Consider the following 57671-nt stretch of genomic DNA (forward strand, 5'->3'; position numbering starts at 1 on the left):
ACACATGAAGAATTTCGTAGTCAAGACGATCGCCAACGCCGCGGCCCTGGCCGTCGCTGTATGGGTGCTCGACAAGATCACGCTGACCGGCGACAGCACGGGCAAGAAGGTGGGCACGCTCATCGTCGTCGCCCTGCTCTTCGGGCTGGTGAACTTCCTGGTCAAGCCGGTGGTGAAGGTCCTCACCTTCCCGCTGTTCATCCTGACCCTCGGCCTGATCACCCTCGTAGTCAACGCCCTGATGCTGCTGCTCACCTCGTGGCTGGCCGACAAGCTCGACGTCAGCTTCCACGTCGACGGCTTCTGGACCGCCGTCCTGGGCGGCCTGATCATCTCGATCGTGTCCTGGGCCTTGAACGTCGTGCTCCCCGACGACAACGACTGACCGGGGACTCCTACCGACGGTTTCCGGACGTGGCCGAGAATGGGGGAGGCGGCGAGCAAAGGCCTGCTCGGCGCCGTACGTGAGACAGCGCCCTACGTGAAACAGCGCTGTACGTGGAGCGGCGCTGTACGTGAAGCGGTGGAAAGGCGGGCGGCATGACGGAATCAGGACCCATAGGCGACGGCTCGGAGGGCGCCCGCAGGGGCGCGGCGGGCCTCGGTGACGGTACGCGCGCGGTCCGGGTCGGGCTTCCCGAGCCGGTGAAGCACGAGCCGACGCTGCCCGGCCCGGTGTTCGCCGCGCACTTCCACCTCCCGGGCGACCCCACGGGCGGATACGCCTATGGCCGCGACGAGAACCCCACGTGGACCCATCTGGAGCGCGCCATCAGCGAGCTCGAGACGCCGGACTCCGAAGCGGACGGAGCGGACGGAGCGGACGATGCGGATGTCGAGACGCTGGTCTTCGCCTCCGGCATGGCCGCGATCTCGGCGGTGCTGTTCTCGCAGCTGCGCGCCGGTGACGTGGTGGCCCTGCCGGACGACGGCTACCAGGTGCTCCCCCTCGTCCGTGAGCAGCTCATGGCGTACGGCATCGAGGTCCGCACCGCTCCGACCGGCGGCGACGCCCAGCTCGACGTCCTGGACGGCGCCAAGCTGCTGTGGATCGAGACGCCGTCCAACCCCGGGCTCGACGTGTGCGACGTACGGCGGCTCGCCGACGCGGCCCACGCGCGTGGCGTGCTGGTGGCGGTCGACAACACCCTGGCGACACCTCTCGGCCAGCGCCCCCTCGAACTCGGCGCCGACTTCGCGGTGGCCAGCGGCACCAAGATGCTCACCGGCCACGGCGACATCCTCCTGGGGTACGTGGCGTGCCGCGACGCGGGGTTGACCGCTTCCGTACGACGCTGGCGCAAGATCGTCGGGGCTGTCCCGGGCCCGATGGAGGCCTGGCTCGCGCACCGCTCGCTCGCCACGTTGCAGCTGCGCGCCGACCGGCAGAACGCGAACGCCCTGGCCCTCGCCGAGGCTCTGCGCGCCCGCGGCGACGTCTCGGGCCTGCGCTATCCCGGTCTCGCCGACGACCCGTCGTACAAGATCGCCTCGCGGCAGATGCGGCGCTTCGGGTGCGTGGTCTCCTTCACGCTGCCCACGCGCGCGCGTGCCGAGCGTTTCCTCGAAGCGCTGCGGCTGGTCGACGACGCGACGAGCTTCGGCGGTGTGCGGTCCACGGCCGAGCGCCGCGGGCGGTGGGGCGGTGACGCCGTCCCGGAGGGCTTCATCCGCTTCTCCGCGGGCGCCGAGGACACCGACGACCTCGTCGCGGACGTGCTGCGCGCGCTGGACGAGTCGGCCGGTTCGGACGGGTCGGACGGTTCAACCGGTTCGGACGAGTCGGCCGGTTCGGCGGACTGACCGCCCGCACGGCCGTCTGTGCGGCAGGCCACGGCAGCACCGCCGCGTCCGCACGCCCGCGCCCGCGCCACCCCGGCTACGCACAACGAACGGTCCGAGCCTCCCCCCTCGTGGCTCGGACCGTTCCGGCTCCGCGCGCGTGGAACCGCGCGAACCAGGCTAGTTGACTCTGTGTCAGTGTCCAATCACAGTAGCGACAGGGTCCTATCGACATATTTATAGTTGGGCGCACCCTGGGAGTGCGAAGGGGGACATCGCCATGGATCTGGCCCTGCTGCGCACCTTCGTGACAGTGCACCGGGCCGGCTCCTTCACGCGTGCGGCAGCGCTGCTCGGGCTCTCCCAGCCCGCCGTCACGTCCCAGATCCGGACGCTGGAACGGCAGTTGGGCCGACCGCTCTTCCTGCGTCAGGCCCGCGGAGTGACGCCCACGACCATCGGCGACGAGCTCGCCCACAAGGCCGCGCCGCATCTGGACGCCCTCGTGGAAATCGCCGAGACGGGACTCGACGAGGGTTCGCCGGTACGGACCCTCCATCTCGCGGGGCCACCGGAGTTCACCGCGGAACGCGCGCTACCCGCGCTCACCTGCCTGACCGGGCATGACGGTCACCGTTGCGCCCTGCGCACCTCGTTCGGCAACGCCGAGGAGGTGCTGGAGGGGCTCGCCGCCGGGCACCACGACCTGGCCATCACGACGAACCGGCCCCGCGGCCCGCTGCTCACCGCGACACCGCTCTGCGACGAGGAGCACGTCCTGGTCGCGGGGGAGCGCTGGGCGGCCCGTCTGGGGCCCGGCCGGCTGCGCCGACGGCCGGCGCAGCCGCTCGAGAACCTTCCGGTGGTCGAGGTCCACGAGTCGCTGCCGTTCGTCTCCCGCTACTGGGCCGCCGTGTTCGACGCCCGTCCCGCCGCGTCGGGCGCCGTCATCGTGCCGGATCTGCGCGCCGTGCTGGCCTGTGTGGTCTCGGGCGCGGGCCTCGCCGTGCTGCCCCGCTATCTGTGCGACGCGGCCCTGGAACGCGGCGACGTCGTGGCCCTGCTCGACCCCGCTGTGCCCCCTTTGCGTACGTACTTTTTGGCGGTGCGCACCGGGACACTCGCCATGCCGCATATAGCGCGGGCGCACGAGTGGCTACTGCGCGCTGCCGTCGACTGGGCTTGATGGGGGGCGCGGCTGGTTCACGATGTTTCACGTGGAACAGTCCGGGCCACATTTCCCCCATGACCGTCCGACCCGTGGTCAAGCGCACCGCACGCGCCGTCCTGCTGGACGGAGACGACCTGATCCTGATCAAGCGCACCAAGCCCGGTGTCGATCCGTACTGGGTCACCCCGGGCGGCGGCGTGGAGGCGGAGGACGCCTCCGTCGTCGACGCGCTCCATCGTGAGGTCCACGAAGAGCTCGGCGCCAAGATCACCGATGTCGTGCCCTGCTTCGTCGACACCGTGGAGCACATCGCCGAGGACGGGGGTGCGGCAGGCGTGAAGGTGCAGCACTTCTTCGTCTGCCGTCTGGAGTTCATGGACACCGGTCTGCGACACGGCCCCGAGGTCGAGGAACCGTGCGGCGAGTACGAGATCGTGCATGTGCCCTTCACCCGCGTCGGCATCGCCTCGGTCCATCTCGTACCGCTGTCACTGCGGCACTACCTGGACGGCAACATCGAGGGCGTACGCGCGATGCACGCCCCCGATCTGGGCTAGCGCCTCCCTAGTCGGACGCCACCAGTTCCTCGACGGAGTCGTGCCGGATGCGGCCCTCCGGGATGCCGACGTCCCGCAGGGCGTCCACTCCGTTGCGGATCATGCCGGGCGGGCCCGAGAGGTACGCGTCGTACTCGTTCCACGGGCCGTACTCACGCACGGCGTCCGGCAGTTGGGCCCGCTGGTCGACGACCGGACGGACGGCCAGCCAGGGGTGGGACTGCTGAAGCCGCAGCATCGTGTCGATGTCGTACAGATCGTGATCGGTGCGCGCGCCGTAGAAGACCTCGACCGGGCGCCGTCTGCCGTGTTCGGCGACGTCCTCGACGAGCGCCTTGATGGGCGCGATGCCCGTGCCGCCGCCCAGGCAGAGCAGACCGCTGTCGGTGGTGTGGTCGACGGTCATCGATCCGGTGGGCGGGCCGAGCCGCAACACGTCACCGGGACGGGCGTGGTGCACCAGGGCGTTGGACACCCAGCCGGCCGGGACGGCCTTGACGTGGAAGGACAGCAGCCCGTCGGAGCGCGGGGCCGACGCGAAGGAGTAGTGCCGCCAGACCCGCGGCCACCAGGGGGTCTCCAGGCTGGTGTACTGCCCGGCGAGGAAGGGGTACGGCTGGTCGGGCCGGACGGTGACGACCGCTATGTCCGGGGTCCTGAGGTCGTGCGAGACGACCTCGGCGAACCACCAGGCGGGGGCGCGCAGTTCGTCCTCGGCGGCCGCGTCGATCATGACCTGGGAGATCGTCGTGTACGTCCGGACCCAGGCGGCCTCGGTCTCCTCGTCCCAGATCGCGCTCGCGTACCGGCTCAGCGAGCCGATCAGGCACTCGCCGACGGCTGGGTAGTGCTCGGGCCGAGTGCCGTACTTGCGGTGTCCGCGCCCGAGGTTCTTCAGGTACGCGACGAGGACGTCGGTATGGTCGATGTGCTCGGCCGCTGTCAGCAGTGCCTTGAGAATGCGGTCCCGCTGGGTGTCCATGGCCGCGGGGAACAGGGCACGGAGGTCAGGGTGCCGGGTGAAGAGCAGCGCGTAGAAGTACGAGGTGACCTTGTCGGAGACAGGGCCTATTTCGGCCATCGTGCGCTGCACCAGGACCGCGTCGGAGGACGCCTTCTGCGACGGCTTGGCTTTCGGGGCAGTGAGCAGGGGCGATGAGCCCTGGGCCTGAGGAGCGGAGGGTATTCGCTCGTCTGTCGGCTCCGTGGCGGGCGGCGCGGACACGGTGGGCGGCGCCGAGACGGTGGGCGGCTGACGGTCCTCGCCCTCCGGTTGCTTCGACGGCTTGCGCGGGATGAACCAGCCGCCCCCGTCGCCGGAAGTGCCGTCATCCGCCGACGCGGTGGTCGGAGCGTCCATGCTGTGCCTCGCCTCGAACATCTCTCGGTAGGTCTGCGCACTTCCTGCCGGAAGCTGCCTGCTTTCCCCGCTCTGCCTCGGTGGCCGATACGGCCACATTGAACCCCGGACCCCCGGACCCTACGGACAAGTAGGTCGAGAATGTGACATTGGCCGCAGTCGACTCACCGCAGCATCCCATTCCCCGTCGCCGTACCGTCCGCATAACTGGAAGTACGGGTTCTGGATCTCTTTACCCCGTTAGGCTTCATTGATCTGCGCGCGTACCCCCCTGAGTGCGAAGTGACGCACCCGGCACGAACCTTGATCGACCCTACCGGCACGGGCCGAACGCACAAGCCCCTCTCCCCTTCGCCCTGAATTCCACGGCCTCGCCTGCCCATTGCCCCAATTACCGGCCGTGCCGGACCAATTCGTACGCCTTACGCAGATCCCGCCCGACATAGGAGTGGGTGGCCAGGCTCATCAGCCGTTGATCCGCATTGACCGCCACAGAAACGGGCACCACGCCGAACAACTCCAGGTCGGAAAGCGAGTCGCCGTACGCGACGCAATCGCTCCTGCCCACCCCGAACTCTTCACAGAGACGGTCCGCGATCTTCACCTTGGCCGCCGCGTTGAGAATGCCCGTCGGATCGACGGGCCCGGTGAACGGCACAGCCGGGAAACGCGACCCGTGCGCCGCGTGCGCACCCCATCCGATGAGCCGCTCCACGAAGAACGACGGCGAGAGGGAGATCACCGCGCAGTAGTCACCGCCTTCCCGGATCTCCGTCCAGGTCTCCTGGATGCCGGAGAGCCAAGGCGCCCCGTCGAAGGCGGCCGACACCTGTGCTTCCGTGAGCTCCGCCCACAGGGCGTGCACCCGCACCGCGTACTCCGGCGAGCCGATGTGCCCCGCCACGAAGTCCTTTTCCAGCTCGGCTATTTCGGCGTCCAGGCCGAGCTGTCGCGATATCTCCACGGGGGCCGCCGTGCCGTGCAGCAGCGTCCCGTCCAGATCGAAGAGGTGTAGGCGTGCCATGGGCACCGAGGCTAGTGCCCGCGATCGCTCCCGTCCTCGGACACCCCCTGGCCGCTCCGACCCGACCGCTGTGACCGGCACCCGTGTTTCACGTGAAACCTCGCTGTCCGTCCGTCACCAGCCGCGGAGGTCCTCCCACCGCGACCGGACCCCAGGTGGCCAAAAGCAACGTGCTTCTGCCCACAAACGGCTGGACGCCGAGGATGTACGTCAGACAGCCTGACCCGCGTGTCGACACCTTCGCTCTCCGCACTGCCCATCCGCCGACTGACCCCCCGCGATCTGCGGGTCTGCGCCGATCTGTCCGAGAACCGGGGCTGGCCGCGTGAAGAACACAAGTGGGGTCTGCTGCTGTCGGCCGGAACGGGCTACGGCATCGACGACCCCGACGGCCACGGCCTCATCGGCGCCTACGTAGTGACCCAGTACGGCCCTCCGCAGCGCCCCGCCCTCGCGGCGATCGGCATGGTCCTCGTCGCCGAGCGGTACGCCCGCCAGGGCGTCGGGCGCCGACTGATGCAGTACGCCGTCGAGGAGGCGGCCACCACCCCACTGACTCTCCACGCGACACCGACCGGCCGCCTCCTTTACGAGCAGCTCGGCTTCAAGGTGATCGGCCGGGCCGAGATGGTCGCAGGGCGTTTCGCCGCCGTCGGACCGCTGCCCGATGTCGCCACCCGGCCGGCCACGGCGGAGGATCTCGGCGCCATCCTCCAGCTCGACATCGAGGTCTTCGGCCAGGACCGTATGCACGTGATCACCCGGCTCCCCGCCTTCACCGATCAGCTGCGGGTCGCGGAGGCCGACGGGGAGATCGTCGGCTACGCGGGCGCCTGGCCCAACATGGAGACGCATGTCGTGGGCCCGCTCGTCGCCCGGGACACCGAGACCGCGAAGGCTCTCATCGCCTCGCTCGGTGCCGGTACCGAACGTCCCCTGCGCACCGACATCGACGTACGGCACGAAGAGCTTCTGGCGTGGGTGAAGGAGAACGGCCTTGAGTCCGTCGCCTTCAACTCCGTGATGGCGTACGGGACCCCGGAGCTGCCCGGTGACTGGACCCGCCGCTTCGCACCTCTGACGGTCGCGGCCGGCTGACCCGGTCGTCAGTCACGACCTTCCACGCGCAAAAGGCCCGCCCCGGGTGCCCCGGGGCGGGCCTTCATGTTCTGTGCGCGCGTTACGCGAGGCCCTCCACGGCCGCCGTCGCGAAGCCGTGGTCCTGCTGCGGGGCGCCGCCGCCGACGCCGATGGCGCCGATCAGGCGGCCGTCACGGTGGACCGGTACTCCGCCCGCGATGAAGAGGAGCGGACGGTCGAGGGCGGTGGGCAGGGTGTGGAAGAGGCCGCCCGGCTGAACCGCGTCGACGAGGTCGGCGGTCGGGGCGTTCAGCTGCAGCGCGGTGTAGGCCTTGCGGGTGCTGGTCTCGCCGGAGATCAGCACGGCGCGGTCGTCGCGCCGGAAGGCGAGGAGGTGGCCACCCGCGTCGAGGACGGTGACGCTGACCGTGACACCGGCTTCCTCGGCCGCGCGGCGGGCCGTGGTGACGAGTGCCTCGGCGTCCTCGATGGTCAGCGGGGAGACAGCGGTGGCGGGGGTGGTGCTCATGAGGGGTTTCTCCTTGCGGGGTGGTGCCAGGTGTGTGCTGGGGGATCGGGGTGGGCCGAGGTCAGTGATGGACGGGCGTGCGCTGCTCGACAGGCGCCGCGCCTGCGACGACCAGGCCGGGTGCTCCGGAGCCACGCTCCAGGGCGGCCGAGACGAGAGCCAGGACGAGGGCGGAAGCGGCCAGCACCGCGCCGACCCAGTTCGGGGCGGTGTAGCCGAAGCCGGCGGAGATGACGAGTCCGCCCAGCCAGGCGGAGAGCGCGTTGCCCAGGTTGAAGGCGCCGATGTTGACCGCGGAGGCGAGCGTCGGGGCGCCCGACGCGTAGTCCAGGACGCGCTTCTGCAGGGGCGGCACGGTGGCGAAGCCCAACGCGCCGATCAGCAGGACGGTCACAGCGGCAGCGAACTTGTTGTGTGCGGTGACCGTGAACAGGGCGAGCACCAGGGCGAGGGAGCCCAGCGCCACGAACAGCATCGGCATCAGCGCCCGGTCCGCGAACCGTCCCCCGACGAGGTTGCCGCCGACCATGCCGAGCCCGAAGAGGACGAGCAGCCAGGTGACGGAGGAGTCCGCGTATCCGGCGACGTCCGTCATCATCGGCGTGATGTAGGTGATGGCCGCGAAGACGCCGCCGAAGCCGAGGACGGTCATCGCCATGGCGAGCAGTACCTGTACGTTGCGGAAGGCGCCGACCTCGTCGCGCAGCCGCACTCCTGCGGGCTTGGGCAGGTCCGGCACGAGCTTGGCGATGCCGAAGAGACCGAGGACGCCGAGGGCGGCGACGATCACGAAGGTGATGCGCCAGCCGATGGCCTGGCCGACGAGCGTGCCGAGCGGGACACCGATCACGTTGGCGACCGTGAGGCCCGAGAACATCATGGCGATCGCCCCTGCCTTCTTCTCGGGGGCGACCAGTTCGGCCGCGACGACCGAGCCGATGCCGAAGAAGGCACCGTGGGCGAGGGACGCGACGACGCGGCCTGCCAGCATCACGCCGAAGACCGGGGCGACGGCGGAGAGCAGATTGCCGACGACGAAGAGGCCCATCAGCAGCATCAGCATCCGCTTGCGCGGGATCCGAGTGCCGAGGGCGGTCATCAGGGGAGCGCCGAGCACGACGCCGAGGGCATAGCCGGTCACGAGGAAGCCGGCCGTGGGGATGGAGACGCCGAAGTCACCCGCGACCTCGGGAAGCAGTCCCATGATCACGAACTCGGTGGTTCCGATTCCGAAAGCCCCGATCGCGAGGGCCAGAAGCGCGAGAGGCATGGATCTACCTTCCAAACGATTGCAGGTGCGCTTAACGTGCGACCACAATAGTTGCACACGCGGGATACTTGCAACCGCTGGATATTGCATCGGTGGACTATCCTGGGTTCAGCCGCAGCCACAGCCGCTACGGCACTCCGGGACGGAGGAACGAGGAGCCATGACAGCGACAGACCCCGCACTCACCGCGCTCGCCCAGAGCTGGTGCGCCCTCTCTCTGCTCCACGGGAAGATCGAGGCCCACGTCGAGCGCGCCCTCCAGGCCAAGCACGGCCTGAGCGTGCGGGAGTACAGCCTGCTCGACGTCCTCAACCGCCAGCACGACGGCGAAGGCGGCCACCTGCAGATGAAGCAGGTCGCCGATGCCGTGGTGCTCAGCCAGAGCGCGACCACCCGCCTGGTGACCCGGCTCGAGGAGCGAGGCCTACTGGCCCGCTATCTGTGCCCCACCGACCGCCGCGGCATCTACACGGACGTCAGCGAGGCCGGCGCCACGCTGCTCGACGAGGCGCGCCCCACCAACGACGGCGCCCTGCGGGAGGCCCTCGACGAGGCCGCGCGGAACCCCGAGCTCGCCCCGCTGGTCAAGGCCGTCGAAACACTGCGCGTACCTGCGTAAGGCCTACGCCTCGGGCTACGCCTACGCATAGGCTGCGACCATGGGAGATCTTGAGATACGCCCTGCTGTCGCCACGGACCTGCCCGCCATCGTGGGCATGCTCGCCGACGACCCCCTGGGCGCCGCACGCGAATCGCCGGAGGACCTCACCCCGTACGTCACGGCGTTCGAGCGGCTGGTCGGCGACCCGAACCAGCATCTGGTCGTCGCCGAGCGCCAGGGGCGCGTCGTCGGCACGCTCCAGCTCACGATCGTTCCGGGGCTCTCCCGGAAGGGTTCCACCCGCTCGATCATCGAGGGAGTGCGCGTCCATGCAGACGAGCGCGGCAGTGGGCTCGGAACACGGTTCATCGAGTGGGCCGTCGAGGAATCGCAGCGCCAGGGCTGCCAGTTGGTCCAGCTGACCTCCGACGCCACCCGCACCGACGCCCACCGCTTCTACGAGCGGCTCGGCTTCTCGGCGTCGCATGTGGGCTTCAAGTTGCAGCTCTGAGGCCACTGTTCGGCCCCAATCGGAGGGCGGGACGGCCTGTTTCACGTGAAACAGATGCGGGTGTTCGCATGACGGGGGCTGTTTCACGGGGGCTGTTTCACGTGAAACAGCCCCCGTACCGTCAAGGCCAAGAGCCAGAGGCTAGAAGCCGCGCCAGCCCTGCGGATCGACCCCGCCCGGCACCGGCGCCCCCTCGTCGTACGGCTTGCGGGTGAGGACGAACGACCCGAGGTCGAGATGGCTCACCGAACCGTCCGGCCGCCGCACCGCCCGCAACAGCTCCCCGGCGTAGTACCCACTGAGCCCCGTCCACGTGCCGTCACCGTTGGCCCGGAACTGAGCCTGGCGTCCCCAGCCGGACAGCGGCCCCAGCTCCACCCCTCCGTCGGCCGTCAGCCGGAGCACGAGCACCTGCGTGCCCCAGTACCAGGGACCGGCCAACTCCAGTACTTTCCCGTCGACTTCGGGAAGAGGCCGCCACGGCTCCGGAATTCGCGGCTCGGCCTCGGACACGATCTTCACCAGGTCCACGGCCAGCGCGCCGACCGGCGGCCCCGACGTGCAGTTGGCGAGCGCGACCGCCGCCACACCGTCCGCCTCGCTCACCCACAAGGCGGCGAGGAAGCCCGGCAGCGAGCCCCCGTGCCCGGCCAGGCTGCCCCTCTCCCACCGGAGCACGTCCAGTCCCAGGCCGTACACCCTGTCCCATTCCCCCGCCGACAGCGGAGCCGACGGCGTCCGCATCTCCCGTACGGAATCCGCGCCGAGAACCCGGTCGTCGCCCTTCACCAGGAAGGATCCAAAGCGCACGAGGTCCGCCGTGGTGGACCACAGCTGGCCGGCCGGAGCCATCAACCCCAGGTCCTCGACGGGCTCCGGCATCATCACGTCCGCCCAGGGATGCACCGCCCAGCCGCCGGCGTGCGGTTCCTGCGGCTGGGCACTCGTGCGGCTCAGCCCCAGCGGCTCCAGCACCTCGCGGCGGAGCACTTCCTCCCACGGGGCACCCCGCAGCGCCTCCACCAGCGCACCGAGCAGTGTGTAGCCGGGGTTGGAGTAGTGGAAGCTCCGGCCGACGGGGTGCTTGAAGGGGGCCTCACCCAGAACGTCGGCGAGCTCCGGGCGCACCGTTCCGGGAGTGCGTTCCCACCACTCGCCCGGGGTCTCGGCCGCAAGCCCGCCGGTGTGCGCGAGGAGCTCGGCGATGGTGACCTCCCCCGCACCGGTCCCCGGAAGGTGCTTCTCCAGCGGGTCGCCGAGATCCAGCACGCCCTCGTCACGCAACCGCATGACCAGCACGGCGGTGAACGTCTTGGTGATCGAACCGATGCGGTACTGGACGTTCTCGTCCGGCTCGTGCCCGTCCACCATGCTGCGACCGCCGCTCCACACCAACTCTCCGTCCCTGGCCACAGCGGCGACCAGTGACGGGGAACGGCCCTCCGTCTGAGCGGTGGCGATGCGGTGCAGCAGAGCTCGACGGGTGGAGGGGAGCAGCTCTTCATGGGGTGTCGTCATGGGACCAGTTCACCTGGGAGAAGCCCGTGCGTCGAGCGAATTCGAAGCGCCTCGCCCTGCCGGTCCGGGCACCCCGCTCCGTCATGCCTCCCAGGGCTGCGATCCGGCCGCCCGCCGCGTGGTGACGTTGATTCGGTTGAGCATATTGGCCACCCCGATGGCGAGGACGAGCGCTGCCAGCTCCTGCTCGGTGAAGTACTTCGCGGCCTCGTCCCAGATCGCCGCCGGCACCGCGTCGGGCCGGTCCGCGACCCGGGTGACGGCCTCTGCGAGGGCGAGAGCGGAGCGTTCCTCCGCGGTGAAGCAGGACGTGCTCCGCCAGGCGGCCACGGCCGCGCACTGCTCGTCGGTGGCGCCCGCCGCGGTGGCACTGCGCGCGTTCCCGTCCACGCAGACGCTGCTTCCGTTGATCTGACTCACGCGCAGCTGCACCAGCTCGATCGTCGTCTGGGGCAGGCCCTGCTTCCTGGCGACCTTCGACAGGATCAGCACGGCCTTCATGGCCTCGGGGAAGATCACGGTGGGGTTCTGCATGCGAGCCTGCATGAGTTCTCTCCTCAAGCGTCTGCCCGGCGCCGCTGCCTGCCGCGGCGGCGTCGTCCTGGTCCGTCACTTCACCGACGAATCGCGACGCGGGAGTGTGAGCGGCGACGGTGACCAGAGTCCTGCGGCTGTCCCGTCGCGCAGGTGCTGCTCGTAGGTGACGACCTTGCCGTGGATGACTTCCAGGCAGGCGTCGAGGTCGTCGATCTTCGCGCGTACGTTGCGTTCGTGCTCCTGGAGCAGCGCGAGGCGGTCCGGCTCGTTGCCTGGTCCCGAACGCACGAGTGCGGCGAACTTCTTGATCGTGGCGATCGGCATGCCCGAGTCCCGCAGCCGCCCGCACAGCAGGAGCCAGTCCACGTCCGCCTGTTCATAGACCCGCCGGCCTCCGCCGGAACGCGGGATCTCGCGCAGGAAGAGCTTTTCCCGCTCGAAGAACCGCAGCGCGTGCACGCTCAGGCCGGTCGCCTCTGCGACCTTCCCTATGGACAGACCGCCCGCTTGCCCGCTCATCCCTCGCCCGGCCCCTTCGACTGTCTCTGCGCCAACGACCCTTGACCTAGCTCGCACTCTAGGTTCTAGCGTCGCCGACATGATCACCGCGCAGCAGAAGCAGCAGAAGCTGGGCTCCGGATTCGGCGCCCTCAGCACGGCCGACGACGTCCTCACGGGCACGGATCTGACAGGCACCACGGCTCTGGTGACCGGCGGGTACTCCGGCCTCGGCCTCGCGACCACCCGCGCGCTCGTCCGCGCGGGCGCGCACGTCGTCGTTCCCGCCCGCCGCCCCGAGACCGCCGAGAACGCCTTGCGCGACATCCCGCGGACAGAGGTGCACGCCCTCGACCTCGCGGATCCGGAGAGCATCCGCGTCTTCTCCGAGCGCTTTATCGAGACCGGCCGCTCCCTCGACCTCCTCATCAACGGGGCGGGCGTGATGGCCTGTCCGGAGACGCGTGTCGGTCCGGGCTGGGAAGCGCACTTCGCCGTCAACCACCTCGGGCACTTCGCACTGACCCACCGTCTTCGTCCGGCCTTCGCGCCCGTCGGCGCCCGCGTCGTAGCGGTCGCTTCCTCCGGACATTTCCTGTCCGACATCCGCTGGACGGACCCGCACTTCCGCACCGGCTACGACCGGTGGCTGGCCTACGCGCAGTCCAAGACCGCCAACGCCCTCTTCGCCCTGCACCTCGACCGCCTCGGCGCCGCCCAGGACCTGCACGCCTTCGCCGTGCACCCCGGCAGCATCCTCACCCCGTTGCAGCGCCACATCCCCCGCGAGGAGTGGCTCGCACAGGGTTGGGTGACCCCGGACGGCACACCGGCCGCCGGCTTCAAGACACCGGAGCAGGGCGCGGCGACAGCCGTGTGGGCGGCCACCTCGCCGCTGCCGGCCGAGCGTGGAGGGGCTTACTGCCAGGACTGCGACATCGCCGAACCGGCCACCACCGACGACATGCTGATCGGCGGCGTCAAGCCCTGGGCCCTCGACCCGGACGCGGCAGCCCGCCTCTGGGACCTCTCCTGCGAACTCACCGGGCTCAACGCGTTCTGAGCCTCCGTAGGGCCGGATTACGCCCCATCAGGGCCGGCATCTGAGTGCCGCGGGGCCGGCCCCATGCCGCAAGATGGCGACGTGCAGCTCCCCTACGTCTACCGCGTCACCAAATACGACCCTGCCGACCGCGACGAACACGGGCACTACACCGGTGCCGAGGACAGCGTCAGTGATCACGGCGTGCTGGAGAATGCCTACCTGCAAGCGGTCGAGGCGTTCGCTGCGGAAGCCGGAATCGACCGACTGTCCGTACGCGAGCCGCAGGTCCCCTCCCTCGCGCATTTCGGTACCGGCCGCCCCCAGGACGACTTCGGACTCGCCGCGCTTTTCCCGACCGGCCTCGCCGGTTTCCACGACGGAGCGGACGTTCCGCTCGCTGTCGGCCTGGAACTGACGCGGCTCATGCTCCGCGAGTCGGGTGCCTGGTGCCGCCTGGAGTGGGAGGACGCGTTCGCCGTGCATGTCGGATGGGACCAGTACCTCTACGTCGGCAGCAGGCGGCCCGGCGGGCGAGCACTGGCCCGCACCCGTGCGCTGGGACTCTTCCCGGAACGTCTGGACGCCTCCCCGTACGCCATGGAGACCAGCGACGAAGACATCGTCCGGCCGGGTGACGACGCATTCTGGGCCGGTGTGCACTGGGCGGTCGCCTCCGGTCGCGCCGGGGCCTTGGAGGAGACGTACCTCGAAGGCGCCACGCGATGGCACCGGCTCACCCGCGACACCGTCGACGCGGTGCGCTCCCGGATCGCTCCCCGCGCCCGCCTGGCCGTATGGCCGCACCTGTCGTCGGACACGGCCGCGGTCCTCGACGCGCTCCCCGCGGAGGGCCTCGTCGAAGGGGTGTGGGAAGACGAGAGCGGCCGTATCCGCAGCGCGATCGCCGACGAGACCGAGTTCCCCCAGCTGACCGCCCGAATATCAGGTGCCGTTGCGGCGATGCTTCTGTCCGGGTACGCCGACACCGATACGGCCACGGATACCGACGCCCACGCCCTCGCTTGCGTGCCCCTGTTCACCGCCGTCATGCCCGACAGCGACGGCGTGCTCCGCGCCCGCTGGCGGCCCGAGCCCACAGCGAGCGACCGGAACTGGGACTTCATCAGGACACTCCGCCGAGGCGACATCATCAGTGGCACGGTGATCCAAACCGCTGACTTCGGCGTCACGTTCGTGGACATCGGGGGCCCCGACGGGAGCGGTAGCGGCAAAAGCGGCGGCGGCTTCGCAGCGATCATCAACATCCCCGAGCTGTCGTGGCGCCCCCTCAGCCACCCCTCCGACGTCGTCTCCGTCGGTCAGGTGATCGACACCGAGATCCTCGACATCGACCTGGTACGCGAACGCGTGTCCTTGTCCCTCAAGGCCCTCCACGAAGACCCCCTGCCCTTGCTGGCCGAGCAGACAGGCCGAACGATCGTCGGCCAGGTCACCAAAGTCATCCCCTTCGGTGTGTTCGTACGCATCGAGGACAGGGACGACGGCCTAGAGGGCCTGGTGCACAACTCCGAACTCTCCGCCGCACGTCCGGACACCCCTCAGCCCGCCCTCCAGGTCGGCGACAGCCTCCTGGTCAAGATCCTCGACGTGGACCCGACCCGGCGCCGCATCACCCTCTCGCACCGCCAGGCCGTCGAGACGACGTGACTACGGCTCTGCGTAGCACGTGACCATCGCGGCGGCACGGTCACGTAGGGAGGCGCGCAACGACTGCGGGGCCAGGGCTTCCGCGTCCGCGCCGAGCTGCCACAGCGCCCACTCGGCGTGTCGTGAGTCCTGGAAGGTCACCTCCAGCCGCAGCCGGCCGTCACCGTCGGGCTCCTCCGCACGGACGGCCAGCGCGGTGTCCAGCAACTCCTCGCGCCGCGCCGGGTTCACCCTGACTCGTACGGTGATGTGGTCGCCGCCGGAGAGAAACTGCGCGGAGCGTTCCCGCCAGATCCGGTCCAGGTCGACCTGGACCGGTCGCTGCGCCGTTTCGGGAAGTTCCTCGGCGGCCAGCACCCGCGACAGCCGGTAGGTGCGGTCCGCGCCCGCTCTCGTGGCCAGCAAGTAGGCCCGGTCGCGCACGGTGACCAGGCCGATCGGGTCCACCGTGCGCCACTGCGGTGTCTGATCCGTGGCCTCGTAATGGATGCGCAGCCTGTGCCCGGCGAGCACCGCCCGCCGAACCTCGATCATCGTGGCGTCGGGTACCTCCTCGGCGACCAGCCGGCGTGAGAGCAGGTCGGTCTCCGGGTCGACGAGGAACCGCTGAACCGCGTCGCTCGCGGTGGCCCGATGGCTTTCGGGCAGTGCGTCGACCACCTTCCGCATGGCCGAGGCGAGCGCCGAGCCGAGGCCGAACACCTGCTCGCCGCGCCCGGACCCAGCCGTCAGCAGGGCAAGGGCCTCGTCGTGGTTCAGTCCGGTGAGCTCGGTCCGGAAACCGGGCGACAACGCGAAACCGCCGTGCCGACCACGTTCGGCGTAGACCGGGACGCCGGCCGCGGACAGCGCCTCGATGTCACGCAGCACGGTGCGCGTGGACACCTCCAGCTCCCGGGCGAGCGTGTCCGCTGTCAGCCGACCGCGCTGACGCAGGAGCAGGACCAGTGAGACCAACCGGTCGGCGCGCATGCGGGAACTTTATCGAAATACATGACCAAGGATGTCGTGATTCGCTGCGACGCTCGTCAACGCGACAACCGATATGGCACGAAGTCCGAATGAAGCGAATGGAGCTGACGTGGCGATGGAGCGAACGGCGGTCAACCCGGTGAAGTGGTCGGTGGAGATGGGGTTCAACCAGGGTGAGCTCGTGTCCGGCCACACCCGGACCCTGTACATCTCGGGGCAGACGGCGATGAGCGGCGACGGCGAGCCTCGGCACGACGGTGACATGGCAGCGCAGTTGGCGCTGAGCATCGACAACCTGGAGGCCGTGCTCGGCGAGGCCGACATGTCTCCCGAGAACCTCGTCCGGCTCAACGTCTACACGACCGACGTCGATCTGCTCCTCCAGCACTACGGCGTGCTGGCAGCCCGGCTGGGAGCTGCCGGGGTGGCGCCGACCACCACGATGCTCGGAGTGACGCGACTGGCCATCCCCGGCCAGCTGGTCGAGCTCGAGGGAACCGCCGTCGCGTGACGCGGGCCCCCGGGATCAGGTTTGCGCCATGTCCACGAAGCGCGAGTAATGGCCCTGGAAGGCGACCGTGATCGTTGCCGTGGGGCCGTTACGGTGCTTGCCCACGATGATGTCCGCCTCGCCCGCGCGAGGTGATTCCTTCTCGTACGCGTCTTCGCGGTGCAGCAGGATCACCATGTCCGCGTCCTGCTCGATCGAACCGGATTCACGCAGGTCGGAGACCATCGGCTTCTTGTCGGTGCGCTGCTCGGGACCACGGTTCAGCTGCGAGAGCGCGATCACCGGCAACTCCAGCTCCTTGGCCAGGAGCTTCAGGTTTCGCGACATGTCCGAGACTTCCTGCTGGCGGCTCTCGGACCGCTTGGAACCGCCCGACTGCATCAGCTGCAGATAGTCGATGACGACGAGCTTCAGGTCGTTCCGCTGCTTGAGGCGGCGGCACTTGGCGCGGATCTCCATCATCGACAGGTTCGGGGAGTCGTCGATGTAGAGCGGGGCGGCCGAGACGTCCGGCATGCGCCGGGCGAGGCGCGTCCAGTCCTCGTCGGTCATCGTGCCGGAGCGCATGTGGTGCAGGGCCACGCGCGCCTCGGCGGACAGCAGACGCATCGCGATCTCGTTGCGCCCCATTTCGAGCGAGAAGATCACGCTCGGCATGTTGTGCTTGATCGAGCAGGCGCGCGCGAAGTCGAGGGCGAGCGTCGACTTACCCATGGCGGGACGGGCGGCGATGATGATCATCTGGCCCGGGTGCAGGCCGTTGGTGAGCTGGTCGAGGTCGGTGAAGCCGGTCGGCACACCGGTCATCTCCCCCGAGCGCGAGCCGATCGCCTCGATCTCGTCGAGGGCACCCTCCATGATGTCGCCGAGCGGCAGGTAGTCCTCGGTGGTGCGCTGCTCGGTGACCGCGTAGATCTCGGCCTGGGCGCTGTTGACGATCTCGTCGACGTCGCCGTCGGCCGCGTATCCCATCTGGGTGATGCGCGTACCGGCCTCGACGAGGCGGCGCAGCACCGCACGCTCGTGGACGATCTCCGCGTAGTACTCGGCGTTCGCAGCGGTCGGAACCGTCTGGACCAGCGTGTGCAGATACGATGCGCCGCCGACCTTGGTGATCTCACCACGCTTGGTGAGCTCGGCCGCCACGGTGATCGGGTCGGCCGGCTCGCCCTTCGCGTACAGGTCGAGGATCGAGGCGTAGATCGTCTCGTGCGCCGGCCGGTAGAAGTCGTGGCCCTTGAGGACCTCGACGACATCGGCGATCGCGTCCTTGGAGAGCAGCATGCCGCCGAGCACCGACTGCTCCGCGTCGAGATCCTGCGGGGGAACGCGCTCGAACGACGAACCTCCGCCGTCCCAGCCGCCCTCACGGCCGCGGTCGTGCTGCTCGTCACGGCCCCGGCCTCCGTCGCGGCGCTGGCGGGAGACGGGCAGACGGTCACTGGGACCGCTGTCGGCCCAGGGGTCGTCCAAAGGCTCGGAGATACTCACCGGGCCACCTCCTCCCGTCCGCCGCGCGGACCTCGCCGTGCCCCTCTTTCGTACGGCACGACACTGACAAATACGGGGGCCCAACTCCGGTTCTGACGCGTCGGTTTTCCCGGGTTTCCGAGGCCGTACGACGAGGCGGGCGCCGGACCACGGTAGGCCCGCGGGCACCGTCAGCCAATCTGGTTATCCACAGGCGGTGTGGATGACGGGCCCGATGCTGTGGAGAACTCCGCGAAACCTGTGCACGGCCCGGTGGACAGCCCTGTGAACAAGCACTCAGCGAGTTCTTAAAATGCCGCTTGACCTGCACTTTTCCCATCCACCGGCTGTGCAGAAGAAAAACTTTCCCGGTCGGACCAAGATCGTTGCAAAACACGCCGGACGACGCGCCGAGAGCCAGGCGAAGTAAGGGTCTAAAGAACGTTGCATCTCTTACCTGTGGAAGATTAGATTGGTGCCCATGACACAGGCTCCCGCGGCGCCCAAGGCCGCTCGGCGACGGCACGACCGAGAGATCATCGCGCTCGCCGTCCCCGCGTTCGGCGCACTCGTCGCCGAGCCCCTCTTCGTGCTCGCCGACAGCGCCATCGTCGGGCACCTCGGCACCGCCCAGCTCGCCGGCCTCGGCGTCGCCTCGGCGCTCCTCACCACCGCGGTGAGCATCTTCGTCTTCCTCGCGTACGCCACCACGGGCGCCGTCGCCCGCAGGGTGGGCGCGGGAGATCTCCCGGCCGCCATCCGGCAGGGCATGGACGGCATCTGGCTCGCCCTGCTCCTCGGAGCCGTCGTCATCGCCGTCGTCCTGCCCACCGCACCGGCCCTCGTGGACCTCTTCGGCGCCTCGGACACCGCGGCCCCGTACGCCATCACATACCTGCGGATCTCCTCGCTCGGCATCCCCGCCATGCTCGTCGTGCTCGCCGCGACAGGCGTGCTCCGCGGCCTTCAGGACACCAAGACCCCGCTGTACGTCGCGATCGGCGGCTTCGTCGCCAACGCCGTCCTCAACGTCGCCCTGGTCTACGGCGCCGACCTCGGCATCGCCGGCTCCGCATGGGGAACCGTCATCGCCCAGTGCGGCATGGCCGCCGTGTACCTCTTCGTCGTCATCCGTGGCGCCAGGCAGCACGGCGCCTCGCTGCGCCCCGATGCCGCCGGAATCCGGGCCTGTGCACAAGCCGGCGCACCGCTCCTGGTCCGCACGCTCTCGCTGCGGGCCATCCTGATGATCGCGACCGCCGTGGCGGCCCGTCTCGGCGACTCCGACATCGCCGCCCACCAGATCGTTCTGTCCCTGTGGAGTTTGCTGGCTTTCGCGCTCGATGCCATCGCGATCGCCGGACAGGCGATCATCGGACGCTACCTGGGCGCCGACGATCCGGACGGCGCCCGTGCCGTCTGCCGACGGATGGTGCAGTGGGGCATCGCCTCGGGCGTCGTACTCGGTCTGCTGGTCGTCCTCGCACGGCCGCTGTTCATCCCGCTCTTCACCAGCGATGGCGCCGTCCATGACGCGGCGCTGCCCGCCCTCGCGGTAGTCGCTCTCGCTCAGCCGATCTGCGGCATCGTCTTCGTCCTCGACGGCGTCCTGATGGGCGCGGGCGACGGACCGTACCTCGCCAAGGCGATGATCGTCACGCTGGCGGTCTTCACCCCCGTCGCCCTGCTCGTACCGACTTTCGGCGGCGGTCTGACCGCGCTGTGGGGAGCGATGACGCTGATGATGGCGGTACGAATGGTGACTCTGTGGCTGCGTTCCCGCTCCGGCCACTGGATCGTCACGGGCGCCACGCGCTGAACGTTTCACGTGAAACAGCCCGAGCACTCTCTCGTGAAGCACGCTGGGCCGCACCCCGAGGGGTACGGCCCAACGATTGCTTCAGCTCTGCCAAGCGCAGTGCTTAGGCGGAGACGACCTCGACGTTGACCTTCGCGGCAACCTCGGGGTGCAGACGCACGGACGTCGCGTGGGCGCCCAGCGTCTTGATCGGCGAGCCCAGCTCGACGCGGCGCTTGTCGACCTTCGGACCACCGGCAGCCTCGATCGCCGAAGCGATGTCGGCCGGGGTGACGGAACCGAAGAGACGACCGGCGTCGCCGGAGCGGACGGCCAGGCGGACCTTGACGCCCTCGAGCTGGGCCTTGATCTCGTTGGCCTGCTCGATGGTCGCGATCTCGTGGATCTTGCGAGCACGACGGATCTGCGCGACGTCCTTCTCGCCACCCTTGGTCCAGCGGATCGCGAAGTTCCGCGGGATCAGGTAGTTGCGGGCGTAGCCGTCCTTGACGTCTACGACCTCGCCGGCGGCACCGAGGCCGGAGACCTCGTGGGTGAGGATGATCTTCATTAGTCGGTCACCCTTCCCTTATCGCGCGGTGGACGTGTAGGGCAGCAGCGCCATCTCACGGCTGTTCTTCACGGCCGTGGCGACGTCACGCTGGTGCTGCGTGCAGTTGCCGGTCACGCGGCGGGCACGGATCTTGCCGCGGTCGGAAATGAACTTCCGCAGCATGTTCGTGTCCTTGTAGTCCACGTACGTGACCTTGTCCTTGCAGAAAGCGCAGACCTTCTTCTTAGGCTTGCGCACAGGCGGCTTCGCCATGGTGTTTCTCCTGTGTGATCAAGAAGTGGGGTTACGGCCCACCCTCGGCCCGGAGGCCTGAAAGCCCTGAGGACCCAGGCCCTGAGGCTTAGAAGGGGGGCTCGTCCGAGTAGCCGCCACCGGAGCCGCCGGAGCTTCCGCCCCAGCCGCCACCGCCGCCGCCCTGCTGCTGGCCGCCGCCGGCCGGCGCACCGGTCGCCCAGGGGTCGTCGGCGGGAGCACCGCCGCCACCCTGCGGCTGACCGCCGCCGGAGCTTCCGCCCCAGCCGCCGCCACCCTGCTGGCCGCCGCCACCGCCGCCGCCGTAACCGCCCTGGCCGCCTCGACCGGTGGTCTTGGTGACCTTGGCCGTGGCGTTCTTCAGGCTGGCGCCGACTTCCTCGACGTCCAGCTCGTAGACCGTGCGCTTGATGCCCTCACGGTCCTCGTAGGACCGCTGCTTCAGCCGGCCCTGCACGATGACGCGCATGCCTCGCTGGAGCGACTCCGCGACGTTCTCCGCCGCCTGACGCCAGACCGAGCAGGTCAGGAACAGGCCTTCGCCGTCCTTCCACTCATTGGTCTGCTTGTCAAAGATGCGGGGGGTGGACGCGACACGGAACTTCGCGACCGCCGCACCGGAGGGGGTGAAGCGCAGCTCGGGGTCGTCGACAAGATTGCCGACGACCGTGATGACGGTCTCGCCTGCCATGGGGGAACCTCTCGGCGGGTTTGCTGCTGGCTGCTTGTTGCTGCTACTCGATTCCCGGGTGCTGCTGAGCTAGAGAGCTCAGTGCATCTCGGGACGGAGGACCTTGGTCCGGAGGACCGACTCGTTCAGGTTCATCTGTCGGTCGAGCTCCTTGACGACCGCAGGCTCGGCCTGCAGGTCGATGACCGAGTAGATGCCCTCGGGCTTCTTCTTGATCTCGTAGGACAGACGACGACGGCCCCAGGTGTCGACCTTCTCGACCTTTCCGTTGCCCTCACGGACGACGGAGAGGAAGTTCTCGATCAGCGGGGAGACAGCGCGCTCCTCGAGATCGGGGTCGAGGATGACCATCACTTCGTAGTGACGCATGTGGAACCCACCTCCTTTGGACTCAGCGGCCACGGTCGTTCCGTGGCAGGAGGGTCGTGATGCGTACGCAACGGTATCGGCCGCCACTGACAATCGGCTCCCGCGAGCGGGGGCTCATGCTGTGGCCAGGGCAGACACCGGTGCAGACGGTACAGAGTACCCGCACCGAGGCTTCCGGTTGAAATCCGGCGGGGGACGGGCAGAATCTGTACACATCGGGTGTGTATGGCGCTACGATGCGCCGCCTTCCGCAGGAGGTGCCTCACATGGCACAAGCAATGCGACCGAACACCGCCACGTCCCTCTTCGCCACGGACGGCAAGTCCCATCCGCTCCAGGACACGCTGGTCGGCGTGACCCTGGTGCTCGGGGTGATCGCCTTCGTGACGGCGATGTTCCACAACCTCCATCTGATCAGCTCGTGGACCGGCCTGGTCGGCATCGCCACCGGTGCGTACGGCCAGCTCATCTCGGCGACGACCAGGGAACGCTTCGGTCTGATCCTGGGCCTCGGCGCTTCGGCGATCGGGTTCTTCCTGGGCATGGCCCACGGCGGACTCTTCGGCGGAATCGTCGGCTGACGGCCTCGCGGCACCCCGGCCGCGCCGAGCGGCCGGGGCCCTAGTTCCGTACGCCCAGACGGGGCGCTCGCAGGGCGCAGTAGGCTTCGGCGCGAGAGCCGGAGCCCCTGTACCCATGGGGACACACCAGCCCGAGGAGCGCCCCGAATGAGTCTGACCCTGAGGACCATCAGTCGCGAGCAGCATCTGGCGTATATCCAGACACTGCCGTCGGCGAGTCATTGCCAGGTCCCGGCATGGGCTGACGTGAAGAGCGAATGGCGCTCGGAGAACCTGGGTTGGTTCGACGACAGGACCGGCCAGCTCGTCGGTGCCGGCCTGGTGCTCTACCGACAGCTGCCCAAGCTGAAGCGTTATCTCGCGTACCTGCCCGAGGGCCCGGTGATCAACTGGTACGCCCCGAACCTCGACGAGTGGCTGCAGCCGATGCTGGCGCATCTGAAGCAGCAGGGCGCCTTCTCCGTGAAGATGGGTCCGCCGGTCGTGATCCGTCGCTGGGACGCTCCGGCGATCAAGGCGGGCATCCAGAACCCGGACGTGAAGCGGCTGCGGGACGTCGAGGCCACGTACATCGAGCCGCGCGCCTTCGAGGTCTCCGACCGGCTGCGCCGGATGGGCTGGCAGCAGGGCGAGGACGGCGGCGCCGGCTTCGGCGACGTACAGCCCCGCTTCGTCTTCCAGGTGCCGCTGGCCAACCGCTCCCTGGACGAGGTCCAGAAGGGCTTCAACCAGCTCTGGCGGCGCAACATCAAGAAGGCCGAGAAAGCGGGCGTCGAGGTCGTCCAGGGCGGCTACCAGGACCTCGCCGAGTGGCAGCGCCTCTACGAGATCACGGCCATCCGCGACAAGTTCCGCCCGCGGCCGCTCGGCTACTTCCAGCAGATGTGGCAGGCCCTCAACTCCGAGGACCCCAACCGCATGCGGCTGTACTTCGCGCGGCACAACGGCGTGAACCTGTCGGCCGCGACGATGCTCGTCGTCGGCGGGCACGTCTGGTACTCCTACGGCGCCTCGGACAACATCGGGCGCGAGGTCAGGCCCTCGAACGCGATGCAGTGGCGGATGCTGCGCGACGCGTACGCCATGGGTGCCACCGTCTACGACCTGCGCGGCATCTCCGACTCGCTGGACGAGACCGACCACCTCTTCGGTCTGATCCAGTTCAAGGTCGGCACCGGCGGTGAGGCCGCCGAGTACATCGGCGAGTGGGACTTCCCGCTCAACAAGCTGCTGCACAAGGCGCTCGACATCTACATGTCGCGCCGCTGATCCCGCACAATTTCCTTCCATAACTCTGATACACCGCAGACACGAGAAAGGTGACGGGATCCAGCCATGGCGCTCACGCTCTATGTCGACACCGCGCGCTGGCGGGCACACCAGAAGCACCTGCTGGAGCAGTTCCCGGGCATCGTCCCGGTCTGCAAGGGCAACGGCTACGGCTTCGGTCATGAGCGCCTCGCCGAGGAGGCCACGCGTTTCGGCTCCGACATCCTGGCCGTGGGCACCACCTACGAAGCCGCCCGGATCAAGGACTGGTTCAGCGGCGACCTGCTGGTCCTGACCCCGTTCCGGCGGGGCGAGGAGCCCGTGCCGCTGCCCGACCGCGTCATCCGCTCCGTGTCGTCGCTCGACGGCGTACACGGCCTTGTGGGCGCCCGCGTCGTCATCGAGGTCATGTCCTCGATGAAGCGCCACGGCGTCACCGAGCAGGAGCTTCCGCAGCTGCACGCGGCCATCGAGGACGTACGTCTCGAAGGCTTCGCGATCCACCTGCCGCTGGACCGCACCGACGGCTCGGACGCCGTCGAGGAGGTCATCGGCTGGATGGACCGTCTGCGCGCCGCCCGCCTGCCGCTGCACACGATGTTCGTCAGCCATCTCAAGGCCGGTGAACTCGCCCGGCTGCAGCAGCAGTTCCCGCAGACCCGCTTCCGTGCCCGCATCGGCACGAAACTCTGGCTGGGCGACCACGAGGCCACCGAGTACCGCGGCGCCGTCCTGGACGTCACCGCCGTCGCGAAGGGCGACCGCTTCGGCTACCGCCAGCAGAAGGCCGCGTCGGACGGCTGGCTGGTCGTGGTCGCCGGTGGCACCTCGCACGGTGTCGGCCTGGAGGCCCCGAAGGCGCTGCACGGCATGATGCCGCGGGCCAAGGGCGTGGCCCGCGCGGGCCTCGCGACGGTCAACCGGAACCTGTCGCCGTTCGTCTGGGCGGGCAAGCAGCGCTGGTTCGCGGAGCCGCCGCACATGCAGGTCTCGATCCTCTTCGTCCCCTCCGACGCCCCGGAGCCGAAGGTCGGCGAGGAGCTGGTGGCCCATCTGCGGCACACCACCACGCAGTTCGACCGGATCATCGACCGCTGAGGCGGATCGATCCAGCAAGCGGAAGGGCCGGTACGACGACGAGTCGTACCGGCCCTTCCGCGTACTGATCCGACTCGTGTTCGCTCAGGGTGAAACCTTCCGGTTCCTCAGTGCGACAGATCGGTGGCCGAGCCCCACTTCACGGCGGGCGCCCCGGTGGAGTGCAGCACGGTCCGCGTCGAACGGCCCGCGGCCCCCAGGACGAACACGTCCCGCGCGCCGTCCAGGACGCCCCCTGACGGGTCGTCGTCCCCGGCCCGCCGCACGGTGTCCCGCTCCGGCATCAGGATGTCGCGCACGATGACGGCACACAGGTACAGGGTGCCCAACAGGTGCACGACGATCGCCAGCTGGTATCCCTCCGTGGGCAGCCCCTTGTGGGCGTCCCCGCTCGTCGTGTACGCCAGATACAGCCAGATCCCGAGGAAGTACGCGACCTCGCACGCCTGCCAGATCAGGAAGTCGCGCCAGCGCGGCCGGGCGAGAGCGGCGAGGGGAATCAGCCACAGGACGTACTGCGGCGAGTACACCTTGTTGGTCAGGACGAACGCGGCGACCACCAGGAAGGCGAGCTGCGCGAAGCGCGGCCGACGCGGTGCGGTGAGGCCGAGCGCTCCGATGCCCAGGCAGGCGACGAGCATCAGCACCGTCGCCAGGGCGTTGACCGTGTCGGTGGTCAGCGGGGAATCCATGCGCTGGGAGAGGATCAGCCAGAAGGACCCGAAGTCGACGCCGCGCTCCTGGCTGAACGTGTAGAACTTCGACCAGCCGTCGCTCGCGAGCAGCATCACCGGCAGATTGACGAGCAGCCAGGCGCCCGCCGTGCCGAGCAGCGCGGTCCCGAACTCCCGCCATCTGCCCGCGCGCCAGCACAGAATGAGCAGCGGCCCGAGGAGCAGCACGGGATAGAGCTTCGCGGCCGTCGCAAGGCCGAGGAGCACACCGAAAGCCAGTGCACGCGAGCGTGCCCACATCAGCATCGCGGCGGCTGTGAGGGCCACGGCGAGGAGGTCCCAGTTGATGGTGGCCGTCAGCGCGAACGCCGGCGCCAGGGCGACGAGCAGCGCGTCCCAGGGGCGGCGCCGATGGGTGCGCGCGACGCACACGGCGATGACCGCCGTGCAGGCCATCAGTATCCCGGCGTTGACCATCCAGTAGATCTTTTCCTGGTGCTGGATGGAGCCACTGCCGGGTGTGACCCAGGAGGCCACTTCCATGAACACTCCGGTGAGGACCGGGTACTCGAGGTACTCCATGTCGCCGGGCAGCTTGTCGAAGTACGGCACGAGGCCGTCGGCGAAGCCACGCCCCTGATAGAGGTGCGGGATGTCGGAGTAGCACGCGTGCGTGTACTGCGAGCTCGCCCCGAAGAACCACGCGCCGTTGTAGCACGGCATCTTCTGGATCATCCCGAGTGCGAACATCCCGAGTGCGACGAGCGCGATGACGCGCACGGGAGTCCACCACGTCGCCGCGAACAGCACTCTTCGGCCGATCGGGCCCCCGATCAGCTCGCTGCCGGCCCGAGCGACCTCGTCCTCCTTCGTGGGCCGTACCGGCTCCGGCTCCTGCGTGCTCGCAGGCTCGTACGTGCTCGTGTGCGGCGTCTCCGCGCTGGGGTCTGCACTGGGCATGCCCGCCATCCTGCCGTACGCGACTGAGAACACGGAGAGGGCCGCCGCACCCATCGGTGCGACGGCCCTCGTTTCACGTGAAACATCCGCGGGGGAGTCCCGGGCGTCCCGCCGAGTCACCCCGGCGGGTACGGCTCAGCCTCGCTGCCCGGCGATGAAGCCGCCCCCGCCTCCGTTGCCGTTGCCGTTGTTGTCCCCGCCACCGGCTGGGTCGTCCGACGGTGGCGGTGACTCCCCGCCCGGTCCGCCGTCGACGCCGCCGTCAGCGGCACCGCCGTTCTCCTGACCGCCGTCGTGGTTGCAGTCCCAGTCCAGCGGCTCACAGGACTCGCCGGGGTCGGGCGTCTCCGACGGGGGCTTCGAGGACTCGGACTCCGTGGGCGTCGGGGAGGTGCTCTCCTCCGGCTCCTTCTCGGTCTCCGTCGGGGACGGCGGCGGGGGCGGAGTCTCACCGACGATCCTGCCGATCGGACCCGGCACGGGGAAGTTCTCGACAGGCTTGCCCTTGAGCGCCTGCTCCATGTAGTCCTGCCAGATCTGCGCGGGGAACGAGGCGCCGTGGATCTTCTTCTCGCCACCCGTGCCGAACATCTCGAGGAACTTGCGCTTCTTGTTGGTCTCGTCGTCATCGAGCCGGTACATGCTCACCGCCGTCGACAGCTGCGGGGTGTAGCCGACGAACCAGGCCGACTTGTTGCCGTCGGTCGTACCGGTCTTGCCGGCGACCGGACGGCCGGAGAGCTGGGCGGAAGTACCCGTGCCCTTGTCCACGACGGTCCGCAGCACGTCGGTGACGTTGTCGGCGACCTCCGCGTCGAAGGCCTGCTTGGTCTGCTTCTCGTGCTGATAGACCGTGTCGCCCTCGTGCTCGACCTCGCTGACCGAGTACGGATCGTTCTGCTTGCCGCTCGCCGCGAAGGTGGAGTACGCCCCGGCCATCCGGATCGCGCTCGGCGACGAGGTGCCGAGTGAGAAGGACGGGTAGGTGGCACCGGCCATGGAGCTGTCATCCTTGAGGCCGGCGTCCATGGCGGCCTCCTTCACCTTCTCCAGGCCGACGTCCATGCCGAGCTGCACATAGGCCGAGTTGACCGACTCCCTCATCGCCTCGCGGAGGTCGATCTGGTAGGTGGGAGGGTTGTACGACTGGTTACCGTCGTTCTTCTGGTTCCACTGCTTGCCGTCGCGGTCCGTCCAGACCTGCCCGTTGTACTTCTGGATCTTCAACTCGTTCTTGCCGCTGTACAGGCTCTTCGGGTTGACGATGGTCCGCTCGGCCTCGGCCTGCTGTTCCGCGCCGTCCGGGTCGCGCACGCCGTACTTGAACGCCGCGGCCAGCACGAACGGCTTGTACGTCGAACCGACCTGGGCACCGGTCTGGTCGGCATTGTTGGTGAAGTGCTTGGTCGCGTCCTCGCCACCGTAGATGGCCCTGATCGCGCCGTCCTTCGGGTCCACCGAGGCGCCGCCGAACTGGACGTGCGTGTCCTTCTCCGGACGCAGCTTCGGCTTGATCCTCTCCTTACGGACCTTGTTCACCGCGTCCTCGAGCTCCTCGACCTTCTCCCTCTCGAAGGTCGTGTGGATCTCGTAACCGCCCTGCTGGAGCTGCTCCGCGGTGATGTTGGTGTTCCTGATGACATAGGCCTTGGCCAGGTCCACGAGGTAACCGGTCTGTCCGGCCAGGTCCATGTTCGACCGCGGGTTCTCCAGCTTCGGGAACTTCGTGTACTTGGCCCGCTGCTCGGCGGTCAGGCGGCCGTCCTTGACCTCCTCGTCGAGGATCCACTTCCAGCGCTTCTTGGCGCGGGCGGTGTTGTCGTCCTTGTTGGCAGCGGGGTCGATCTCGGGGTAGCCGGCCGGGTCGTAGTACGTGGCGCCCTTGAGCACCGTGGCGAGGAGAGCGCACTGGCTCGGGTCCAGCTCACTGGCTTCCTTGTCGAAGTACGCCCGCGCGGCCGCCTGGATGCCGTAGGCACCGCGTCCGTAGTAGGCGGTGTTGAGGTACCCCGCCATGATCTTTTCCTTGGAGACCTGCCGGCCGACCTTTATGGAGATGAAGAGCTCTTTGAACTTCCTGGTGAACGTCTGCGACTGATCACCGAGACGCGCGTTCTTCACGTACTGCTGGGTGATGGTCGAGCCACCCTGGGTCTGCCCGCCCTTGGCCATGTTGACCAGGGCACGCGTGATGCCCATCGGGTCGACGCCCTTGTCACTCTCGAACGTCTTGTTCTCCGCCGACATGACGGCGTAGCGCATCTCCGGGGGGATGTCGTCGTAATCGATGATCTGGCGGTTGCGCTCACCACCGGTCGCGACCATCTGCTTGCCGTCGGCCCAGTAGTAGACGTTGTTCTGGGCCTTGGCCGCCTTGTCGACCTCCGGGACCTCCACCAGGGCGTACGCGATGCCGGCGACGGCCATCAGGCTGCCGAGGAAGCCGATGAACATGCCCGTGACCAGACGCCACGACGGCACCCAGCGGCGCGCGCCGCTCATGCCCGCGCGCGGATAGTCGATGAACCGCTTCTTGCGGGGAGGCTCCGCGCCACGCCCCCTGCCGCGCCCCGGTCCGCCGGACCCGCCGGAGCCGCCACCGCCACGACGGCCGCCGCCGCCCGAGCGCCCACCCCCGTCGGGCGCCCTGCGGCGGCCGCCACCCGTGCCGACGGAACCGCTGCGCTGCGCGGCACGCCGCGCCTCGGCCCGGCCGCCGTAGGGCCGGTCCCCCTCGTCAGGGGCCCCGGACCCGGACGCCCCATGGGACGGGCCGGGCGCTCCATAAGAGGGCGATCCTGTGTCGCCGCGCGGTGCCGCGCGGCGGCCCGACGGCGCTGCTGGGGCGCCGCGCCTGGCCGCGGCGCGTCCGCCGCCCTGCGGCTGCGGCGGTTTGCGACGGTGCTCGCTCATCGAACGATTACTCCTCGGGCAGGCGCAGCTGTCCACGCCTGGAAACGGCGGCTGGTTTCCGGTCCCCCCGAAGTACGGATGCGCCCGTTCCGGAACTCACCCGCACTACACCGGGGACGATGACGCTCTCATACGTCACTTGGTTCCCGGCGGCATACATGGCGCACAGACTACGCACCGTCAAAACCCTCGTAGAGCCGAAGTTCACCCCAAATCAGGCAAGTTACTTCCTACGAATCGGTGATGTGACGCCGTTCACCGTGCCCCCTCTTGTATCAACCGGATCGCCGTTCTATCGTCTCGATGTATCGAGTCGATACATCAGCTCGGCATAAAGGCCGTGCTGAGGGACCGTGGCAGACGGGAGGCGAAGATGAGCAGGCGCTCCGGCATCCTGGAATTCGCTGTGCTCGGTCTGCTCCGTGAGTCCCCGATGCACGGCTATGAGCTGCGTAAACGGCTCAATACATCGCTGGGAGTGTTCCGTGCCTTCAGCTACGGGACGCTCTACCCCTGCCTCAAGACGCTGGTCGCCAACGGCTGGTTGATCGAGGAGTCGGGCGCCGGCTCCGAAGACGCCCTGGCGGCTCCGCTCGCGGGGCGTCGCGCCAAGATCGTCTATCGGTTGACGGCGGAAGGTAAGGAGCACTTCGAGGACCTGCTCTCGCAGACCGGCCCCGACGCCTACGAGGACGAGCACTTCGCCGCCCGCTTCGCCTTCTTCGGGCAGACCTCGCGGGACGTGCGGATGCGGGTGCTCGAGGGCCGCCGCAGCCGCCTCGAAGAGCGTCTGGAGAAGATGCGCGCCTCCCTGGCCCGTACCCGGGAGCGCCTGGACGACTACACGCTCGAACTTCAGCGGCACGGCATGGAGTCCGTGGAGCGCGAAGTGCGCTGGCTGAACGAGCTCATCGAGAGCGAGCGGGCGGGGCGGGACCAGCAACGGTCCGCCCCCGGAAGCTCCGCTCAGCAGAACAGCACATCTGGGGAGTCGGCGGGCCTGCCCCGGCGGCGGGAGACCAACCCGCCGCCGGATCCGTCCGATGACCCCAATAAGTGAGACCCAGCGTTCCGCGGGGTTTCATCCCGAATACCGAGATCACACAGGGAGCAACCGGAATGGGTTCGGTTCGCGTAGCCATCGTCGGCGTGGGCAACTGCGCCGCCTCGCTGGTCCAGGGCGTCGAGTACTACAAGGACGCCGACCCGGACACGAAGGTCCCGGGCCTGATGCACGTCCAGTTCGGCGAGTATCACGTCGGTGACGTCGAGTTCGTCGCCGCCTTCGACGTCGACGCGAAGAAGGTCGGCCTCGACCTCTCGGACGCCATCGGTGCCAGCGAGAACAACACCATCAAGATCTGCGACGTGCCGAGCAAGGGCGTCACGGTCCAGCGCGGCCACACCCTCGACGGTCTGGGCAAGTACTACCGCCAGACCATCGAGGAGTCCGCCGAGGCCCCGGTCGACGTCGTCCAGATCCTCAAGGACCGCAAGGTCGACGTCCTCGTCTGCTACCTGCCCGTCGGTTCCGAGGACGCCGCGAAGTTCTACGCGCAGTGCGCCATCGACGCCAAGGTCGCGTTCGTCAACGCCCTGCCGGTCTTCATCGCCGGCACCAAGGAGTGGGCGGACAAGTTCACCGAGGCCGGTGTCCCGATCGTCGGCGACGACATCAAGTCGCAGGTCGGCGCCACCATCACGCACCGTGTGATGGCGAAGCTGTTCGAGGACCGCGGTGTCCGTCTCGAGCGCACCATGCAGCTGAACGTCGGCGGCAACATGGACTTCAAGAACATGTTGGAGCGCGACCGCCTCGAGTCGAAGAAGATCTCGAAGACGCAGTCCGTCACCTCGCAGATCCGCGACCGCGACATGGGCGCCGACAACGTCCACATCGGCCCGTCGGACTACGTCGCGTGGCTCGACGACCGCAAGTGGGCGTACGTCCGCCTCGAGGGCCGTGCCTTCGGTGACGTCCCGCTGAACCTGGAGTACAAGCTCGAGGTCTGGGACTCCCCGAACTCCGCGGGTGTCATCATCGACGCCCTGCGCGCCGCGAAGATCGCCAAGGACCGCGGTGTCGGCGGCCCGATCCTCTCCGCGTCCTCGTACTTCATGAAGTCCCCGCCGGTCCAGTACTTCGACGACGAGGCCTACGACAACGTCGAGAAGTTCATCAAGGGCGAGGTCGAGCGCTAAACAGCCCTCTCCTTGTCGCTTGTCGAGGGTCCCCGGGCATGACGCCCGGGGACCCTCCTCGTATGTGAGGGTGTGCTCCATGGCTGTCGTCGGTGATCTGCGGATACTGCTACGGCTGCGGGACTTCCGGCGGCTCCTCGCCGTACGGCTCATCTCCCAGGGGGCCGACGGCGTCTATCAGGTCGCGCTCGCCACTTATGTCGTCTTCTCACCGGAGAAGCAGGCCTCCCCGGGGGCGATCGCCTCCGCCATGGCGGTGCTGCTCCTGCCCTATTCGCTGATCGGCCCCTTCGCGGGTGTCCTGCTCGACCGCTGGCAGCGCCGCCAGGTCTTCCTGTACGGCAACCTCCTACGGGCCGCCCTGGCGTCCGTGACGGCCGTGTTGATGCTGAGCGGCGTCCCCGACTGGCTCTTCTACGTCTCGGCCCTCTGCGTCACCGCAGTCAACCGTTTCGTCCTGGCCGGGCTCTCGGCCGCGCTGCCCCGCGTGGTCGACGCCGACCGCCTGGTCATCGCCAACTCCCTCTCCCCGACCGCTGGGACGCTCGCCGCGACTCTGGGCGGCGGCCTCGCCTTCGTCGTACGTCTGGTGGGCTCCGACTCGGACGCGGCGGTGGTCCTCCTCGGGGCCGTCCTGTACCTCTGCGCGGCGCTGGCCTCGCTGCGCATGGCACGCGAACTGCTCGGCCCGGACCCGGACCCGGACCCGGACCAGGTCCAGCCACGGCTCGCAGCTGCCCTCGCGGGCACGGCACGCGGGCTGACAGCGGGCGTACGACACCTGGCGCAGCGCCCCGCGGCCGCCCGCGCGCTGGCCGCGATGACGGTCCTGCGGTTCTGTTACGGCGCGCTGACGGTCATGGTCCTGATGCTGTGCCGGTACGCCTGGACGTCGACGGAGTCCGACGGGCTCGCGCTGCTCGGCCTGGCCGTGGGGGTCTCCGGCGCGGGGTTCTTCGTGGCGGCCCTGGTGACACCGGCGGCGGTGGGTCGGCTGGAGCCCGGCGGCTGGATCGTCGCCTGTGCGGGCACGGCGGCCGTCCTCGAACCGGCGCTCGGCCTCCCCTTCGAGCCCGTCCCACTGCTCGTCGCCGCCTTCGTCCTCGGTGTGACGACCCAGGGCGCGAAGATCGCCACGGACACGGTGGTGCAGTCCTCGGTGGCCGACGGCTTCCGAGGCCGAATCTTCTCCGTTTACGACGTCCTCTTCAACGTCGCCTTCGTCGGCGCCGCCGCGGTGGCCGCGCTGGTACTGCCGCCTGACGGCCGATCGGTTCCCCTGGTCGTCGGTGTGGCTCTGCTCTACGCGGCAATTGCTGGCGCTATGGCCCGATTTGACGCGCAATAAGTGTCACATCAGTGCCACAGAGCCCCTCTGGACTTCAGAGATCCCACCACGCCCGGATAACTTACGGGCGTCGTATTCGCGCCATCGCGCTCTCGTTCGAGGGGGACTCCCAAAGTGACCACTCCGCCGCCCCAGGGCCAGGCTCCGTACCCGCCTCAGGGCCAGGCTCCGTACCCTCCCCAGGGCCAGAACCCCTATGGCCAGCCGGGCGTGACGCAGCCGTACACGCCCTACAACCAGGGCGGGCCCGTCCCCCCGCCGCCGGCCGCGCCCCGCCGCCGCGGTGGCAAGAAGCTGCTTCTGCGCATCGGCGGCTTCATCGTGGTCGCGATTCTCATAGCCGTCGGCAAGTTCGTCCTCGGCAAGAGCGACGCCGAGACCATCTCGGTCGGCAGCTGCATGCACAACGAAGGCACGCAGATCTCACCGGACCTCAAGGAAGTCGACTGCTCCTCGAGCGACTCCGAGTTCGAGGTCGTCGAGAAGTTCGACGGCACCAGCGACAGCTCGAAGTGCGAGACCGTGAAGACCTCCGAGATCGCCTACTACCAGCAGGGCAAGGGCCACGACGTCGTGCTCTGCCTGAAGAAGGCCTAGTAGGGCACCACCAAGGGGCGTTGTTTCACGGTTCGGTTTCACGTGAAACAACGCCCCTCGGCGTATCCGGGGTGGTGGATGTTTCACGTGAAACCGTGAGGCCGTGAAGCCGTGAAGCATCCATCCGTGAGGCCGCAAGGCGCCCACCCCCGAGTCAGTCCTGCGCGGCCCACCACTCCTTGAGCGCGGTCGCCGCCGCGTCCCGCTCCATCGGCCCGTTCTCCAGGCGCAGCTCCAGCAGGAACTTGTACGCCTTGCCGATCACCGGGCCCGGGCTCACTCCCAGGATCTCCATGATGTCGTTGCCGTCGAGGTCGGGGCGGATCGAGTCCAGCTCCTCCTGTTCCTGAAGGCGGGCGATGCGCTCCTCCAGGCCGTCGTACGCACGCGACAGGGCGTTCGCCTTGCGCTTGTTGCGCGTCGTGCAGTCGGAGCGGGTCAGCTTGTGCAGCCGCTCCAGGAGCGGTCCCGCGTCGCGTACGTAGCGGCGTACGGCCGAATCCGTCCACTCTCCCGTGCCGTAGCCGTGGAAGCGCAGGTGGAGCTCGACCAGACGCGAAACGTCCTTCACGAGCTCGTTGGAGTACTTGAGCGCCGTCATCCGCTTCTTGACCATCTTGGCGCCGACCACCTCGTGGTGGTGGAAGGAGACACGGCCGTCGCTCTCGAAGCGCCGCGTCTTCGGCTTGCCGATGTCGTGCAGCAGCGCCGCGAGCCGCAGCGTCAGGTCCGGGCCGTCCGTCTCCAGTGCCATCGCCTGCTCGAGGACGATCAGCGAGTGGTCGTAGACGTCCTTGTGGCGGTGGTGCTCGTCCCGCTCCAGACGCAGCGCCGGCAGCTCGGGCAGGACCCGCTCGGCGAGGCCCGTCTCGACCAGGAGGGCCAGGCCCTTGCGCGGGTGTGCGGACAGAAGCAGTTTGTTCAATTCGTCCCGGACGCGTTCCGCGGAGACGATGTCGATGCGCTCGGCCATCGCCTTCATCGCGGCGATGACGTCGGGCGCCACCTCGAAGTCCAGCTGTGCGGCGAAGCGCGCGGCCCGCAGCATGCGCAGCGGATCGTCGGAGAAGGACTCCTCGGGGGTGCCGGGGGTGCGCAGGACGCGCTCCGCCAGGTCCTCCAGCCCGCCGTGCGGGTCGACGAACTCCTTCTCGGGCAGGGCCACGGCCATCGCGTTGACCGTGAAGTCACGGCGTACGAGGTCTTCCTCGATGGAGTCGCCGTAGGACACCTCGGGCTTGCGCGAGGTCCTGTCGTACGCCTCCGAGCGGTACGTAGTGACCTCGACCTGGAAGCTCAGGTCGTCGTCGCCGACCCGGGCGTCCTTCTGGCTGCCGACCGTGCCGAAGGCGATCCCGACCTCCCAGACCGCGTCGGCCCACGGCCGGACGATCTTCAGCACGTCCTCGGGGCGAGCGTCGGTCGTGAAGTCCAGGTCATTGCCGAGCCGGCCCAGAAGGGCGTCCCTGACCGAGCCGCCGACCAGGGCGAGGGAGAACCCGGCCTCCTGGAAACGGCGGGCGAGGTCGTCCGCGACAGGGGACACGCGGAGCAGTTCACTGACCGCGCGGCGCTGCACCTGGCTCAGTGCGCTGGGATTGTCTTCGTTGGCGTTCGGCACAACAGAAAAGGGTACGTGCCCCGGGCGCCCGCGGCCGACCCGATTCCCGCCCGGCCCCACAGGGGTCCTGCCGCCGCTTCCGCCGGGTCTTCCGATCACGTGGAGCAGTCCGCGGCACTTCGCCACAGCGCGCATCGTTACCATGCGTGGACGCACAACCGACGACCACTGACGACGAGGGACGGGCGAACGCGTGGCCGAGGCGGCAGACTTCCCGGGGACAAGCCCCTCACCTGCCCGCCGGTGGCTGCGGCGCACCGCAGCACTGCTGGTGGGTACCCCTTTGCTGGCCGGCCTCCTACAGGCCCCGGCAGGGCCCGTGGCGCAGGCCGCCACACCGAGCGCGAAGATCGGGACGGCCGTGGCCGGCGCGAAGGCCGACGCCACCGGCTCACGCACCGTAGACGTCTCTCTGGACTCGCTCACCCCCAACGCTCCCGATGAGGACGACACACTCACCGTTTCGGGCACGGTCACCAACAACGGCAAGCAGACGGTGACCGGCGCCCAGGTCGGACTGCGCGTCGGCACGCCCCTCACGAGCCGCAGCGCGATCGACAGCGCCGCGAAGCGCACGGGCTTCCAGCCGGGGGCCGAGGGCCGGGAGATCGGCGGGAAGTACGTCGAGAAGTTCGCCAGGCTCGCACCGGGCGTGCGCCAGGACTTCAGCATCTCCGTACCGGTCAAGGCGCTGTCCCTCGGCGTCGACGGCGTCTATCAGCTGGGCGTCGCCCTCACCGGACAGACCAGCACCCAGCCCTACCCCCAGGTGCTCGGCATCAAGCGCACCTTCCTGCCGTGGCAGCCCGACGCCGCCGGCACGAAGACGAAGACCACGGTTATGTGGCCGCTCATCACCTCCACCCACCTCACGGCGAAGACCGGATCCGACGACCAGCAGACGCCAGTCTTCAAGAACGACGACCTGGCCGACGAGCTCGCCCCGGGCGGCCGCCTGGAGCAGCTCCTGTCCCTCGGTAGCCGCCATGACGTCACGTGGGTCATCGATCCGAGCCTGCTCGCCTCGGTCGATGCCATGACGAAGAGCTACCGGATCGAGAACCCCGACGGGAAGACCAGCAGGCCGGGCAAGCACCAGTCGGTCGCAAGCCAGTGGCTCAACGACCTCCAGGCCGCCGTCAAGGGCAAGAAGGTCGTCGCGCTGCCCTTCGCCGACCCCGACCTCGCCTCCCTCGCGCACACCGGCAAGGCGGTCGGTGGCTCTCTCGGGCATCTCAAGGAAGCCACCGAGGTGGGCGCCAGCACGGTGAAGACGATCCTTCAGGTGAAGCCCATCACGGACTTCGCGTGGCCTGCCGACGGGGCCATCGATCCGTCGATCGTCGACGTCGCCACCTCCGCGGGCGCTCACACGGTGATCGCCCGCAGCGACAGCCTCCGCGAGACCGGCGGCCTGTCGTACTCGCCGACCGCGGCCCGGCCCATCGGCGGCGGCACGACCGCCGTGGTGGCCGACGCCCGCCTCTCCACGTCCTTCCAGGGCGACATGACGGAGGCCGGTAACTCCACGCTCGCCGTCCAGGAGTTCCTCGCCCAGAGCCTCATGATCAACCTCCAGGACCCGGACAACCAGCGGAGCGTCGTCGTCGCCCCGCAGCGCATGCCCACGGTGAGCCAGGCCCAGACCATGGAGAAGGCACTGAACGCCCTCTCCGACGGAAAGTGGTCGCAGCCCGAGAGCCTGACCGCCGCCGCGAAGGCCAAGCCGGATCCGCAGGCCACCACCCAGGTGCCGTCGACCGGGGCGTACCCCGCTGCGTTGCGCAAGCAGGAACTTCCGCGGAATTCCTTCGAGACCATCCAGAACACCCAGAACCGCCTGGAAAGCTTCAAGGTGATCCTCACCGAGAAGGACCGCGTGGTCACCCCCTTCGGGAGGGCCATAGACCGGGGGATGTCGACGTCATGGCGCGGTCACGCGGCCGAGGCATCGGCCTACCAGGACAGTGTCTGGGAGTACCTGGAGGACCTCACCAAACAGGTGGCCCTCATCCGGAGGTCCGACGCGAAGCTCTCCGGCCGTAGCGCCACCATTCCGATCTCGGTGCAGAACAACCTGGTGCAGGGCGTCGACCACCTCGTCCTGCGGCTGTACTCGCAGAACCCCACGCGCCTGAAGATCGGCGACGGACAGTTCGAAGAGAAGCCGATCAAGATCGCCGGCGGCCATTCGCAGTCCGTGAAGTTCACGACCACCGCCAACGCCAACGGCCCGGTCCCCGTGTACGCCCGGCTCTACACGGAGGACGGCGAGCCCTACGGCGACGTGATGCGCTTCGACGTCAACGTCACCGAGGTCACCCTCACCGTGATGCTCGTCATCGCGGGTGGGCTCCTCCTGCTCGTGCTCGCCGGGTTCCGGATGTACACCCAGCGCAAGCGGGCGGCCCGGAAGCAGGCCCTGGAGGGACCAGCCCAGAACCCGGACCAGGACCCCGACGAAGGCCCGGACGGGGGTTCCGACGGCGAGTCCGACAGCGGACCCGGGACGGACGACCCCGAGCAGCCGAGTGACCCGACACCGGACACCGCTCCCGAAAGCACGGACCCGTCGGACACGGGTGAGAGAGTGGACCGTTGAGCGATGTCGTGGCCGGTGGGCCCGGGGACGATGAGGTGGGGTAACCATGAACGCGCCGTACGACGGTGACCGTGGCCAGGGCGCGGGCGGCTCCGCCTCGTCCGAGGGCCCGCCGCCCGGCTCCCCCGAGCACGGGCAGGTGCCGCCGCAGCCGGCGCCGGACATGTATCTCCAGGACGCCTACGACCAGGACCCCTACCGGGCGCAGGACCTCTCCGCCCAGGACCCGGTGACCGAGGCGCTCTACGACCGCGCGGCGCACCCCCCGCCACCACCCGGCACCTACCAGCAGCAGCCGCTCTACGCCCAGCCGCCCTCCCCGGAGCACGCCCCCGATCCGCGCGTGTGGGCCCAGCCCCCGGCCCCCGAGCCGGAGGGGCCGACCCGGCACCTCCCCTACGGCGACGACGCCCGCACGACGCAGTTCGTGGGCGTCGACGACCTGGTCACCCAGGCCGGCGAAGAGCGTCACGAGCCGGACGCCTTCGCCCACCTCTTCCGCGACCAGCAGCCCGGTGGCTACCGCGACCAGCAGGGCGCCTACCCGCAGGACGGGTACCAGCAGAACGAGTACCAGCAAGGCGGATATCAGCAGGGCGGCTACCCCCAGAACGGTTACCAGCAGGACGAGTACCAGCAAGGCGGGTACCAGCAGGGCGGCTATCCGCAGGACGGCGGTTACCCCCAGGGGAACGCCTACCAGCAGGGCAACGGCCCCCAGCACTCCCAGCACGGTGATGAATACCAGCAGGGCAACGGCTACCAGCAGCCCGTCGGCGGTGGCTACCCGCCCGCCGCCGAGCAGCCGCTCGTCCCGGGCCCGGCGGCCGCTCCTGCGCCTGCCCAGGCGGCCCCGCCCGCTCCGGCGCCCCCGCCCGCCGCCAAGTCCGGGGGCCGCGCGTCGAGCCTGCTGAAGTCCAGCGCGCTCATGGCGGCCGGCACGCTGGTCTCGCGCCTCACCGGCTTCATCCGCTCCGCCCTGATCGTCTCGGCGCTCGGCGTCGGTCTGCTCGGCGACACCTTCCAGGTCGTCTACCAGATCCCCACGATGATCTACATCCTCACCGTGGGCGGCGGACTCAACTCCGTGTTCGTACCGCAGCTGGTGCGCTCCATGAAGGAGGACGAGGACGGCGGCGAGGCATACGCCAACCGTCTGCTGACCCTCGTCACGATGGCGCTCGCCGCGCTGACCGTCCTCGGTATCGTGCTCGCCCCGCAACTCGTGCGGGTGATGTCCGTTCCCGTCGCCAATGACCCGGCGGCGACCGACGTCGGCACCACCCTGCTGCGCTACTTCCTGCCCTCGATCTTCTTCATGGGCATCCACGTGGTGATGGGGCAGATCCTCAACGTCCGCGGCAAATTCGGCGCGATGATGTGGACGCCGGTCCTCAACAACATCGTCATCATCGCCACGCTCGGCATGTTCATCTGGGTCTACGGGACGGCGGAGACGTCCGGTATGTCCGTCAAGAGCATCCCGCCGGAGGCCGAGCGCCTCCTCGGCGTCGGCGTTCTGCTCGGACTGGTCGTGCAGGCCCTGGCGATGATCCCGTACCTGCGCGAGACCGGTTTCAGGCTGCGTCCGCGCTTCGACTGGAAGGGCCACGGCCTCGGCAAGGCCGCCAAGCTCGCCAAGTGGACGATCCTGTTCGTGCTGGCGAACCAGGCGGGCGCCCTCGTCGTCACCCAGCTGGCCACCGCCGCCACGGTCGACCAGCTCGAGACGGGCGGCATCGGCTTCGCGGCCTACGCCAACGCACAGCTCATCTGGGGGCTCCCGCAGGCCATCATCACGGTCTCCCTGATGGCGGCCCTGCTGCCGAGGCTGGCCCGCTCCGCGAACGACGGAGACTCCGGCTCGGTCCGTGACGACATCTCCCAGGGGCTGCGCACAACGGCCGTCGCGATCGTGCCGATCGCCTTCGGATTCGTCGCGCTCGGCATCCCGATGTGCACCCTGATCTTCGGTTCCTCCGGCAGCTCGCAGGCCACGAACATGGGGTTGATGCTGATGGCCTTCGGCCTCGGCCTGATCCCCTACTCCGTGCAGTACGTCGTGTTGCGCGCCTTCTACGCCTACGAGGACACGCGGACGCCGTTCTACAACACGGTCATCGTCGCCGCCGTGAACGCCGCCGCGTCGGCGGCCTGCTACCTGGTGCTGCCGACCCGCTGGGCCGTCACCGGCATGGCGGCCGTCTACGGACTCGCGTACGCCATGGGCGTGGGTGTCGCCTGGCGCCGGCTGCGGAAGCGGCTCGGCGGCGACCTGGACGGCTCTCGCGTCCTGCGTACGTACGCCAGGCTCGGCATCGCCTCGCTGCCCGCCGCGCTCCTCGGCGGCGGCGCCGCGTACGCGGTCACGCAGGCCCTCGGGCAGGGCGTCCTCGGCTCGCTCGCCGCGCTGGTCGCGGGCGGTGCCGTACTGCTCGGTGTCTACTTCATCGCGGCCAAGCGCATGCGCATCGAGGAGCTCAATTCCATGGTCGGAATGGTCCGCGGCCGTCTCGGTCGGTGAGATCAGCAGGTTCGCACAACCATCGTCGGCCACCGTGTGTCGTGCATAGCGCCGGACTGTGGGCACAATTGGCTTTGGCGTCTGACGAAGCGCAATGGATGGGGAGGCAGGAACGACGGTGGCAGAACGGAGCACGGCTGCCGTCGACGTGGCAGACAACAGCGGCGATGAGCCGCTGACCGCCAAGGCGGAACAGGCCACGGCCGACGGGGTGGCCCAGACCCGGGAGCGGGACACGGCAGCAGACGAAGAGGCGGCGGAGACCGATACGCCGACGAGCCGCGGGGCCTCCTCACCCCCAGAACTGCACAGTGGCCACAAGCTCGCCAGACGCTATCGCCTCGAAGAGTGCGTCACCCGTCTGGACGGTTTCAGCAGCTGGCGTGCGGTCGACGAGAAGCTGCGCCGGGCGGTCGGCGTGCATCTCCTGCCCGCCGACCATCCGCGGGCCCGCTCGGTCCTCGCCGCGGCCCGTTCCTCGGCGTTGCTCGGCGACCCGCGCTTCGTACAGGTCCTGGACGCCGTCGAGGAGAACGACCTCGTCTACGTCGTCCACGAGTGGCTGCCGGACGCCACGGAGCTCACCGCGCTCCTCGCCGCGAGCCCGCTCGAGGCCCACGACGCCTATCAGCTGGTGAGTCAGGTCTCCCAGGCGATGGCCGCCGCGCACCGCGAGGGCCTCGCGCACCTGCGGCTGACCCCGAGCGCCGTGCTGCGCACCTCCACGGGCCAGTACCGCATCCGTGGCCTCGCCGTGAACGCCGCGCTGCGCGGCATCAGCTCCGACACGCCGCAGCGCACGGACACGGAGGCGATCGGCGCTCTCCTGTACGCCTCGCTGACCCAGCGCTGGCCCTACGAGGACGATGCGTACGGCCTCTCCGGGCTGCCCAAGGCCGTCGGGCTCATCGCCCCCGACCAGGTGCGCGCGGGCGTCCACCGGGGCCTGTCGGAGCTCGCCATGCGCGCGCTCGTCAACGACGGCGCCACCGCTTCTCGACAGGATCCTCCGTGCACGACGCCGGAGGAGCTGGTGAAGGCGATCGGCGAGATGCCCCGCATCCGCCCGCCTGAGCCCGCGTTCACCGCTCCGCCCGAGTACCAGCGCACCACCTACCAGCAGGGCACGTACGGCCGTCCGGCGGCCCACCCCGGGGCCACGCAGCCCGTGCCCACCCCGCCGCCCCCGCTGCAGAGCCGTACCGGCAGGGTCCTCAAGTGGGGTGTCTCCGCACTGCTCATCGCCGCGCTCGGCCTGGGCAGCTGGCAGCTGGCCGATGCCCTGATGGACCGCGAGAACTCCGGGGACACGGGCAAGACGAACACCGACACGGGCGGCGACAAGGGCCAGCCCAAGCCCAAGAAGCCGATCAGCATCAAGAACGGCCAGGAGCTCGTCCTCAAGGGCGACCCCCAGGACCCGGGGAACGTCCGTCGCACCTTCGACTCGGACCGTGCCTCGCTCTGGCGCACCAAGACGTTCAAGGAGGGGCCGCCGCTCGCCCCGTACAAGCCCGGTGTCGGTATCGTCTACGACCTCGGCTCGGAGCAAGAGGTCTCCGAGGCGTCCGTATCCCTTCTGTACGGCGGCGAGCGCACGACGATCTCGCTGTACGCCACGGATTCGCTGACTCCCTCGACGGACATCAGCTCCATGAAGAAGATCGGCACCGCCAGCACGTCGGGCACCACTGCGAAGATCAAGGCCAAGAAGGCCGTCAAGTCGCAGTACGTGCTCCTCTGGATGACCGAAGTCCCGAACTCCGGTGTCGACGGGTTCTACGGCGCGGGGTACAAGCAAGCGATCAAGGACGTGCAGCTCAAGGGCTGAGGGATCGGCCCGCCACAGCTCACTGGGGGAGGGGGTTCGACGGTGGACAGCGCCGCACACGGCGACATGAGTGATCAGGATCTCCTCGCCGGTCACGTCGCCGGCGACAAGGACGCCTTCGGTGAGCTCGTGCGGCGCCACCGTGACCGGCTGTGGGCCGTGGCGCTGCGCACCCTCGGAGACCGCGAGGAGGCCGCTGACGCGGTCCAGGACGCCTTGGTCTCGGCCTACCGTGCGGCCCACACGTTCCGCGGCCAGTCCGCCGTGACGACGTGGCTGCACCGCATCACCGTGAACGCCTGCCTCGACCGGGCGCGCAAGGCGGCCTCCCGCAAGACCTCGCCGATCGACGACACCGAGCGTCTCGAACAGCTCCTGGAGCCGGAGGAGTCGGCCGCGGCTCCGGTCGAGCGGGGCGACCTCCACCGGGAGCTTCTGGAGGCGCTGGGCACCCTTCCTCACGACCAACGCGCCGCGCTCGTCCTGGTCGACATGCAGGGCTACCCGGTGGCCGAGGCGGCCCGCGTCCTCGACATCCCCACGGGCACGGTCAAGAGCCGTTGCGCGCGCGGCAGAGCCAGACTGCTGCCGCTGCTCACTCATCTGCGTACGAATCCATCGCCGCACGACGGGGACAGTGGCGCCGACGAGGGAAGCAAGAAGCCCGGCTCGGGAAGGAACCGGACGCAGGGGACATCCGTCCCACCGGCAGCAGGGCCACGGGACACAGGACCAAGCGATTCAGCTGCCGTGAAGGGCGGAGGTGGGCGAGCGTGACAACCGCGACCGACTCGGCCGGGCACCCCGAGGTCGCTGAGATCTCCGATCTGACCGAGGGTCTGCTCTCCCCGTCGCGCACGCGCGACGTGCGGCAGCACCTGGACAGCTGTGAACTCTGCGCCGATGTCTACGCCTCCCTGGAGGAGATCCGGGGCATGCTCGGCACGCTACCGGGCCCGCCACGTATGCCGGCCGATGTCGCCGGACGCATCGACGCGGCTCTGGCGGCCGAAGCGCTGCTGGACTCCACCGCTCCCGAAGGCCCTGCTCCTGAGGACCCGTCTCAGGACGCGATTCCCGAGCCCGTATCCGTTGCTTCGGCTCCGTCCAGTTCCACGTCGTCGCCTGGCGCCGCGCGTGTTTCACGTGAAACAACATCCACCTCTGCCTCGTCCGGGGCTGGCGACCGGCCCGCAGGACATTCCCGTGCGGCCACCGGCCCGGGGCGGAGCAGCCGACCGCGCCGCACGCGTCGACGCACCACGATGCTCGGCGCCGTCTTCACCGCGGCCGCCATCGGGCTCGGCACTCTGTTGATCCAGACCATGGGCGGAGATTCCGGCGGGACCACCGGAGCGCCCCCGGACCGACGGGACACCGCCAACTCCTTCTCCGAAGGAAAGCTCAAGGGACGCGTCACTGACCTCCTTGAGAAGAACGCCGTCAACGACACCGGCGGAAAGTCGGACGCCTCGACGCCGTCCTTCGACATCCGCAACAGCCCAGAGTCCCCCAAGATGGCCTCCCCGAAGCGCGCGGTCCAGGTGCCGGACTGCATTCAGCGCGGGATCGGCGACAAGACACCACTCGCCGCCGAGGAGGGCTCGTACGAGGGCAAGCGCGCCTACCTCGTCGTGGTGCCCCATGACTCCGACACCACCAAGGTGTCCGCGTACGTCGTCGACGCCGCCTGCGTGGGCAAGTCCTCGCCCTCCGCAGGCAAGGTCCTCGTGACGCACGTCTATCCGCAGAGCTGACACCAGGTCGAGCGGGCATGTGGGGCATGGTCCTGTGGTGCATGGCACCCCTCGTCCTGACACGCTTCCGTGCGCTCGGACACGTCGGGGAATGCAAGCCCCGTAGGATCCGTTGGGTGGGGTGAGAGTCCTGAGACAGGCACCCACCAGCAGTACGCAGCAGTCCCCAGAGACGAGGAATCAAGCCGTGACCGACGTCCGTAACGTGATCATCATCGGCTCCGGGCCCGCCGGCTACACGGCGGCGCTCTACACCGCGCGCGCGTCGCTGAAGCCGCTGGTGTTCGAGGGCGCCGTCACCGCAGGCGGTGCGCTGATGAACACCACCGAGGTGGAGAACTTCCCCGGCTTCCAGGACGGTGTCATGGGCCCCGAGCTCATGGACAACATGCGGGCCCAGGCCGAGCGCTTCGGTGCCGAGCTCGTGCCCGACGACGTCGTCGCCGTCGACCTCACCGGTGAGATCAAGACCGTGACGGACACCGCCGGCACCGTGCACCGCGCGAAGACCGTCATCGTCACCACCGGCTCCCAGCACCGCAAGCTCGGCCTGCCGAACGAGGACGCCCTCTCCGGACGTGGCGTCTCCTGGTGCGCCACCTGCGACGGCTTCTTCTTCAAGGACCAGGACATCGCCGTGATCGGTGGCGGTGACACCGCGATGGAGGAGGCCACCTTCCTCTCGCGCTTCGCCAAGTCCGTGACGATCGTCCACCGCCGCGACAGCCTGCGCGCCTCGAAGGCGATGCAGGAGCGCGCCTTCGCCGACCCGAAGATCAAGTTCATCTGGGACAGCGAGATCGCCGAGATCAAGGGTGAGCAGAAGCTCTCCGGCCTGACGCTGCGCAACCTCAAGACGGGCGAGACGTCCGAGCTGCCGGTGACGGGCCTGTTCATCGCGATCGGCCACGACCCGCGTACGGAGCTCTTCAAGGGCCAGCTGACGCTCGACGACGAGGGCTACCTCAAGGTCGACGCTCCCTCGACCCGGACGAACGTGCCCGGTGTCTTCGGCGCCGGCGACGTCGTCGACCACACGTACCGTCAGGCGATCACGGCGGCCGGCACCGGCTGCTCCGCCGCTCTCGACGCCGAGCGCTTCCTCGCTGCCCTCGTCGACAGCGAGACGGCGGCCGTCACCGCCTGACACCTCTTCCCCACCGCACAACCGAGTTAAGGAGCCTCCCGTGGCCGACCTGAAGAACGTGACCGACGCCTCCTTCGAGGAGGACGTCCTCAAGAGCGACAAGCCCGTACTGGTGGACTTCTGGGCTTCCTGGTGCGGCCCGTGCCGTCAGATCGCCCCCTCCCTTGAGGCGATCGCGAAGGAGCACGGCGACAAGATCGAGGTCGTCAAGCTCAACATCGACGAGAACCCCGGCACGGCCGCCAAGTACGGCGTCATGTCGATCCCGACCCTGAACGTGTACCAGGGCGGCGAGGTCGCCAAGACCATCGTCGGCGCCAAGCCGAAGGCCGCGATCGAGAAGGACCTGGCGGACTTCATCTCCGAGTAATCGGTGGCGATGTTTCACGTGAAACACGAATGGACCAGTCCCTGAGGGGCTGGTCCATTCGCCTTTTTCAGCGGCCTGAGGCTCAGTTCGTTCTACAGCGGCCGGAGGGCGGGCTCCTTCTGCACCGCTCCCAGGAGCCGGTCGAGTGCCATCTCGACGTCCTCCTTCCAGGAGAGCGTCGTACGCAGTTCGAGCCGCAGCCGCGGGTAGGAGGGGTGCGGGCGGACCGTCTTGAAGCCCACCGCCAGAAGGTGCTCGGCGGGCAGCACGCACGCCGGCTTCTCCCACCGTGCGTCACCGAATGCCTCGATCGCCTTGAAGCCTCTGCGCAGGAGATCCTTCGCCACCGTCTGGACGATCACCCGTCCGAGCCCCTGCCCTTGATAGCCGGGCATGATCCAGGCCGTCATCAGCTGAACGGCATCCGGGGACACGGGGCTCGTGGGGAACGCCGTGGAGCGGGGAACGTACGCAGGGGGTGCGTAGAGCACGAAGCCCACCGGTACGTCGTCCACGTAGACGACCCGGCCGCAGGAGCCCCACTCAAGCAGGACGGCGGAGATCCACGCCTCCTTCTCCAGCTCCGGAGTGCCGGCCTTTACCGCGGCCTCGCCGCTGACCGGGTCCAGCTCCCAGAAGACACAGGTCCGGCAACGCTCGGGGAGGTCCGGGAGGTTGTCCAGTGTGAGCGGTACGAGCCGACGCCCCATGAAGGCGGTTCCTCACTTCCATCGGCCGCCGCGCTGCGGGCGGCTGTCAGCGCGCTGCGTTCCCTGAGCAGGCTGCCGACGAAGCCGCCGACCGCTCCCAGCCCGAGGCCCGCGGTCATCAGTCCGGTGCGGCTCATCGATCGCATGGCCCCCGCCTCCCCAATGAGGTGCCGTCAGGTGGATGCGCCATACCCGAACGCATCGTATCCACGATGAGATGGCATCGAAACCGCAGGAAAGCAAAGAGCGGGCTGTGTCCGGTACAGACCGGACACAGCCCGCTCTCGCGGTGCTGACTCTGCTGATCAAGCCTTGTCGTCCTCGGAGGCCTCATCCGAACCGTCTTCGGCCAACCCGTTCTTCAGAACCGGCCCCTCGCCCGGAGCCAGCGTGCTGAGGATGCGCTCCAGGTCTTCGAGAGAGGCGAAGTCGACGACGATCTTCCCCTTCTTCTGGCCCAGGTCCACCCTCACCCGGGTCTCGAACCGGTCGGAGAGCCGAGTGGCGAGGCTGCTCAGAGCCGGCGAGAGCCGGGCACCGGCGCGCGGCCCCTTGGCCTTCGGAGCACTCTGCGGCCGCGAACCCATGAGGGTCACAATCTCCTCGACGGCACGCACCGAGAGGCCCTCGGCGACGATCCGGTGCGCGAGCCGGTCCTGCTCCTCCGAGTCCTCGACGGAGAGCAGCGCCCGGGCATGCCCGGCGGAGAGCACTCCGGCGGCGACCCGTCGCTGTACCGCCGGCGAGAGCTTCAGCAGCCGCAGCGTGTTGGAGACCTGCGGGCGGGACCGGCCGATGCGGTCCGCCAGCTGGTCGTGTGTGCAGTTGAAGTCCTTGAGCAACTGGTCGTAGGCGGCAGCCTCTTCCAGCGGGTTCAGCTGGGCACGGTGCAGGTTCTCCAGCAACGCGTCCAGGAGAAGCTTCTCGTCGTCCGTGGCCCGCACGATGGCGGGGATGCGCTCCAGACCCGCCACCCGGCAGGCCCGCCAGCGCCGCTCACCCATGATGAGCTCGTAGCGCGCGGGACCCGTCTGCCGTACGACGACCGGCTGGAGAAGCCCGACCTCCTTGATGGAGGTCACCAGCTCGGCGAGAGCGTCCTCGTCGAACACCACGCGCGGCTGCTGCGGGTTGGGCGAGATGGAGTCCAGCGGCACCTCGGCGAAGTACGCGCCGGCCACGCTCTGGCTCTCCGGAGTCTCCGCGGCCTGCCGGGGCGGCTCCACCGTTTCATGTGAAACAGGGCTCTGCTCAGGAGACACAGGACTCTGCGGGAGAGCCGTCACCTTCGCGGCCGCCACGCCTCGCTCGGCAGTCAGTACCGGCACCGCCGAGGGGGACGTGGAGGCTCCGCCCACACTCTGCGGGGCCTGCTTCTCCGTCGGGGCTGCGGGGATCAAGGCACCGAGGCCTCGCCCCAGTCCTCTGCGTCGCTCGCTCACTGCATCCCCTCCGTCATGCTGTGCTGGTCGTTCTGAGCGCCCATGTGGGCGTGCTGGACGTCGTAGCGCACTCCGACCCCGCGCAGCGCGATCTCGCGTGCCGCTTCGAAGTAGGAGAGGGCGCCACTCGATCCGGGATCGTAGGTGAGCACCGTCTGGCCGTAGCTCGGGGCTTCGGAGATACGGACCGACCGCGGGATGCTCGTCCGCAGGACCTCGTCGCCGAAGTGGTTGCGCACCTCGTCCGCCACCTGGGAGGCGAGCCGGGTCCTGCCGTCGTACATGGTGAGCAGGATCGTCGACACGTGCAGGTTCGGGTTGAGGTGGCCCCGCACCAGGTCGACGTTGCGCAGGAGCTGACCCAGCCCTTCCAGTGCGTAGTACTCGCACTGAATGGGGATCAGCACCTCCGCGCCGGCCACCAGGGCGTTGACCGTCAGAAGGCCCAGCGACGGCGGGCAGTCGATGAGGATGTAGTCCAGCGGCTGCTCGTACGCCTGGATCGCCCGCTGCAGCCGGCTCTCCCGCGCGACCAGCGACACGAGCTCGATCTCCGCACCGGCGAGGTCGATGGTGGCCGGGGCGCAGAAGAGGCCCTCGACATCGGTCACCGGCTGGACGACCTCGGCGAGCGGCTTGCTGTCGACCAGTACGTCGTAGATGGACGGCACTTCGGCGTGGTGGTCGATACCGAGAGCCGTGGAGGCGTTGCCCTGCGGGTCGAGGTCGATCACCAGGACGCGTGCGCCGTGCAGAGCGAGCGAGGCGGCGAGATTGACGGTCGTCGTCGTCTTGCCCACTCCGCCCTTCTGGTTGGCGACCACCATGACGCGGGTCTGCTCGGGGCGAGGCAGGCCCTCGCCTGCGCGGCCGAGCGCTTCCACCGCCAGTTGGGCAGCACGACCGATGGGGGTGTCGTCCATCGGGGTCGGTGTTTCACGTGAAACATCCTCCCCCGCCGACTCGGTACGGGGACCGGGGACCGGATCGGTCATCGGTCCCGCGATGTTGGCGTCGGACCGCAAGGATTCACTCTCCTCGACATCAGGCTCGCAATGAACAGAGCCTCCCATGCTTTCAGGGTCGTGAACCAGCGAGGCCCGGTCTTCTGTGGACGAATCCACCTCTGTGGACAACTCCGTGCCCTTATCGAGGGAACCGAGTGGTCGACGGTCGCGAGGTTCCGCAGCGCGGCCGCGACTGATGATGCCATGCAGCAGTGAGCGACGTTTCACGTGAAACACGATGCACGGCAGCCGGGGTGCCGCTGGCGCGACACCCCGGTATGCGTACGTTTGGCAGCTTGTGTGGAGTACGGCTCGTCGTCAGGACGGATCAATGACGGCGGGCCGTGGACGTCTCAGCGGCGACGCCGCGTGCGTCCGGTGCGGGCGGCCTTGGCACGCTTCGCCGCGAAGCGCACACCGCCGGGGCTCTCTCCGACCTCGACCCGTACGACGGTGGATCGCGGGTCCACCACTCCCTCGCCGACGTGCAGCACGGAAGTGTCCACCGCACCGAGCTTGCTCAGGGCGGCACCTGCCGCCTTGACCTCTTCTTCGGCGGTGTCTCCCTTGAGGAGCAGCATCTCCCCGTACGGACGCAGCAGCGGGACGCCCCAGGCCGCCAGGCGGTCCAGCGGAGCCACGGCCCGCGCGGTCACCACATGGACGGGAGGGAGCTTGCCGAGGACTTCCTCGGCACGGCCTCGGACGACCGTCACGTGGTCAAGGCCGAGCAGCTCGACGACTTCGGTGAGGAAGTTCGTGCGCCGCAGCAGCGGCTCGAGGAGCGTGATCTTCAAGTCGGGGCGGACGAGGGCCAGTGGAATCCCCGGCAGTCCGGCACCGGATCCGACATCGCACACCGTGACGCCCTCCGGGACGACCTCGGACAGTACGGCGCAGTTCAGCAGGTGCCGCTCCCACAGGCGCGGTACTTCGCGAGGACCGATCAGGCCTCGCTGGACCCCCGCGTCGGCGAGCAGTTCCGCGTAGCGAACCGCGTCCGCGAAGCGATCACCGAATACCGTCCGGGCCTCTTCCGGCGCCGGGGGGAGCTCCGCTGCCTCCGTCACGGGGACCGTCCTTCCGTACCGCACTGGGGGTGGCTGTCTATCGGCTGTCTATCAGGCTGACAAAGATCGGCCCCGCCTGCGAACAGACGGGGCCGGTTGACGCTGTGTCGATCAGGCGGGGAGTACGACGACGAAGCGCTGCGGCTCCTCGCCCTCGGACTCGCTGCGCAGACCGGCGGCCTTGACCGCGTCGTGCACGACCTTGCGCTCGAACGGCGTCATCGGCTCGAGCTTGGCCGGCTCACCGCTGCTCTTCACCTCGGCCGCGGCCTTGGCGCCCAGCTCCGAGAGCTCCTCGCGCTTCTTGGCGCGGTAGCCCCCGATGTCCAGCATCAGGCGGCTGCGGTCACCGGTCTCGCGGTGCACGGCGAGACGCGTGAGTTCCTGAAGGGCCTCCAGGACCTCACCGTCGCGGCCGACCAACTTCTGCAGATCGCGGCTGCCACTGTCACTGATGATCGACACAGCGGCGCGGTCGGCCTCGACATCCATGTCGATGTCGCCGTCGAGGTCGGCGATGTCCAGCAGACCCTCGAGGTAGTCCGCCGCGATCTCACCCTCCTGCTCAAGGCGGGTGAGGGTGTCGCCGGCCTCAGCTGCGGCGGAGGTGGTGGTGCCTTCCGTCACGGGATGGGCTCCTTCTACTTCTTGGAGGACGGGTGCTTGGGCCGCTGCTGGCCCTTGCGCTGCTGTCCCGACTTGGCACGGCTGCGCTGACCGGAGCCGGGCTTGTTGCCCTGCTTGTTGCCACCGGCCTGCTTGGTCTGGGGGGAGGCGGCGGAGTCGTCCTCGGGCGTCGCCGTGGTCTTCTCCAGCGACAGCTTCGCGTCGGCGGGTTCGTCGGCCTTGGTGGCACCGGCCGCGCCCTGCGTGGTGGCGGCCTGGCGCTTGGACTTGCTCTGGCGCTTGGGCTGCTGACGCTTCGGGGCACCGCCGACGGGAGTGCCGTCCTCGGTCTCCGTCACGACGGAGGTGTCGCTCTCCGCCACGGTGCCGTCGGCCTGGGCCGCGAGGCCCGCCTTGGTCAGACCGTTGATGAACTTGCGCTCGAACTCGTTGCGGTCCCGGCCCTTGGCGACGATCGCCTTGATGACGTTCGTGTTGCCACGCCCCCGCACCTTCTTGTGGTGCGTGACCTGCTTCTGCAGACGCTCCAGGAACGCGGCCTGAGCCTTGGAGCCCGGGGTCGGGTTCCGGCGGATCACGAACATCTGCTGGCCCATGGTCCACACGTTGGTGGTCAGCCAGTAGACGAGGACACCGACGGGGAAGTTGATGCCGAAGACGGCGAACATGATCGGGAAGACGTACATCAGCATCTTCTGCTGCTGCATGAACGGCGTCTTGACCGTGGTGTCCACGTTCTTCGTCATCAGCTGGCGCTGGGTGAAGAACTGGGACGCCGACATCAGGATGATCATGACCGCGGTGATGACCCGGACGTCCGTCAGCGTGGCGCCGAGGGAAGCGACCTTGTCCGCGCTGTCCGTGAACTTCGCGGCCAGCGGGGCGCCGACGATGTGCGCCTTACGCGCGCTCTCGAGGAGCGGGCCGTCGATGACGCCGATTTCCTTGCCCGTCGCGATGCCGTTCAGCACGTGGTACAGGGCGAAGAAGAACGGCGACTGCGCCAGGATGGGAAGGCACGAGGAGAGCGGGTTGGTGCCCGACTCCTTGTACAGCTTCATCATCTCTTCGGACTGGCGCTGCTTGTCGCTCTTGTAGCGCTCCTGGATCTTCTTCATCTCGGGCTGCAGCGTCTGCATCGCCCGAGTGGCCTTGATCTGCTTCACGAAGAGCGGGATCAGACAGATCCGGATGAGGATCACCAGGGACACGATGGACAGGCCCCAGGCCCAGCCCGTGTCGGGACCGAAGATCTTCCCGTACACCGAGTGGAACTGGACGATGACCCACGAAACTGGTGTCGTGATAAAGCTGAAGAGACTGGCAATCGTGTCCACTAATCAGGCTCCTTGAGCATGGGACGGGGTCTCGGTCTCGGCGGCCGTTCCAGGGGGGAGATCCCCGGTCGGCGCGCTTGCGGCGGAGGGCCCGCCCTTGCGTTCGCGCCAGGCGGCGCGCAGCATCTCGTGCCACCGCGGACGCTTGCGCGGCGGAACATGGTCGACACCACCGAGCGACCACGGATTGCACCGCAGGATGCGCCAGCCGGTGAGCGCCGTTCCCTTGATCGCACCGTGCCGGTCGATGGCCAGGTAGCCGTAGCGGGAACACGACGGGTAGTACTTGCACACCGGGCCCAGGAGCGGACTGATCGTCCACTGGTACAGCTTGATCAGAGCCAGCAGCGGGTACTTCATCGCGCGCCCCCTCCCAGCAGCCGCTCCAAGGCGGTGTCCAGGTCTCGGGCCAGCTGTGCATGGTCGGCGTCACCCGCTCCGGGCAGCGCTCGTACTACTACCAGGCTACCGGGGGGCACCAGGGCCAACCGGTCGCGCATGAGGTGACGGAGTCTGCGCTTCACGGTGTTGCGTACGACAGCTCCACCCACGGCCTTGCTCACGACGAAACCCGCACGTGTCGGGGGAAGACTCTCCCCTGGCACGTGCGGGTCCGTTGCGCCGCTACGTAGATGGACGACGAGAAGCGGGCGTCCGGCCCGGCGTCCTCGGCGTACCGCGGTCGCGAAGTCTTCGCGCCGCCTCAGCCGATGCTCGGTAGGCAGCACGACGTCATGACCTGATCGGGATCAGGCGGACAGGCGGGCGCGACCCTTGCCACGGCGGGACGCGAGAATCGCGCGGCCGGCACGGGTGCGCATGCGCAGCCGGAAGCCGTGGGTCTTGGCGCGACGACGGTTGTTCGGCTGGAAGGTGCGCTTGCTCACTCGGGGGCTCCAGAAATGATTCGTTGGTGGCGGGACATCGCCTGGCTGTCACCGTGCGCCCACGAGAAGCTCGCGAATACGCACCGAGTGCACCGCTTCACAATCACAGATCGTGATCTTTGCCCATCGGAGGCAGGCGGCAGCAGCCATCGACAACTCGACCTGGTCACGGTACGCGGGGCTACGCCATCCGGTCAAACCGGCCATCGAGGGGAGACACTGTGCACAGCCTGTGGACAACAACTTGAACCCTACCCGTCGCCCTGACTACCGTGACGGAACTCCGATTCGTTCCCTTCCTTCTCCCCATCCCGATTTCCGTCCCGAGAACCACACGTTCGTGGGACCCCGTGAGAGAGCGTGCCCTGTGGCTGACGTACCTGCCGATCTTGCCGCAGTGTGGCCACGAGTTCTGGAGCATCTGCTGGGTGAGGGCCGCGGGCAGGGAGTCGAGGCGAAGGACGAGCGGTGGCTCCGGAGCTGCCAGCCCCTGGCGCTCGTCGCCGACACCGCCCTGCTCGCCGTTCCGAACGAATTCGCCAAGGGCGTACTGGAGGGCCGTCTCGCCCCCGTCGTCAGCGAGACCCTGAGCCGCGAATGCGGTCGTCCGATCCGTATCGCCATCACCGTCGACGACTCCGTGGGCGAGCCCGCCGGCCCGCCGGCACCGCCCATGCAGCACCAGCACAATCAGCAGCAACAGCACCCTCATCAGCAGCGTTACGAAGAGCCCGAGCTGCCGCCCGCCTCCGGTCAGGGGCGCGAGACGTACGAAAGCTACGGACGCCGTCCCGCGGACGATCACCAGGGCGACTCCCGGTCCGACCAGATGCCGACCGCACGCCCCGCCTACCCCGAGTACCAGCGACCGGGGCCCGGCGCCTGGCCGCAGCAGCCCCAGCCGCAGGACGACTACGGCTGGCAGCAGCCGCGGCTCGGCTTCCCCGACAGGGACCCGTACGCGAACCCGGTCCAGCAGCCGCAGCACGACTACCGCTCGCAGCCTCCGCAGGACCGTTCGCCGTACGAGCAGCGGCGTCCCGAACCGCAGGACCGGCGTGAGCGCCACGACATGTCCGAGCCGCCCGGCGGCCCACGTGGCGGCGGAGTGCACCGGGGCGGTCCTGTCGGCCCCACCTCGTCGAGCGGCGCCCCGGGGCCGCTGGCCGCACAGCCGGCGCCCGCGACGGGACCCGGCGAGCCCACCGCACGCCTCAACCCGAAGTACCTCTTCGACACCTTCGTCATCGGCGCGTCGAACCGGTTCGCGCACGCGGCCGCGGTGGCCGTCGCCGAAGCGCCCGCGAAGGCGTACAACCCCCTCTTCATCTACGGAGAGTCGGGGCTCGGCAAAACGCACCTGCTGCACGCGATCGGGCACTACGCCCGCAGCCTCTACCCCGGCACGCGCGTGCGCTACGTGAGCTCGGAGGAGTTCACCAACGAGTTCATCAACTCGATCCGCGACGGCAAGGGCGACAGTTTCCGCAAGCGCTACCGCGAGATGGACATCCTGCTCGTCGACGACATCCAGTTCCTGGCGGACAAGGAGTCGACGCAGGAGGAGTTCTTCCACACCTTCAACACGCTCCACAACGCGAACAAGCAGATCGTGCTCTCCAGCGACCGGCCGCCCAAGCAGCTGGTCACGCTGGAGGACCGGCTGCGCAACCGCTTCGAGTGGGGGCTGATCACCGACGTCCAGCCGCCGGAGCTGGAGACGCGAATCGCGATCCTTCGTAAGAAGGCGGTGCAGGAGCAGCTCAACGCCCCGCCGGAGGTGCTCGAGTTCATCGCCTCGCGGATCTCCCGGAACATCCGTGAGCTGGAAGGGGCGCTGATTCGGGTCACCGCGTTCGCGTCGCTCAATCGGCAGCCCGTGGACCTGGGGCTCACGGAGATCGTCCTCAAGGACCTCATCCCTGGCGGCGAGGACGCGGCTCCGGAGATCACCGCGCCGGCCATCATGGCGGCGACGGCCGACTACTTCGGCCTGACGGTGGACGACCTGTGCGGATCCTCGCGCAGTCGCGTGCTGGTGACGGCCCGGCAGATCGCCATGTACCTGTGCCGGGAGCTGACCGACCTCTCCTTGCCGAAGATCGGCGCGCAGTTCGGCGGCCGCGACCACACGACCGTGATGCACGCGGACCGCAAGATCCGCGCGCTGATGGCCGAGCGGCGCTCCATCTACAACCAGGTCACCGAGCTCACCAACCGCATCAAGAACGGCTGACAGCCGCCGATCCACGCCGCTGAGGGCGCTCCAGGACACCTCCTGGGGCGCCTTTTTGCTGTGCCGCGACGTCTTCGACGGCCTGTCAGCGGCTTCGGCAGGCGTGTGTGCGTGTCAGGACTGTTCGATTTCCCCTGTTCAGGGGCCTGTTCTCCACAGATGTGCGAACTTTTTTCCCTCCACACCCTGGGGACTGGGAAGTTGTCCAGACGCTGTCCACAGGGGAACCTGCTGAGAGATCATCAGGCCAGGTCAGGTGACTGTGGATTCGTGGACGACGACTCTCCACAGGCTGTGGAGAAAAAACTCGTCCACAGGCTGTGCATGAAGTTGTCCACCGGCGGCCCACAGACTGGGGCTCGTTGTCCCCAGCTTTCCCCAGCTTCTCCACACGGCTGTCCACTGTTCGGCAACGCGACGCGCCTCCTCACCGAGTCGAGTGAAAGGCGTCACACCAAGGTGGTCGGTTGGCCTGTGGGGAAGCTGGGTAAAGCTGGGGACAGCGCTGGGGAGAAGTGGCCCCTGCCTGTGCACCGGGTGTGCAGAACTTTCGCCCGTCCACAGAAACACCTGGTTGTCCACCGGTGTCGCCCACAGGGTCAGTGGATAAAAAACCGGGCCTGACCAGCGCTTTCGCGGTTATCCACGGTTTCCACAGCCCCTACTACTACTCCCAACTAGAGAGACCGGGGAAATGGTTTCGAAGCTGGGGCTGTGCACAACTCTCGCTCCGGGGCTCCGACACCGCTCGGCACGACTTGACCCCGACAGGCACCGACTGTCAGTGCAGTGCGTCAGACTGGACCCCGGTGTCCTTCCCACGGCATGGCTGAGAGACACCGAGTCAGACGACGAGGGCCACAGGCCCAGCGGGCGAGAGCAGCCAGCAACAGCAGGAGGGCGGCTTAGGTGAAGATCCGGGTTGAACGCGACGTACTCGCGGAGGCGGTGGCCTGGGCGGCGCGCAGCCTCCCGGCCCGGCCGCCAGCGCCCGTCCTCGCGGGCCTGCTGCTGAAGGCAGAGGAAGGCGCACTGAGCCTGTCGAGCTTCGACTACGAGGTCTCGGCGCGTGTCTCGGTGGACGCGGAGATCGATGAGGAAGGCACGGTCCTCGTATCGGGCCGGCTGCTCGCGGACATCTGCCGCGCGCTCCCCAACCGCCCCGTGGAGATCTCCACAGACGGTGTACGGGCGACGGTGGTCTGCGGCTCCTCGCGATTCACACTCCACACGCTTCCTGTGGAGGAGTACCCCGCGCTGCCGCAGATGCCGACTGCCACGGGCACTGTCCCCGGTGAGGTCTTCGCCTCCGCCGCCTCCCAGGTGGCCATCGCCGCGGGCCGTGACGACACGCTGCCCGTCCTGACCGGTGTGCGCATCGAGATCGAGGGCGACACGGTCACCCTGGCCTCCACCGACCGCTACCGCTTCGCGGTCCGTGAGTTCCTGTGGAAGCCGGAGAACCCCGAGGCGTCCGCGGTGGCCCTGGTGCCCGCCAAGACGCTCCTGGACACCGCCAAGGCCCTCACGAGCGGCGACACGGTCACCCTGGCCCTGTCCGGCTCGGGTGCCGGCGAGGGCCTGATCGGCTTCGAGGGCGCCGGTCGGCGTACGACCACGCGTCTCCTCGAGGGTGACCTGCCGAAGTACCGCACGCTGTTCCCGACCGAGTTCAACTCGGTGGCAGTGATCGAGACCGCCCCCTTCGTAGAGGCCGTCAAGCGTGTGGCCCTGGTCGCCGAGCGCAACACGCCGGTGCGGCTCAGCTTCGAGCAGGGCGTGCTGATCCTGGAGGCGGGCTCCAGCGACGACGCACAGGCTGTGGAAAGGGTCGACGCCCAGCTCGACGGCGACGACATCTCGATCGCCTTCAACCCGACGTTCCTGCTCGACGGCCTCAGCGCGATCGACTCGCCGGTCGCCCAGCTCTCTTTCACGACGTCGACGAAGCCCGCGCTGCTCAGCGGCAAGCCGGCCGTGGACGCCGAGGCGGACGACGCCTACAAGTACCTGATCATGCCTGTACGTCTGAGCGGCTGAGCCCACAGGTGTGAGCGTGCGTCCGGGCGTAGGCTCGGACGCAGGTACGAAAGTGCCGTAACGCCACCTCGCTAGTGAAGGAACCTCTGATGGAGCTCGGTCTCGTCGGCCTCGGCAAGATGGGCGGCAACATGCGCGAGCGCATCCGCCGCGCAGGTCACACCGTCATCGGATACGACCGCAACCCGGACCTCGCGGATGTCCCCAGCCTCGAAGAGCTTGTGGGCAAACTCAAGGGCCCGCGCGTGGTGTGGGTGATGGTCCCGGCAGGGGCCGCGACCCAGTCCACCATCGACGAACTCTCCGAGCTGCTGCAGCCCGGCGACGTGGTCGTGGACGGCGGAAACTCCCGCTGGACGGACGACGAGAAGCACGCCGAGGAGCTGAAGGCCAAGGGCATCGGCTTCGTCGACTGCGGTGTCTCCGGCGGCGTCTGGGGCCTCAAGAACGGCTACGCGCTGATGTACGGCGGCGACAAGGACGACGTCGCCAAGGTGCAGCCCATCTTCGACGCCCTGAAGCCGGAGGGCGACTTCGGCTCCGTGCACGCCGGCAAGGTCGGCGCGGGCCACTTCGCGAAGATGGTCCACAACGGCATCGAGTACGCCATGATGCAGGCGTACGCCGAGGGCTGGGAGCTCCTGGAGAAGGTCGACTCGGTCACGGACGTCCGTGAGGTCTTCCGCTCCTGGCAGGAGGGCACGGTCATCCGTTCCTGGCTGCTCGACCTCGCGGTCAACGCCCTGGACGACGACGAGCACCTGGAGAAGCTGCGCGGCTTCGCGCAGGACTCCGGAGAGGGCCGGTGGACGGTCGAGGCCGCCATCGACAACGCCGTGCCGCTGCCCGCCATCACGGCCTCGCTCTTCGCCCGGTTCGCCTCGCGCCAGGACGACTCCCCGCAGATGAAGATGATCGCCGCGCTGCGCAACCAGTTCGGCGGCCACGCGGTGGAGTCCAAGAGCGAGCACTGATCCACAGCCTGTGCGCAACCACAGCCGTTGTGCACAGGCCTCTCAGCAAGTGAAGTAGG

Annotated in this window: 53 protein-coding genes; 28 read left to right on the forward strand and 25 right to left on the reverse strand. The window is 68.7% G+C overall.

Features of this window, described 5'->3' with window-relative positions:
* The first annotated feature begins 4 nt into the window (after positions 1-4).
* The 4 genes from AB0N81_RS24415 to AB0N81_RS24430 all read left to right on the forward strand — a co-directional run bounded on the left by AB0N81_RS24415 (position 5) and on the right by AB0N81_RS24430 (position 3510).
* Positions 5-385, forward strand: coding sequence for a phage holin family protein (locus tag AB0N81_RS24415; protein ID WP_365361727.1), 381 nt, complete (start codon positions 5-7; stop codon positions 383-385).
* 155 nt (positions 386-540) lie between these two features.
* Positions 541-1803, forward strand: coding sequence for a cystathionine gamma-lyase (locus tag AB0N81_RS24420; RefSeq protein WP_365361729.1), 1263 nt, complete (start codon positions 541-543; stop codon positions 1801-1803).
* A gap of 259 nt (positions 1804-2062) precedes the next feature.
* Complete coding sequence (locus tag AB0N81_RS24425; protein WP_365361731.1) at positions 2063-2968, forward strand: LysR family transcriptional regulator; 906 nt, start codon at positions 2063-2065, stop codon at positions 2966-2968.
* Between the two features lie 59 nt (positions 2969-3027).
* The gene (locus tag AB0N81_RS24430) at positions 3028-3510 is read left to right on the forward strand and encodes an NUDIX hydrolase (RefSeq protein ID WP_365361733.1); all 483 of its coding nucleotides are present in this window, start codon (positions 3028-3030) and stop codon (positions 3508-3510) included.
* Positions 3511-3517: 7 nt separating this feature from the next.
* On the opposite strand, the gene AB0N81_RS24435 is transcribed toward AB0N81_RS24430, so the two are convergent.
* Together AB0N81_RS24435 and AB0N81_RS24440 are read right to left on the reverse strand one after the other, a co-directional pair.
* A complete protein-coding gene (locus AB0N81_RS24435) occupies positions 3518-4891 on the reverse strand; it encodes a globin domain-containing protein (protein WP_365361735.1) in 1374 nt (457 codons plus the stop codon).
* 370 nt (positions 4892-5261) lie between these two features.
* Positions 5262-5894, reverse strand: a complete 633-nt coding sequence (locus AB0N81_RS24440; RefSeq protein ID WP_365361737.1) for an HAD-IB family phosphatase — start codon at positions 5892-5894, stop codon at positions 5262-5264.
* Between the two features lie 228 nt (positions 5895-6122).
* Here AB0N81_RS24440 and AB0N81_RS24445 point away from each other — a divergent pair, with 228 nt between their 5' ends.
* A complete protein-coding gene (locus tag AB0N81_RS24445; RefSeq protein ID WP_365361739.1) occupies positions 6123-6992 on the forward strand; it encodes a GNAT family N-acetyltransferase in 870 nt (289 codons plus the stop codon).
* Between the two features lie 82 nt (positions 6993-7074).
* Here the strand turns inward: AB0N81_RS24445 and AB0N81_RS24450 are convergent, their stop codons facing one another.
* Positions 7075-7503 carry a heme-binding protein gene (locus AB0N81_RS24450; protein WP_365361742.1) on the reverse strand — a complete coding sequence of 143 codons (429 nt, stop codon included), beginning with the start codon at positions 7501-7503 and terminating at the stop codon, positions 7075-7077.
* 61 nt (positions 7504-7564) lie between these two features.
* On the reverse strand, positions 7565-8773 hold the full coding sequence (locus tag AB0N81_RS24455; protein WP_365361744.1) for an MFS transporter: 1209 nt from the start codon (positions 8771-8773) through the stop codon (positions 7565-7567).
* A gap of 160 nt (positions 8774-8933) precedes the next feature.
* Between AB0N81_RS24455 and AB0N81_RS24460 the strand changes: the two genes are divergently transcribed.
* Entirely contained in the window at positions 8934-9392 is a 459-nt protein-coding gene (locus AB0N81_RS24460) for a MarR family transcriptional regulator (protein WP_365361746.1), read from the forward strand.
* Positions 9393-9432: 40 nt separating this feature from the next.
* Complete coding sequence (locus tag AB0N81_RS24465) at positions 9433-9885, forward strand: GNAT family N-acetyltransferase (RefSeq protein WP_365361748.1); 453 nt, start codon at positions 9433-9435, stop codon at positions 9883-9885.
* Between the two features lie 141 nt (positions 9886-10026).
* On the opposite strand, the gene AB0N81_RS24470 is transcribed toward AB0N81_RS24465, so the two are convergent.
* From AB0N81_RS24470 to AB0N81_RS24480, 3 genes are all read right to left on the reverse strand, one after another.
* A complete protein-coding gene (locus tag AB0N81_RS24470; RefSeq protein WP_365361751.1) occupies positions 10027-11403 on the reverse strand; it encodes a serine hydrolase domain-containing protein in 1377 nt (458 codons plus the stop codon).
* An 81-nt stretch (positions 11404-11484) separates the two neighbouring features.
* Positions 11485-11949 carry a carboxymuconolactone decarboxylase family protein gene (locus AB0N81_RS24475; protein WP_365361753.1) on the reverse strand — a complete coding sequence of 155 codons (465 nt, stop codon included), beginning with the start codon at positions 11947-11949 and terminating at the stop codon, positions 11485-11487.
* Between the two features lie 63 nt (positions 11950-12012).
* Positions 12013-12459 (reverse strand): MerR family transcriptional regulator, encoded by a 447-nt coding sequence (locus AB0N81_RS24480; protein WP_365361755.1) that lies wholly within the window; start codon positions 12457-12459, stop codon positions 12013-12015.
* Positions 12460-12538: 79 nt separating this feature from the next.
* Between AB0N81_RS24480 and AB0N81_RS24485 the strand changes: the two genes are divergently transcribed.
* Positions 12539-13501, forward strand: coding sequence for an SDR family NAD(P)-dependent oxidoreductase (locus tag AB0N81_RS24485; protein ID WP_365361757.1), 963 nt, complete (start codon positions 12539-12541; stop codon positions 13499-13501).
* 63 nt (positions 13502-13564) lie between these two features.
* Entirely contained in the window at positions 13565-15151 is a 1587-nt protein-coding gene (locus tag AB0N81_RS24490) for a S1 RNA-binding domain-containing protein (protein ID WP_365361759.1), read from the forward strand.
* Here AB0N81_RS24490 and AB0N81_RS24495 read toward each other — a convergent pair whose 3' ends face one another.
* Positions 15152-16123: a WYL domain-containing protein gene (locus AB0N81_RS24495; RefSeq protein ID WP_365361761.1), complete on the reverse strand. Its 972-nt coding sequence runs from the start codon at positions 16121-16123 to the stop codon at positions 15152-15154. It abuts the gene before it with no gap.
* 115 nt (positions 16124-16238) lie between these two features.
* On the opposite strand from AB0N81_RS24495, the gene AB0N81_RS24500 reads away from it, so the two are divergent.
* Entirely contained in the window at positions 16239-16634 is a 396-nt protein-coding gene (locus AB0N81_RS24500) for a RidA family protein (protein ID WP_365362068.1), read from the forward strand.
* Positions 16635-16649: 15 nt separating this feature from the next.
* Here AB0N81_RS24500 and dnaB read toward each other — a convergent pair whose 3' ends face one another.
* Entirely contained in the window at positions 16650-18125 is a 1476-nt protein-coding gene (gene dnaB, locus AB0N81_RS24505) for a replicative DNA helicase (RefSeq protein WP_365361763.1), read from the reverse strand.
* A 460-nt stretch (positions 18126-18585) separates the two neighbouring features.
* Between dnaB and AB0N81_RS24510 the strand changes: the two genes are divergently transcribed.
* Positions 18586-19923, forward strand: coding sequence for an MATE family efflux transporter (locus tag AB0N81_RS24510; protein WP_365361765.1), 1338 nt, complete (start codon positions 18586-18588; stop codon positions 19921-19923).
* A 103-nt stretch (positions 19924-20026) separates the two neighbouring features.
* On the opposite strand, the gene rplI is transcribed toward AB0N81_RS24510, so the two are convergent.
* The 4 genes from rplI to rpsF form a co-directional block, all read right to left on the reverse strand.
* Positions 20027-20473 carry a 50S ribosomal protein L9 gene (rplI, locus tag AB0N81_RS24515; RefSeq protein ID WP_365361767.1) on the reverse strand — a complete coding sequence of 149 codons (447 nt, stop codon included), beginning with the start codon at positions 20471-20473 and terminating at the stop codon, positions 20027-20029.
* A gap of 18 nt (positions 20474-20491) precedes the next feature.
* A complete protein-coding gene (rpsR, locus tag AB0N81_RS24520) occupies positions 20492-20728 on the reverse strand; it encodes a 30S ribosomal protein S18 (RefSeq protein WP_003949403.1) in 237 nt (78 codons plus the stop codon).
* An 88-nt stretch (positions 20729-20816) separates the two neighbouring features.
* Positions 20817-21419: a single-stranded DNA-binding protein gene (locus tag AB0N81_RS24525; RefSeq protein WP_365361769.1), complete on the reverse strand. Its 603-nt coding sequence runs from the start codon at positions 21417-21419 to the stop codon at positions 20817-20819.
* Positions 21420-21497: 78 nt separating this feature from the next.
* Entirely contained in the window at positions 21498-21788 is a 291-nt protein-coding gene (gene rpsF, locus AB0N81_RS24530; protein WP_016644628.1) for a 30S ribosomal protein S6, read from the reverse strand.
* 266 nt (positions 21789-22054) lie between these two features.
* Here rpsF and AB0N81_RS24535 point away from each other — a divergent pair, with 266 nt between their 5' ends.
* The 3 genes from AB0N81_RS24535 (at position 22055) to AB0N81_RS24545 (ending at position 24736) form a co-directional block, all read left to right on the forward strand.
* Positions 22055-22369: a hypothetical protein gene (locus AB0N81_RS24535; RefSeq protein WP_365361771.1), complete on the forward strand. Its 315-nt coding sequence runs from the start codon at positions 22055-22057 to the stop codon at positions 22367-22369.
* Positions 22370-22516: 147 nt separating this feature from the next.
* Entirely contained in the window at positions 22517-23638 is a 1122-nt protein-coding gene (locus AB0N81_RS24540; RefSeq protein ID WP_125513930.1) for a peptidoglycan bridge formation glycyltransferase FemA/FemB family protein, read from the forward strand.
* 66 nt (positions 23639-23704) lie between these two features.
* Positions 23705-24736 (forward strand): alanine racemase, encoded by a 1032-nt coding sequence (locus tag AB0N81_RS24545; RefSeq protein WP_365361773.1) that lies wholly within the window; start codon positions 23705-23707, stop codon positions 24734-24736.
* A 107-nt stretch (positions 24737-24843) separates the two neighbouring features.
* Here AB0N81_RS24545 and AB0N81_RS24550 read toward each other — a convergent pair whose 3' ends face one another.
* Together AB0N81_RS24550 and AB0N81_RS24555 are read right to left on the reverse strand one after the other, a co-directional pair.
* The gene (locus AB0N81_RS24550; protein WP_365361775.1) at positions 24844-26370 is read right to left on the reverse strand and encodes a glycosyltransferase 87 family protein; all 1527 of its coding nucleotides are present in this window, start codon (positions 26368-26370) and stop codon (positions 24844-24846) included.
* 135 nt (positions 26371-26505) lie between these two features.
* Complete coding sequence (locus AB0N81_RS24555; RefSeq protein WP_365361777.1) at positions 26506-29283, reverse strand: transglycosylase domain-containing protein; 2778 nt, start codon at positions 29281-29283, stop codon at positions 26506-26508.
* Positions 29284-29656: 373 nt separating this feature from the next.
* Between AB0N81_RS24555 and AB0N81_RS24560 the strand changes: the two genes are divergently transcribed.
* The 4 genes from AB0N81_RS24560 (at position 29657) to AB0N81_RS24575 (ending at position 33430) form a co-directional block, all read left to right on the forward strand.
* Positions 29657-30343 carry a helix-turn-helix transcriptional regulator gene (locus tag AB0N81_RS24560; RefSeq protein ID WP_365361779.1) on the forward strand — a complete coding sequence of 229 codons (687 nt, stop codon included), beginning with the start codon at positions 29657-29659 and terminating at the stop codon, positions 30341-30343.
* Positions 30344-30402: 59 nt separating this feature from the next.
* A complete protein-coding gene (locus AB0N81_RS24565) occupies positions 30403-31485 on the forward strand; it encodes an inositol-3-phosphate synthase (protein ID WP_365361781.1) in 1083 nt (360 codons plus the stop codon).
* A gap of 79 nt (positions 31486-31564) precedes the next feature.
* Positions 31565-32833 carry an MFS transporter gene (locus AB0N81_RS24570; RefSeq protein ID WP_365361783.1) on the forward strand — a complete coding sequence of 423 codons (1269 nt, stop codon included), beginning with the start codon at positions 31565-31567 and terminating at the stop codon, positions 32831-32833.
* A gap of 114 nt (positions 32834-32947) precedes the next feature.
* Positions 32948-33430 (forward strand): hypothetical protein, encoded by a 483-nt coding sequence (locus AB0N81_RS24575; RefSeq protein ID WP_365361785.1) that lies wholly within the window; start codon positions 32948-32950, stop codon positions 33428-33430.
* Between the two features lie 154 nt (positions 33431-33584).
* Here the strand turns inward: AB0N81_RS24575 and AB0N81_RS24580 are convergent, their stop codons facing one another.
* On the reverse strand, positions 33585-35051 hold the full coding sequence (locus tag AB0N81_RS24580) for a CCA tRNA nucleotidyltransferase (protein ID WP_365361787.1): 1467 nt from the start codon (positions 35049-35051) through the stop codon (positions 33585-33587).
* A 193-nt stretch (positions 35052-35244) separates the two neighbouring features.
* Between AB0N81_RS24580 and AB0N81_RS24585 the strand changes: the two genes are divergently transcribed.
* The 7 genes from AB0N81_RS24585 to trxA all read left to right on the forward strand — a co-directional run bounded on the left by AB0N81_RS24585 (position 35245) and on the right by trxA (position 45282).
* The gene (locus tag AB0N81_RS24585) at positions 35245-37653 is read left to right on the forward strand and encodes a DUF6049 family protein (protein ID WP_365361789.1); all 2409 of its coding nucleotides are present in this window, start codon (positions 35245-35247) and stop codon (positions 37651-37653) included.
* A gap of 46 nt (positions 37654-37699) precedes the next feature.
* Complete coding sequence (gene murJ / locus AB0N81_RS24590) at positions 37700-40177, forward strand: murein biosynthesis integral membrane protein MurJ (protein WP_365361791.1); 2478 nt, start codon at positions 37700-37702, stop codon at positions 40175-40177.
* 118 nt (positions 40178-40295) lie between these two features.
* Entirely contained in the window at positions 40296-42008 is a 1713-nt protein-coding gene (locus tag AB0N81_RS24595; protein ID WP_365361793.1) for a protein kinase family protein, read from the forward strand.
* A gap of 42 nt (positions 42009-42050) precedes the next feature.
* Positions 42051-42785: an RNA polymerase sigma factor SigM gene (gene sigM, locus AB0N81_RS24600; RefSeq protein ID WP_365361795.1), complete on the forward strand. Its 735-nt coding sequence runs from the start codon at positions 42051-42053 to the stop codon at positions 42783-42785.
* A complete protein-coding gene (locus AB0N81_RS24605) occupies positions 42782-43765 on the forward strand; it encodes an anti-sigma factor (protein ID WP_365361797.1) in 984 nt (327 codons plus the stop codon). The genes sigM and AB0N81_RS24605 overlap by 4 nt, the downstream gene beginning before the upstream one ends.
* 187 nt (positions 43766-43952) lie before the next feature.
* Complete coding sequence (gene trxB / locus AB0N81_RS24610; protein WP_365361799.1) at positions 43953-44912, forward strand: thioredoxin-disulfide reductase; 960 nt, start codon at positions 43953-43955, stop codon at positions 44910-44912.
* 40 nt (positions 44913-44952) lie between these two features.
* Positions 44953-45282, forward strand: coding sequence for a thioredoxin (trxA, locus tag AB0N81_RS24615; protein ID WP_365361801.1), 330 nt, complete (start codon positions 44953-44955; stop codon positions 45280-45282).
* A gap of 92 nt (positions 45283-45374) precedes the next feature.
* On the opposite strand, the gene AB0N81_RS24620 is transcribed toward trxA, so the two are convergent.
* The 9 genes from AB0N81_RS24620 to rpmH all read right to left on the reverse strand — a co-directional run bounded on the left by AB0N81_RS24620 (position 45375) and on the right by rpmH (position 52362).
* Positions 45375-45992 carry a GNAT family N-acetyltransferase gene (locus tag AB0N81_RS24620; protein ID WP_365361803.1) on the reverse strand — a complete coding sequence of 206 codons (618 nt, stop codon included), beginning with the start codon at positions 45990-45992 and terminating at the stop codon, positions 45375-45377.
* Positions 45993-46297: 305 nt separating this feature from the next.
* Positions 46298-47434 carry a ParB/RepB/Spo0J family partition protein gene (locus AB0N81_RS24625; protein ID WP_365361805.1) on the reverse strand — a complete coding sequence of 379 codons (1137 nt, stop codon included), beginning with the start codon at positions 47432-47434 and terminating at the stop codon, positions 46298-46300.
* On the reverse strand, positions 47431-48507 hold the full coding sequence (locus tag AB0N81_RS24630) for a ParA family protein (RefSeq protein ID WP_365361806.1): 1077 nt from the start codon (positions 48505-48507) through the stop codon (positions 47431-47433). Before AB0N81_RS24630 ends, AB0N81_RS24625 begins: the two co-directional genes overlap by 4 nt.
* A 287-nt stretch (positions 48508-48794) precedes the next feature.
* Positions 48795-49511, reverse strand: coding sequence for a 16S rRNA (guanine(527)-N(7))-methyltransferase RsmG (rsmG, locus tag AB0N81_RS24635; protein ID WP_365361808.1), 717 nt, complete (start codon positions 49509-49511; stop codon positions 48795-48797).
* 111 nt (positions 49512-49622) lie between these two features.
* Complete coding sequence (locus AB0N81_RS24640) at positions 49623-50138, reverse strand: R3H domain-containing nucleic acid-binding protein (RefSeq protein WP_365361810.1); 516 nt, start codon at positions 50136-50138, stop codon at positions 49623-49625.
* 14 nt (positions 50139-50152) lie between these two features.
* Positions 50153-51475: a membrane protein insertase YidC gene (gene yidC, locus AB0N81_RS24645; protein WP_365361812.1), complete on the reverse strand. Its 1323-nt coding sequence runs from the start codon at positions 51473-51475 to the stop codon at positions 50153-50155.
* Positions 51476-51478: 3 nt separating this feature from the next.
* Positions 51479-51835 (reverse strand): membrane protein insertion efficiency factor YidD, encoded by a 357-nt coding sequence (gene yidD, locus AB0N81_RS24650; RefSeq protein WP_365361814.1) that lies wholly within the window; start codon positions 51833-51835, stop codon positions 51479-51481.
* The gene (rnpA, locus tag AB0N81_RS24655) at positions 51832-52203 is read right to left on the reverse strand and encodes a ribonuclease P protein component (RefSeq protein WP_365361816.1); all 372 of its coding nucleotides are present in this window, start codon (positions 52201-52203) and stop codon (positions 51832-51834) included. Before rnpA ends, yidD begins: the two co-directional genes overlap by 4 nt.
* Before the next feature lie 21 nt (positions 52204-52224).
* The gene (gene rpmH / locus AB0N81_RS24660) at positions 52225-52362 is read right to left on the reverse strand and encodes a 50S ribosomal protein L34 (protein ID WP_003949374.1); all 138 of its coding nucleotides are present in this window, start codon (positions 52360-52362) and stop codon (positions 52225-52227) included.
* Between the two features lie 367 nt (positions 52363-52729).
* Here rpmH and dnaA point away from each other — a divergent pair, with 367 nt between their 5' ends.
* The 3 genes from dnaA (at position 52730) to gnd (ending at position 57612) form a co-directional block, all read left to right on the forward strand.
* Complete coding sequence (gene dnaA, locus AB0N81_RS24665; RefSeq protein ID WP_365361818.1) at positions 52730-54598, forward strand: chromosomal replication initiator protein DnaA; 1869 nt, start codon at positions 52730-52732, stop codon at positions 54596-54598.
* 909 nt (positions 54599-55507) lie between these two features.
* On the forward strand, positions 55508-56638 hold the full coding sequence (dnaN, locus tag AB0N81_RS24670) for a DNA polymerase III subunit beta (protein ID WP_365361820.1): 1131 nt from the start codon (positions 55508-55510) through the stop codon (positions 56636-56638).
* Positions 56639-56727: 89 nt separating this feature from the next.
* Positions 56728-57612: a phosphogluconate dehydrogenase (NAD(+)-dependent, decarboxylating) gene (gene gnd, locus AB0N81_RS24675; protein WP_223775665.1), complete on the forward strand. Its 885-nt coding sequence runs from the start codon at positions 56728-56730 to the stop codon at positions 57610-57612.
* The last annotated feature ends 59 nt before the right edge of the window (positions 57613-57671 follow it).

It is taken from the genome of Streptomyces sp. NPDC093510 (assembly GCF_040683555.1).
GTDB lineage: Bacteria > Actinomycetota > Actinomycetes > Streptomycetales > Streptomycetaceae > Streptomyces.

Bases quoted from the DNA above. Each gene is read 5' to 3' on its own strand.
- AB0N81_RS24460 (WP_365361746.1), top strand. From the start codon at position 8,934: ATGACAGCGACAGACCCCGCACTCACCGCGCTCGCCCAGAGCTGGTGC.
- AB0N81_RS24475 (WP_365361753.1), bottom strand. From the start codon at position 11,949: ATGCAGGCTCGCATGCAGAACCCCACCGTGATCTTCCCCGAGGCCATG.
- rplI (WP_365361767.1), bottom strand. From the start codon at position 20,473: ATGAAGATCATCCTCACCCACGAGGTCTCCGGCCTCGGTGCCGCCGGC.
- AB0N81_RS24430 (WP_365361733.1), top strand. From the start codon at position 3,028: ATGACCGTCCGACCCGTGGTCAAGCGCACCGCACGCGCCGTCCTGCTG.
- gnd (WP_223775665.1), top strand. From the start codon at position 56,728: ATGGAGCTCGGTCTCGTCGGCCTCGGCAAGATGGGCGGCAACATGCGC.
- rpsR (WP_003949403.1), bottom strand. From the start codon at position 20,728: ATGGCGAAGCCGCCTGTGCGCAAGCCTAAGAAGAAGGTCTGCGCTTTC.
- AB0N81_RS24540 (WP_125513930.1), top strand. From the start codon at position 22,517: ATGAGTCTGACCCTGAGGACCATCAGTCGCGAGCAGCATCTGGCGTAT.
- murJ (WP_365361791.1), top strand. From the start codon at position 37,700: ATGAACGCGCCGTACGACGGTGACCGTGGCCAGGGCGCGGGCGGCTCC.
- AB0N81_RS24420 (WP_365361729.1), top strand. From the start codon at position 541: ATGACGGAATCAGGACCCATAGGCGACGGCTCGGAGGGCGCCCGCAGG.
- rpsF (WP_016644628.1), bottom strand. From the start codon at position 21,788: ATGCGTCACTACGAAGTGATGGTCATCCTCGACCCCGATCTCGAGGAG.
- AB0N81_RS24435 (WP_365361735.1), bottom strand. From the start codon at position 4,891: ATGTTCGAGGCGAGGCACAGCATGGACGCTCCGACCACCGCGTCGGCG.
- AB0N81_RS24620 (WP_365361803.1), bottom strand. From the start codon at position 45,992: ATGGGGCGTCGGCTCGTACCGCTCACACTGGACAACCTCCCGGACCTC.
- AB0N81_RS24630 (WP_365361806.1), bottom strand. From the start codon at position 48,507: ATGGGAGGCTCTGTTCATTGCGAGCCTGATGTCGAGGAGAGTGAATCC.
- AB0N81_RS24470 (WP_365361751.1), bottom strand. From the start codon at position 11,403: ATGACGACACCCCATGAAGAGCTGCTCCCCTCCACCCGTCGAGCTCTG.
- AB0N81_RS24545 (WP_365361773.1), top strand. From the start codon at position 23,705: ATGGCGCTCACGCTCTATGTCGACACCGCGCGCTGGCGGGCACACCAG.
- AB0N81_RS24495 (WP_365361761.1), bottom strand. From the start codon at position 16,123: ATGCGCGCCGACCGGTTGGTCTCACTGGTCCTGCTCCTGCGTCAGCGC.
- AB0N81_RS24490 (WP_365361759.1), top strand. From the start codon at position 13,565: ATGCCGCAAGATGGCGACGTGCAGCTCCCCTACGTCTACCGCGTCACC.
- AB0N81_RS24500 (WP_365362068.1), top strand. From the start codon at position 16,239: ATGGAGCGAACGGCGGTCAACCCGGTGAAGTGGTCGGTGGAGATGGGG.
- AB0N81_RS24415 (WP_365361727.1), top strand. From the start codon at position 5: ATGAAGAATTTCGTAGTCAAGACGATCGCCAACGCCGCGGCCCTGGCC.
- AB0N81_RS24550 (WP_365361775.1), bottom strand. From the start codon at position 26,370: ATGCCCAGTGCAGACCCCAGCGCGGAGACGCCGCACACGAGCACGTAC.
- AB0N81_RS24485 (WP_365361757.1), top strand. From the start codon at position 12,539: ATGATCACCGCGCAGCAGAAGCAGCAGAAGCTGGGCTCCGGATTCGGC.
- AB0N81_RS24510 (WP_365361765.1), top strand. From the start codon at position 18,586: ATGACACAGGCTCCCGCGGCGCCCAAGGCCGCTCGGCGACGGCACGAC.
- AB0N81_RS24555 (WP_365361777.1), bottom strand. From the start codon at position 29,283: ATGAGCGAGCACCGTCGCAAACCGCCGCAGCCGCAGGGCGGCGGACGC.
- yidD (WP_365361814.1), bottom strand. From the start codon at position 51,835: ATGAAGTACCCGCTGCTGGCTCTGATCAAGCTGTACCAGTGGACGATC.
- AB0N81_RS24480 (WP_365361755.1), bottom strand. From the start codon at position 12,459: ATGAGCGGGCAAGCGGGCGGTCTGTCCATAGGGAAGGTCGCAGAGGCG.
- AB0N81_RS24465 (WP_365361748.1), top strand. From the start codon at position 9,433: ATGGGAGATCTTGAGATACGCCCTGCTGTCGCCACGGACCTGCCCGCC.
- AB0N81_RS24570 (WP_365361783.1), top strand. From the start codon at position 31,565: ATGGCTGTCGTCGGTGATCTGCGGATACTGCTACGGCTGCGGGACTTC.
- AB0N81_RS24565 (WP_365361781.1), top strand. From the start codon at position 30,403: ATGGGTTCGGTTCGCGTAGCCATCGTCGGCGTGGGCAACTGCGCCGCC.
- AB0N81_RS24425 (WP_365361731.1), top strand. From the start codon at position 2,063: ATGGATCTGGCCCTGCTGCGCACCTTCGTGACAGTGCACCGGGCCGGC.
- AB0N81_RS24455 (WP_365361744.1), bottom strand. From the start codon at position 8,773: ATGCCTCTCGCGCTTCTGGCCCTCGCGATCGGGGCTTTCGGAATCGGA.
- AB0N81_RS24440 (WP_365361737.1), bottom strand. From the start codon at position 5,894: ATGGCACGCCTACACCTCTTCGATCTGGACGGGACGCTGCTGCACGGC.
- AB0N81_RS24535 (WP_365361771.1), top strand. From the start codon at position 22,055: ATGGCACAAGCAATGCGACCGAACACCGCCACGTCCCTCTTCGCCACG.
- AB0N81_RS24450 (WP_365361742.1), bottom strand. From the start codon at position 7,503: ATGAGCACCACCCCCGCCACCGCTGTCTCCCCGCTGACCATCGAGGAC.
- AB0N81_RS24560 (WP_365361779.1), top strand. From the start codon at position 29,657: ATGAGCAGGCGCTCCGGCATCCTGGAATTCGCTGTGCTCGGTCTGCTC.
- AB0N81_RS24525 (WP_365361769.1), bottom strand. From the start codon at position 21,419: ATGGCAGGCGAGACCGTCATCACGGTCGTCGGCAATCTTGTCGACGAC.